General features: G+C 45.3%; 65 protein-coding genes (1 of these 65 running past the window's edge). 32 read left to right on the top strand and 33 right to left on the bottom strand.

Annotated elements, in window-relative coordinates:
• Positions 1 to 1219, top strand: partial view of a glycosyltransferase family 39 protein gene (locus tag ICN44_RS11485; protein WP_216264067.1) — the 3' portion only. Its footprint begins 500 nt before the window's first position; only the last 1219 of its 1719 coding nucleotides appear in the window; its start codon lies beyond the left edge, outside the window; its stop codon occupies positions 1217 to 1219.
• A gap of 3 nt (positions 1220 to 1222) precedes the next feature.
• Positions 1223 to 2614, top strand: a complete 1392-nt coding sequence (locus ICN44_RS11480; RefSeq protein WP_216264066.1) for an MATE family efflux transporter — start codon at positions 1223 to 1225, stop codon at positions 2612 to 2614.
• A 20-nt stretch (positions 2615 to 2634) separates the two neighbouring features.
• Here the strand turns inward: ICN44_RS11480 and ICN44_RS11475 are convergent, their stop codons facing one another.
• The 7 genes from ICN44_RS11475 to ICN44_RS11445 form a co-directional block, all read right to left on the bottom strand.
• A complete protein-coding gene (locus ICN44_RS11475) occupies positions 2635 to 3678 on the bottom strand; it encodes a hypothetical protein (protein WP_216264065.1) in 1044 nt (347 codons plus the stop codon).
• Positions 3679 to 3713: 35 nt separating this feature from the next.
• Entirely contained in the window at positions 3714 to 4298 is a 585-nt protein-coding gene (lpoB, locus tag ICN44_RS11470) for a penicillin-binding protein activator LpoB (RefSeq protein WP_370623994.1), read from the bottom strand.
• 52 nt (positions 4299 to 4350) lie between these two features.
• Positions 4351 to 4707, bottom strand: coding sequence for a YcfL family protein (locus ICN44_RS11465; protein WP_216264064.1), 357 nt, complete (start codon positions 4705 to 4707; stop codon positions 4351 to 4353).
• A gap of 11 nt (positions 4708 to 4718) precedes the next feature.
• Positions 4719 to 6527, bottom strand: coding sequence for a COG3014 family protein (locus ICN44_RS11460; RefSeq protein ID WP_255537612.1), 1809 nt, complete (start codon positions 6525 to 6527; stop codon positions 4719 to 4721).
• 92 nt (positions 6528 to 6619) lie between these two features.
• A complete protein-coding gene (locus tag ICN44_RS11455) occupies positions 6620 to 7618 on the bottom strand; it encodes a tripartite tricarboxylate transporter substrate binding protein (RefSeq protein ID WP_216264062.1) in 999 nt (332 codons plus the stop codon).
• Positions 7619 to 7652: 34 nt separating this feature from the next.
• Positions 7653 to 8216, bottom strand: coding sequence for a disulfide bond formation protein B (locus ICN44_RS11450; RefSeq protein WP_216264061.1), 564 nt, complete (start codon positions 8214 to 8216; stop codon positions 7653 to 7655).
• A 6-nt stretch (positions 8217 to 8222) separates the two neighbouring features.
• Positions 8223 to 8381, bottom strand: coding sequence for a DUF5993 family protein (locus tag ICN44_RS11445; RefSeq protein ID WP_158009030.1), 159 nt, complete (start codon positions 8379 to 8381; stop codon positions 8223 to 8225).
• 87 nt (positions 8382 to 8468) lie between these two features.
• Between ICN44_RS11445 and ICN44_RS11440 the strand changes: the two genes are divergently transcribed.
• On the top strand, positions 8469 to 9248 hold the full coding sequence (locus tag ICN44_RS11440) for an enoyl-CoA hydratase/isomerase family protein (protein WP_216264060.1): 780 nt from the start codon (positions 8469 to 8471) through the stop codon (positions 9246 to 9248).
• A 14-nt stretch (positions 9249 to 9262) separates the two neighbouring features.
• Here ICN44_RS11440 and ICN44_RS11435 read toward each other — a convergent pair whose 3' ends face one another.
• The 3 genes from ICN44_RS11435 to ICN44_RS11425 are packed head-to-tail and all read right to left on the bottom strand — an operon-like array spanning position 9263 to position 11342.
• Entirely contained in the window at positions 9263 to 10312 is a 1050-nt protein-coding gene (locus tag ICN44_RS11435; protein WP_216264059.1) for an alpha/beta fold hydrolase, read from the bottom strand.
• Between the two features lie 20 nt (positions 10313 to 10332).
• Complete coding sequence (locus ICN44_RS11430; RefSeq protein WP_216264058.1) at positions 10333 to 11025, bottom strand: fumarylacetoacetate hydrolase family protein; 693 nt, start codon at positions 11023 to 11025, stop codon at positions 10333 to 10335.
• Between the two features lie 35 nt (positions 11026 to 11060).
• Positions 11061 to 11342: a SemiSWEET transporter gene (locus ICN44_RS11425; RefSeq protein WP_215359765.1), complete on the bottom strand. Its 282-nt coding sequence runs from the start codon at positions 11340 to 11342 to the stop codon at positions 11061 to 11063.
• 106 nt (positions 11343 to 11448) lie between these two features.
• Here ICN44_RS11425 and ICN44_RS11420 point away from each other — a divergent pair, with 106 nt between their 5' ends.
• Entirely contained in the window at positions 11449 to 12450 is a 1002-nt protein-coding gene (locus ICN44_RS11420) for a tripartite tricarboxylate transporter substrate binding protein (RefSeq protein WP_216264057.1), read from the top strand.
• 9 nt (positions 12451 to 12459) lie between these two features.
• Here ICN44_RS11420 and ICN44_RS11415 read toward each other — a convergent pair whose 3' ends face one another.
• The 3 genes from ICN44_RS11415 to ICN44_RS11405 are packed head-to-tail and all read right to left on the bottom strand — an operon-like array spanning position 12460 to position 15062.
• Positions 12460 to 13257 (bottom strand): transporter, encoded by a 798-nt coding sequence (locus ICN44_RS11415; protein WP_216264056.1) that lies wholly within the window; start codon positions 13255 to 13257, stop codon positions 12460 to 12462.
• Positions 13258 to 13278: 21 nt separating this feature from the next.
• Positions 13279 to 14076 carry a class II aldolase/adducin family protein gene (locus ICN44_RS11410; RefSeq protein ID WP_216264055.1) on the bottom strand — a complete coding sequence of 266 codons (798 nt, stop codon included), beginning with the start codon at positions 14074 to 14076 and terminating at the stop codon, positions 13279 to 13281.
• A complete protein-coding gene (locus ICN44_RS11405) occupies positions 14076 to 15062 on the bottom strand; it encodes a tripartite tricarboxylate transporter substrate binding protein (protein WP_216264054.1) in 987 nt (328 codons plus the stop codon). The genes ICN44_RS11410 and ICN44_RS11405 overlap by 1 nt, the downstream gene beginning before the upstream one ends.
• Before the next feature lie 113 nt (positions 15063 to 15175).
• Here ICN44_RS11405 and ICN44_RS11400 point away from each other — a divergent pair, with 113 nt between their 5' ends.
• Positions 15176 to 16063 (top strand): fumarylacetoacetate hydrolase family protein, encoded by an 888-nt coding sequence (locus tag ICN44_RS11400; protein WP_216264053.1) that lies wholly within the window; start codon positions 15176 to 15178, stop codon positions 16061 to 16063.
• Positions 16064 to 16154: 91 nt separating this feature from the next.
• Here the strand turns inward: ICN44_RS11400 and ICN44_RS11395 are convergent, their stop codons facing one another.
• From ICN44_RS11395 to ICN44_RS11385, 3 genes are all read right to left on the bottom strand, one after another.
• The gene (locus tag ICN44_RS11395; protein WP_216264052.1) at positions 16155 to 17198 is read right to left on the bottom strand and encodes a fumarylacetoacetate hydrolase family protein; all 1044 of its coding nucleotides are present in this window, start codon (positions 17196 to 17198) and stop codon (positions 16155 to 16157) included.
• A 97-nt stretch (positions 17199 to 17295) separates the two neighbouring features.
• On the bottom strand, positions 17296 to 19209 hold the full coding sequence (feoB, locus tag ICN44_RS11390) for a ferrous iron transport protein B (protein ID WP_216264051.1): 1914 nt from the start codon (positions 19207 to 19209) through the stop codon (positions 17296 to 17298).
• Entirely contained in the window at positions 19202 to 19447 is a 246-nt protein-coding gene (locus ICN44_RS11385) for a FeoA family protein (protein WP_216264050.1), read from the bottom strand. Before ICN44_RS11385 ends, feoB begins: the two co-directional genes overlap by 8 nt.
• Before the next feature lie 91 nt (positions 19448 to 19538).
• On the opposite strand from ICN44_RS11385, the gene ICN44_RS11380 reads away from it, so the two are divergent.
• The 3 genes from ICN44_RS11380 to ICN44_RS11370 all read left to right on the top strand — a co-directional run bounded on the left by ICN44_RS11380 (position 19539) and on the right by ICN44_RS11370 (position 21336).
• Positions 19539 to 19880: a cupredoxin domain-containing protein gene (locus ICN44_RS11380; RefSeq protein ID WP_216264049.1), complete on the top strand. Its 342-nt coding sequence runs from the start codon at positions 19539 to 19541 to the stop codon at positions 19878 to 19880.
• Entirely contained in the window at positions 19877 to 20641 is a 765-nt protein-coding gene (locus ICN44_RS11375) for a hypothetical protein (RefSeq protein WP_216264048.1), read from the top strand. Before ICN44_RS11380 ends, ICN44_RS11375 begins: the two co-directional genes overlap by 4 nt.
• 68 nt (positions 20642 to 20709) lie before the next feature.
• On the top strand, positions 20710 to 21336 hold the full coding sequence (locus ICN44_RS11370) for an FMN-binding negative transcriptional regulator (RefSeq protein WP_216264047.1): 627 nt from the start codon (positions 20710 to 20712) through the stop codon (positions 21334 to 21336).
• 7 nt (positions 21337 to 21343) lie between these two features.
• Here ICN44_RS11370 and modA read toward each other — a convergent pair whose 3' ends face one another.
• The 3 genes from modA to ICN44_RS11355 form a co-directional block, all read right to left on the bottom strand.
• Positions 21344 to 22099 carry a molybdate ABC transporter substrate-binding protein gene (gene modA, locus ICN44_RS11365; protein WP_216264046.1) on the bottom strand — a complete coding sequence of 252 codons (756 nt, stop codon included), beginning with the start codon at positions 22097 to 22099 and terminating at the stop codon, positions 21344 to 21346.
• A 72-nt stretch (positions 22100 to 22171) separates the two neighbouring features.
• Entirely contained in the window at positions 22172 to 23809 is a 1638-nt protein-coding gene (locus tag ICN44_RS11360) for an OFA family MFS transporter (RefSeq protein WP_216264045.1), read from the bottom strand.
• Positions 23810 to 23860: 51 nt separating this feature from the next.
• Positions 23861 to 24883: a substrate-binding domain-containing protein gene (locus ICN44_RS11355; protein ID WP_216264044.1), complete on the bottom strand. Its 1023-nt coding sequence runs from the start codon at positions 24881 to 24883 to the stop codon at positions 23861 to 23863.
• 75 nt (positions 24884 to 24958) lie between these two features.
• Here ICN44_RS11355 and ICN44_RS11350 point away from each other — a divergent pair, with 75 nt between their 5' ends.
• Positions 24959 to 25783, top strand: a complete 825-nt coding sequence (locus ICN44_RS11350) for a substrate-binding domain-containing protein (RefSeq protein WP_216264043.1) — start codon at positions 24959 to 24961, stop codon at positions 25781 to 25783.
• Positions 25784 to 25868: 85 nt separating this feature from the next.
• Here ICN44_RS11350 and ICN44_RS11345 read toward each other — a convergent pair whose 3' ends face one another.
• Positions 25869 to 26450 (bottom strand): hypothetical protein, encoded by a 582-nt coding sequence (locus tag ICN44_RS11345; RefSeq protein ID WP_255537611.1) that lies wholly within the window; start codon positions 26448 to 26450, stop codon positions 25869 to 25871.
• Between the two features lie 162 nt (positions 26451 to 26612).
• Between ICN44_RS11345 and ICN44_RS11340 the strand changes: the two genes are divergently transcribed.
• The 4 genes from ICN44_RS11340 to ICN44_RS11325 all read left to right on the top strand — a co-directional run bounded on the left by ICN44_RS11340 (position 26613) and on the right by ICN44_RS11325 (position 29506).
• Positions 26613 to 27044, top strand: a complete 432-nt coding sequence (locus ICN44_RS11340) for a GNAT family N-acetyltransferase (RefSeq protein ID WP_255537610.1) — start codon at positions 26613 to 26615, stop codon at positions 27042 to 27044.
• A gap of 12 nt (positions 27045 to 27056) precedes the next feature.
• Positions 27057 to 27491, top strand: coding sequence for a YbgC/FadM family acyl-CoA thioesterase (locus ICN44_RS11335; RefSeq protein WP_216264042.1), 435 nt, complete (start codon positions 27057 to 27059; stop codon positions 27489 to 27491).
• Positions 27492 to 27511: 20 nt separating this feature from the next.
• A complete protein-coding gene (locus ICN44_RS11330) occupies positions 27512 to 28090 on the top strand; it encodes a hypothetical protein (protein ID WP_216264041.1) in 579 nt (192 codons plus the stop codon).
• Positions 28091 to 28225: 135 nt separating this feature from the next.
• A complete protein-coding gene (locus tag ICN44_RS11325) occupies positions 28226 to 29506 on the top strand; it encodes a DEAD/DEAH box helicase (protein WP_216264040.1) in 1281 nt (426 codons plus the stop codon).
• Positions 29507 to 29575: 69 nt separating this feature from the next.
• Here ICN44_RS11325 and mmsB read toward each other — a convergent pair whose 3' ends face one another.
• A complete protein-coding gene (mmsB, locus tag ICN44_RS11320; protein ID WP_216264039.1) occupies positions 29576 to 30454 on the bottom strand; it encodes a 3-hydroxyisobutyrate dehydrogenase in 879 nt (292 codons plus the stop codon).
• A 25-nt stretch (positions 30455 to 30479) separates the two neighbouring features.
• Complete coding sequence (locus ICN44_RS11315; RefSeq protein ID WP_216264038.1) at positions 30480 to 30749, bottom strand: cupin; 270 nt, start codon at positions 30747 to 30749, stop codon at positions 30480 to 30482.
• Positions 30750 to 30809: 60 nt separating this feature from the next.
• Between ICN44_RS11315 and ICN44_RS11310 the strand changes: the two genes are divergently transcribed.
• Entirely contained in the window at positions 30810 to 31100 is a 291-nt protein-coding gene (locus tag ICN44_RS11310) for a DUF1330 domain-containing protein (protein WP_216264037.1), read from the top strand.
• An 81-nt stretch (positions 31101 to 31181) separates the two neighbouring features.
• Here the strand turns inward: ICN44_RS11310 and ICN44_RS11305 are convergent, their stop codons facing one another.
• A complete protein-coding gene (locus tag ICN44_RS11305) occupies positions 31182 to 31370 on the bottom strand; it encodes a hypothetical protein (protein ID WP_087909716.1) in 189 nt (62 codons plus the stop codon).
• Positions 31371 to 31531: 161 nt separating this feature from the next.
• On the opposite strand from ICN44_RS11305, the gene ICN44_RS11300 reads away from it, so the two are divergent.
• Together ICN44_RS11300 and ICN44_RS11295 are read left to right on the top strand one after the other, a co-directional pair.
• Complete coding sequence (locus ICN44_RS11300) at positions 31532 to 32506, top strand: tripartite tricarboxylate transporter substrate binding protein (protein ID WP_216264036.1); 975 nt, start codon at positions 31532 to 31534, stop codon at positions 32504 to 32506.
• Positions 32507 to 32541: 35 nt separating this feature from the next.
• Positions 32542 to 34131, top strand: coding sequence for a rhodanese homology domain-containing protein (locus tag ICN44_RS11295; RefSeq protein WP_216264035.1), 1590 nt, complete (start codon positions 32542 to 32544; stop codon positions 34129 to 34131).
• A 39-nt stretch (positions 34132 to 34170) separates the two neighbouring features.
• On the opposite strand, the gene ICN44_RS11290 is transcribed toward ICN44_RS11295, so the two are convergent.
• Complete coding sequence (locus tag ICN44_RS11290) at positions 34171 to 35220, bottom strand: fumarylacetoacetate hydrolase family protein (protein ID WP_216264034.1); 1050 nt, start codon at positions 35218 to 35220, stop codon at positions 34171 to 34173.
• Positions 35221 to 35693: 473 nt separating this feature from the next.
• On the opposite strand from ICN44_RS11290, the gene ICN44_RS11285 reads away from it, so the two are divergent.
• On the top strand, positions 35694 to 35915 hold the full coding sequence (locus tag ICN44_RS11285; protein WP_216264124.1) for a TIGR02450 family Trp-rich protein: 222 nt from the start codon (positions 35694 to 35696) through the stop codon (positions 35913 to 35915).
• A gap of 51 nt (positions 35916 to 35966) precedes the next feature.
• On the opposite strand, the gene ICN44_RS11280 is transcribed toward ICN44_RS11285, so the two are convergent.
• Positions 35967 to 36494 carry a phasin family protein gene (locus ICN44_RS11280; RefSeq protein ID WP_216264033.1) on the bottom strand — a complete coding sequence of 176 codons (528 nt, stop codon included), beginning with the start codon at positions 36492 to 36494 and terminating at the stop codon, positions 35967 to 35969.
• Positions 36495 to 36598: 104 nt separating this feature from the next.
• On the opposite strand from ICN44_RS11280, the gene ICN44_RS11275 reads away from it, so the two are divergent.
• Positions 36599 to 36988 carry a group II truncated hemoglobin gene (locus ICN44_RS11275; protein ID WP_216264032.1) on the top strand — a complete coding sequence of 130 codons (390 nt, stop codon included), beginning with the start codon at positions 36599 to 36601 and terminating at the stop codon, positions 36986 to 36988.
• An 80-nt stretch (positions 36989 to 37068) separates the two neighbouring features.
• Entirely contained in the window at positions 37069 to 37833 is a 765-nt protein-coding gene (locus ICN44_RS11270) for a TerC family protein (RefSeq protein ID WP_216264031.1), read from the top strand.
• A 20-nt stretch (positions 37834 to 37853) separates the two neighbouring features.
• Here the strand turns inward: ICN44_RS11270 and ICN44_RS11265 are convergent, their stop codons facing one another.
• From ICN44_RS11265 to ICN44_RS11255, 3 genes are read right to left on the bottom strand one after another with little or no spacing between them, the layout of a single operon-like run.
• The gene (locus ICN44_RS11265; RefSeq protein ID WP_216264030.1) at positions 37854 to 39071 is read right to left on the bottom strand and encodes an aminoacetone oxidase family FAD-binding enzyme; all 1218 of its coding nucleotides are present in this window, start codon (positions 39069 to 39071) and stop codon (positions 37854 to 37856) included.
• Positions 39072 to 39074: 3 nt separating this feature from the next.
• Positions 39075 to 39587: a hypothetical protein gene (locus ICN44_RS11260; RefSeq protein WP_216264029.1), complete on the bottom strand. Its 513-nt coding sequence runs from the start codon at positions 39585 to 39587 to the stop codon at positions 39075 to 39077.
• 27 nt (positions 39588 to 39614) lie between these two features.
• A complete protein-coding gene (locus ICN44_RS11255) occupies positions 39615 to 40472 on the bottom strand; it encodes an LOG family protein (RefSeq protein WP_216264028.1) in 858 nt (285 codons plus the stop codon).
• Between the two features lie 166 nt (positions 40473 to 40638).
• Between ICN44_RS11255 and ICN44_RS11250 the strand changes: the two genes are divergently transcribed.
• The 4 genes from ICN44_RS11250 to ICN44_RS11235 all read left to right on the top strand — a co-directional run bounded on the left by ICN44_RS11250 (position 40639) and on the right by ICN44_RS11235 (position 43648).
• On the top strand, positions 40639 to 40842 hold the full coding sequence (locus ICN44_RS11250; protein ID WP_072582947.1) for a hypothetical protein: 204 nt from the start codon (positions 40639 to 40641) through the stop codon (positions 40840 to 40842).
• Between the two features lie 139 nt (positions 40843 to 40981).
• A complete protein-coding gene (locus ICN44_RS11245; protein ID WP_216264027.1) occupies positions 40982 to 41719 on the top strand; it encodes an ABC transporter substrate-binding protein in 738 nt (245 codons plus the stop codon).
• Between the two features lie 63 nt (positions 41720 to 41782).
• Positions 41783 to 42664, top strand: coding sequence for an NAD(P)H-hydrate dehydratase (locus tag ICN44_RS11240; RefSeq protein WP_216264026.1), 882 nt, complete (start codon positions 41783 to 41785; stop codon positions 42662 to 42664).
• A gap of 6 nt (positions 42665 to 42670) precedes the next feature.
• Positions 42671 to 43648 (top strand): DMT family transporter, encoded by a 978-nt coding sequence (locus ICN44_RS11235; RefSeq protein ID WP_216264025.1) that lies wholly within the window; start codon positions 42671 to 42673, stop codon positions 43646 to 43648.
• 20 nt (positions 43649 to 43668) lie between these two features.
• Here ICN44_RS11235 and ICN44_RS11230 read toward each other — a convergent pair whose 3' ends face one another.
• The gene (locus tag ICN44_RS11230) at positions 43669 to 43947 is read right to left on the bottom strand and encodes a hypothetical protein (protein ID WP_216264024.1); all 279 of its coding nucleotides are present in this window, start codon (positions 43945 to 43947) and stop codon (positions 43669 to 43671) included.
• Between the two features lie 81 nt (positions 43948 to 44028).
• Between ICN44_RS11230 and ICN44_RS11225 the strand changes: the two genes are divergently transcribed.
• Entirely contained in the window at positions 44029 to 44658 is a 630-nt protein-coding gene (locus ICN44_RS11225; protein ID WP_216264023.1) for an FABP family protein, read from the top strand.
• 79 nt (positions 44659 to 44737) lie between these two features.
• On the opposite strand, the gene ICN44_RS11220 is transcribed toward ICN44_RS11225, so the two are convergent.
• Together ICN44_RS11220 and ICN44_RS11215 are read right to left on the bottom strand one after the other, a co-directional pair.
• Entirely contained in the window at positions 44738 to 45886 is a 1149-nt protein-coding gene (locus ICN44_RS11220) for an aminotransferase class V-fold PLP-dependent enzyme (protein ID WP_216264022.1), read from the bottom strand.
• Between the two features lie 115 nt (positions 45887 to 46001).
• Positions 46002 to 46904 carry a DMT family transporter gene (locus tag ICN44_RS11215; RefSeq protein ID WP_216264021.1) on the bottom strand — a complete coding sequence of 301 codons (903 nt, stop codon included), beginning with the start codon at positions 46902 to 46904 and terminating at the stop codon, positions 46002 to 46004.
• 148 nt (positions 46905 to 47052) lie between these two features.
• Between ICN44_RS11215 and ICN44_RS11210 the strand changes: the two genes are divergently transcribed.
• The 5 genes from ICN44_RS11210 (at position 47053) to ICN44_RS11190 (ending at position 50026) form a co-directional block, all read left to right on the top strand.
• Positions 47053 to 48198 (top strand): L-lactate dehydrogenase, encoded by a 1146-nt coding sequence (locus ICN44_RS11210; protein WP_216264020.1) that lies wholly within the window; start codon positions 47053 to 47055, stop codon positions 48196 to 48198.
• 192 nt (positions 48199 to 48390) lie between these two features.
• Positions 48391 to 48999 carry a hypothetical protein gene (locus tag ICN44_RS11205; protein ID WP_255537609.1) on the top strand — a complete coding sequence of 203 codons (609 nt, stop codon included), beginning with the start codon at positions 48391 to 48393 and terminating at the stop codon, positions 48997 to 48999.
• Positions 49000 to 49022: 23 nt separating this feature from the next.
• A complete protein-coding gene (locus ICN44_RS11200; RefSeq protein WP_072582957.1) occupies positions 49023 to 49214 on the top strand; it encodes a hypothetical protein in 192 nt (63 codons plus the stop codon).
• Between the two features lie 97 nt (positions 49215 to 49311).
• Positions 49312 to 49848, top strand: coding sequence for a cytochrome b (locus ICN44_RS11195; RefSeq protein ID WP_216264019.1), 537 nt, complete (start codon positions 49312 to 49314; stop codon positions 49846 to 49848).
• Positions 49841 to 50026, top strand: coding sequence for a hypothetical protein (locus tag ICN44_RS11190; RefSeq protein WP_216264018.1), 186 nt, complete (start codon positions 49841 to 49843; stop codon positions 50024 to 50026). Before ICN44_RS11195 ends, ICN44_RS11190 begins: the two co-directional genes overlap by 8 nt.
• Before the next feature lie 56 nt (positions 50027 to 50082).
• Here ICN44_RS11190 and ICN44_RS11185 read toward each other — a convergent pair whose 3' ends face one another.
• Together ICN44_RS11185 and ICN44_RS11180 are read right to left on the bottom strand one after the other, a co-directional pair.
• Positions 50083 to 51183, bottom strand: coding sequence for an alkene reductase (locus tag ICN44_RS11185; protein WP_216264017.1), 1101 nt, complete (start codon positions 51181 to 51183; stop codon positions 50083 to 50085).
• Between the two features lie 71 nt (positions 51184 to 51254).
• A complete protein-coding gene (locus ICN44_RS11180) occupies positions 51255 to 52160 on the bottom strand; it encodes a hydrogen peroxide-inducible genes activator (RefSeq protein ID WP_215321764.1) in 906 nt (301 codons plus the stop codon).
• A gap of 144 nt (positions 52161 to 52304) precedes the next feature.
• Between ICN44_RS11180 and ICN44_RS11175 the strand changes: the two genes are divergently transcribed.
• Genes ICN44_RS11175 through ICN44_RS11165 form a run of 3 tightly spaced genes read left to right on the top strand, consistent with a single transcriptional unit; the run spans position 52305 to position 54245 of the window.
• Entirely contained in the window at positions 52305 to 52790 is a 486-nt protein-coding gene (locus ICN44_RS11175; RefSeq protein WP_216264016.1) for a rubrerythrin family protein, read from the top strand.
• Positions 52791 to 52850: 60 nt separating this feature from the next.
• Positions 52851 to 53018 (top strand): rubredoxin, encoded by a 168-nt coding sequence (locus tag ICN44_RS11170; protein ID WP_216232805.1) that lies wholly within the window; start codon positions 52851 to 52853, stop codon positions 53016 to 53018.
• A 57-nt stretch (positions 53019 to 53075) separates the two neighbouring features.
• Positions 53076 to 54245 carry an NAD(P)/FAD-dependent oxidoreductase gene (locus tag ICN44_RS11165; RefSeq protein WP_216264015.1) on the top strand — a complete coding sequence of 390 codons (1170 nt, stop codon included), beginning with the start codon at positions 53076 to 53078 and terminating at the stop codon, positions 54243 to 54245.
• The last annotated feature ends 171 nt before the right edge of the window (positions 54246 to 54416 follow it).

The raw sequence follows: 54416 nt of genomic DNA, 5'->3' as shown, positions 1-54416 counted from the left end.
GATGGCGCAGCTCATGGGTATTAGCATCGTGCTATATGGCACAGTGCGCGGCTTAGATAAACCTTGGCAAGGTGGTTTCTGGACTGGCCTTGGTATTGCCATCGTCGCCCTATCAAGCAATCTCACACTCAGCTTAATCATTGTTACCTCCACCATCATTGCGGTCATTGCTAGCAATGCGAAGTTGCGCTTTCGTTGGACGCTGACTAGTACTGTTTTAGGTTTAATCGGTTTTGCGATTTGGCCTCTGATTTGGTATCTAGCTGATCTGCCAGTGCAATGGCGTCACATCGCTGAAGAAGGCTGGCGCAATGTACCGGAAATGCGCGCTACTCCATCAATTGAGTCGCTCAGTTTCTTGAGTGTGAACTTCTGGGCTTACGCGTGGCCTGTCTGGCCGCTCGCAATCGTCTCCCTTGCGCACTGGGGTCGCATTAAAGAATCAGGCGCATGGCGCGCGCCCCATCTTTGCATTCCTTTGAGTTTATTCATCGGTAGCTTAATTTATGTTTTGTTCCGCCTAGAGGCAAATGAACATGACTTAATGATTTTGATTCCAAGTCTTTCCATCATTGCCGCATTTAGCTTGCCCGTTCTCAAGCGAAGCGTCATTAGCTTTATTGATTGGTTTGCGATGTTTAGCTTTACGCTGATCGCCCTGGCTATTTGGATTATTTGGCTCGCAAAAGTGACCGGCTACCCAGAATCTACGGCCGCCAATATTGCACGCCTACTACCTGGATTTACTGGTCAATTTAATATCTTGGCATTTGTCGTCGCCCTTGCTATTACAGGCTTGTGGCTTGCGGTAGTTCGTTGGAGAACTTCTCGGGCCCCAAAAGAAATTTGGCGCTGCCTCATCATCTCAGCATCAGGGACTACTTTGATGTGGGTGCTGCTGATGTCTTTATGGCTGCCAACTATTAACTATGCAAAGACCTATCGTCAGGTTTCTGCACGATTGGCCCAAGTGATCCCTGCTGGTGGTGGCTGCATAGACACTAGCAACTTGGGTTCTGCACAGCTCGCCTCTTTTGAATACTTCTCCAAGCTCAATTTGCGAGATGACCCCAATTGTCCATGGATGCTGACCCACAGCCAATCCGAAGCAAAGGCATATGCAGAGCTAAATAATAAAAAGCTCACACTGCTCTGGGAAGATCGTCGTGCTGCTGACCGCGATGAACGCCTGCGCCTCTACGAAGTTATCCCGGAATAATTCGTGCTGCACTTTAAAATATCGCGCCTTCGCGAGGACATCCCCTCTTTACTAAAACTAGCCGGACCTCTATTAGTGGGGCAGCTTGCCGTGATTACATTTGGCGTGCTCGATACCGCGATGACGGCGAGGTATTCAGCTGATGACTTAGCGGCTCTAGCAATGGCATCAGCTATCTTCATCAGCATTTACGTAGGTCTCACCGGCGTGATCTCGGCGCTTGCACCAATTGCAGGACAACTCTTTGGCGCTAAACGTTTTGGAGAAATCGGTGAAGAAGTGCGGCAAGCGGCTTGGCTTGCTTTAGGTCTCACTATTTTGGGCTGTTTCATTTTGCTCAATGCAGATCACTTGCTAGCTATTTCCCGTGTCAATGATGTTATTGAAGGTAAAGCAAAGTTATATCTCAATATCCTAGCAATTGGCTTACCAGCCAGCATGGCTATGCGCGTGTTAATGGCGCTGCACAATGCGGTCTCACGCCCTACCGTCATCACTGTTGTGCAAATTATTGGCTTAGCACTCAAGTTGCCCTTAAATCTACTCTTTATTTATGGAGGCTTAGGTATAGAAGGTATGGGCGGCCCAGGCTGTGCTGTAGCTACCGTCATCATTAACTGGTCTTGGCTACTCATGACTCTAGGCTTTGTGTTATTTGATCGCTTTTATAAACCATTTAGGATCTTTGCCCGCTTTAGCATGCCGGATTGGCATCGTATCTGGACATTACTCAAGCTTGGCGCACCTATTGGCTTTAGTTACTTGATTGAAGTAACATCTTTCACGTTTATGTCGCTATTTATTGCCCGCCTTGGAACTACAGCATTAGCGGGCCATCAAATCGTAGCCAATATGGGAACTGTCATCTACATGGTGCCGCTATCTCTCTCCATTGCGACCATGACCTTAGTGTCTCAATCTATTGGCGCCAACAAGCCCGAGCGCGCCGAAGAGATCGGTTGGTCATCCGTCTTTTTTACCACTACGCTGTGCATCATTATTGGTATCACAGTTTGGATTTTCAGAATTCAGTTGCTAGACTTATACGATCCACCAGCAGAGGTGAAGGTGTTCTCTATCCCCCTCTTCTTATTTATAGCCTTCTATCAAGTATTTGATGCTCTTCAAGTTACCGCAGCATTTATTCTGCGGGCCTATCGCATTGCTTTTTTACCGATGGTGATTTATGCAGGCTCACTCTGGGGCGTAGGCCTTGGTGGTGGCTACCTCATGGGCTTTAACGTATTTGGTAATACACCAGCATTCTTACAAGGCGCCAATGGCTTTTGGGCTGGCAACAGCTTAAGTCTAGGCTTAGCTGCGTGCTTTTTGCTCTATCTCTTTAGAAGAACGGCGGAGCGCTATGAGAAGACGCATCCGCCGGTGCAGGTTTAAGGCAAACTACTTTGAGTCTCTTACTTATAGACCTTCAAAGTAGAAGCATCGTCATTTAAACGGGTTTTGAGGTTACGCAACTGCCCTGCCGAACCGGGGTTGTTAGTAATAAAGTTTTGATCAGCCAAATGCTTGCGTACATCTTCAGCCAAATCCAATGAAGCCAACTTCATTAACTTTGCATTACTTGGTTTATATCCAGTGTCTCTGCCATCGATTTGGACATCCTTACCTTCACCAGAAGCTACAAATGATGCAATGATTTGCGTTGTCTTGGTATCGACAATATTAAAGTCCACAGTTACCTCAAGCGTCATCTGTTGTGAGGTAGATTTGGTTCCAGGAACATCAGATACGTTATCCGTACTGGAGACTTCCGCCAACACACCATATAAAACATAGTCTGCATCACCGAAATCACTAGCCTTAATACGTTTCACAATATCGAAGTACTCGTCACCCTGATTAGGAACTGCAGGAGTGGATTTAGCCTGGACCACCTTATAACCAGACTTGATGAGTAAGCCACGAATCGGGTTAGCTAAATAACGTAACTCACCATACTCATAATTACTTTGATAGCCAGACCTCTTCATACTTTCAGCATTGGTACTTGAAGAGCTATTACTTGGTGTCGCAGCATCAACAACAGGCACGGGCGGTGAGGCTGTACCTGGGCTAGTAGCTTTTGGATCAGATAAATCGGTGAACTTTACTGGGAATGCAGATGAATTCGCCCCACCAGTAATAGCAGATGCATTGGCTTTATCCGCATCTACCTCAATAGTCTTGGGCACAATCGTAGAGGAAATGTTGTTATCTGTTGTCGTTCTGGTTTCTTCGACAAACGTTAAGTTTTTTCCTTCTTTCTTAAAGTAGATATCCGTGACCGCAATTGACTTGGAATCCGCCTTTAAAGCCTCAGCACTGATGACGGGATTTTTGGGTGGGTCCGCTGGCACTTGGCCAATATACGCAGATTCCACGGGAGCAGGCGGCTTGCTAGCACAGCCAGCCAAAAGAACCAGGCTCATCCCCGTACAAGCTAATAATATTTTTTTCATGTATTGCTCAATTCTTTATGGTGTTGAGTTGCGTATTAGCGCGTAGCAGTCTTACGAATCTCTTTTTCATCAGCCCACTCGAGCAAACCGGATTCGTTGTTAATGAGATTGAGATTAAATACGTAATAAACGTCTTTCACATCCTTGGTGTTTTTGACAATAGAAGCGATCGATCCTTCGATACGATACTGAGCGCCCTGCATATTGCCGGTCTTAGCAATCGTGCTGTTCTTATACAAACCTGATTGATTCTGACGCTTGAGCTCTTCAGTCTGATTTTGCATTTCAGAAACGCTCACCGCGAATCGCACTTGACCGCTCTTCATTAACTGCGTGCGGATTTTATCGGTAATTACACGCGTATCGATATATTCAGAAGTCTTATTCTTCACATCTGCAAGCGTCACAATTGGCGCATCTTTGCTTCCAGAGATAGCCTTAGACTGGAGCAGTGATCTTGTCATTGCCTCAGCAATCATCTGTAGATCAGTTGATCCATAGTTTGCATTAACGGTCTCTACCGCTTTAGCATCACCATAACGAACCTGCGGTCCTGAGCATGCAGCAAGTGCTGCTACCGATAATGCAATAGCAGATAAACGAATAGTTTTAGTGTTCATGATCATCCTTAATAAGCCTAAATCTCTTTAATATTAAATAGTTAATTGATTTTTATTTGTATTGATTTAATTCAAAACGAAAGTCAGTAGCATCTGGCGTTGGGGCGATTCCCATGATAACGGTCGACTGCCCCTTGCCTACTGTTACAGGCTTCCATGGCTCTTCATCTGTAACAGCCATACCGTTTTTACCAATCCACTTAAATCGATAAGATACGAGATTGGATTTACTGTCATTCTGTATGGTTACCTGCGCTGTTAATACGCCATTGCGCATCAAACTACGCATATCAGTAATTTGAATGCTATCCGCATCACCCATGCGTACCGTCATGTCCTTCATAGATGGCGTTGAGCTACATGCGACAAGAGCAAGTGCCGTCATCAGGATTGCAAGGTATTTTTTCATCTGGGTCTTTCCTAATTAAAAAGCTGCTGAAAGCTATTCAACAGATTGGGTGGCTCGTAAGGCTTTACCCCTTCCATATTACCGCTAGTGGGGATATTGTTGGGGTTGGGGTTTGAGATAGGCGCCGCAAGTACGGGGGTTGCTTGTGTCGCTACTGGGGTAGTTATTACCGCTGCTGAAGCAGGCTCTTCAGGCTGTGGATTCTGAAAGCCTCCCCACAGTTTCTTAAAGCCTGCAAACGCACCCTCAGATGGTTTAGGTTCTACAAGAGTGGGTAGTGGGCTTGCTGGTGAGATGGCGGCTGGAGATGCGACTATTGGAGTACTAACAACAGGATCTTTGGGAGGAAGCGCAGTAGGGTCATTCGAGGTCAGTACAGTTGCCCTATTTCTAAACATGCGGATATAAACCACGTTGTACCCGCCTACTAAGTTAACCGTTTGAGATGCGGTTACGCCAGATGGCAAAGTGTATTTCAGAACAGTTGGTCCAACCGGTAGACCCATTCTAGCCATATAGGTTTGCGCGGGCAAGGTTGACCAATGGCGCACATCAGTCACATTAATTGCTTGCAAGCTGTAGCCTGTAATCATTCCAGCAATCGCACCAATCAGAGCAGCGCTACCATTGTTCTGATTGTTTTGGTTATTCTGGCTTCGCTTGTTAGCCGCTTGCTGGGCAGCTCGATCTGCTGCATATTGTGCAGCCAGAGAGACTAAGGCTCTAGAGGAGGCTCTTAAAACATAGGCTGGCATCTCATCACGTAAGTTCTTGCGAGCCATAGCATCAATATTGGCAACCAACTCTGGATTAGCCACTTTATCGCCTAACTGAACCATGGTTGGCCTGAAACGCTCAGTAGATTTTTCGATGACCGGAAAAGTTAAGGTCACTAACTTTGGGTTGCCACCCAGATTGAAAGACTGACTGATTTGATAAGGAATAATTTTGGGCATGTAACCCGTATCAATAATGATCAAGGTATCAGCAAACGCTTTTTTGCCTTGGTTGGCAATATTGGAGTCCAACTTAGCGATACTGGTTTTAAAAAAGTTAACTTGGGGACGCAACTCAATTGCCAAGCGATAACCTGGCGCAGCTAGACTTGCCTCTCCCTGTGACTCATGAATAAAACCAGATAGGTAATACGCTGCCGGGTTCTGATAGGAGTTCTTAAGGCTACGGGTTTCCTCGTCATCCAATAGATTAATTGGGTAACCGCTAATACTTTCAATGCGGCTAGATGCACCTTGAGTATTGGGATTATTTTGCTGCTCCTGCTCTACCTTGGAGACTGCGGCCACCCTACTCTGTATCAACTCCTCAATAACCTTCTCACGCTGCGCCATCTTTTTGGCTTCCACCATGGCATCATTCCAGTGCCCTTGAGAGATGTGGTTTAAAGCGATGGTCTGACTTAATAGACTCACTTCATAAGGCTTAGGGTCATACTCACTACTGAAACCTTCAGATAAAACGTAGCCACTTGCTCCTGAAAAAGAGCGTCTGAGTTTGTCGCTGGTAGTCACCTCCCAACGACTGACTAATTGATCTGCAGCTAATAGGTTTTGGGTGCTATTGGGAATCTGGGTGGAACCTTGCAGTCTTTGTACCTCGCCCAGCTCCATGTAATACAGCGTATTTTTATCCTTAAAGGCACCCTGAATAGCCGCTGTTGTATTTTGCAGATCACCATTTTTAAACTGCTCTTTGGACTCATTCATCTTGATTTGCTGAGTCTGCGTAGCGCAACCCACCAACAAACAGACAGCCAAAGTCATGCCGAATTTAGAAATGTCTAATGCTGAAAATTTAGGCAAATTGAGGGGTTTATAAAGAAGGAGAATTAATGAAGGCCACATACCTTTAACGCTTAAAAATAGGCTTGGGCTGACAAGAAAATAGGGGTTTATTACTCTAATTTTGCTCCTGATTGCTGCACTACCTTACCCCATTTACTTGCTTCGGAGGCAATTAACTTAGAAAGGTCTTTTGGACTACCTGGAGCGGAGTCCAGGCCACCAGCCAAGAGCTTGGATTTAACCTCGGGATTGTTCAAAGTCTGGCGCACCATTTGATTTAAGCGTTTTTGGATATCAGGCGGAAGGTTTGCTGGTGCCATTAAAGAAAACCAAGATACAGCCTCAAAACCAGCCAAACCTTGCTCGGCTAGAGTGGGAATCTCAGGGGCGGCATGTGAGCGCTTCAGTGTAGTTACTCCTAAGGCTTGAACTTCCCCTGCCTTAATCAAAGCTAAGGAGGAAGAAAGATTGTCAAAAAGCATAGAAATGCGACCACTGAGTAAGTCTGGTAAAGATTGTGCTCGTCCCTTATAAGGAATGTGACGGATTTGAACACCTGCTATTTGTTTAAACAATTCACCTGACATGTGTAAAGAAGTGCCAACACCCGATGAACCAAAAGTGAGTTGATCTGGTTTTGCTTTTACCAATTCAATTAACTCATGAAGATTGTTAACGCCTAATTTCTTATTCACAATTAATACATTTGGTGTGCTTGCTAAAAAACTAATGGGTGTGAAATCTTTCACAGGATCGAATGAAATCTTTTCATACAGCGCGCCATTAATCGCATGAATGCCTACCGTACCAATTAATAAGGTGTAGCCATCGGGATCACTCCTGGCAACGAGATCAGCACCAATATTGCCGCCATAGCCTGGGCGATTTTCGACAAGTACTGGTACACCCAAGTTTTGCTGCCAATCTTCAGCTAAAACGCGCGCCAATATATCTGGAGCCCCACCGGGGGTAAAGGTTACAACGATGCGAATTGCTTGTTTTGGCCAGGTAGCGTTTTTCTGGGATGTACTTTGCGCATGAACAGTAAAGCCAACGGCCCACAACACAGACATAAAGAGAAAGCTCTTCAGAACTTTAGAGAATGGCATGCTCAAAATGTAGAACTAGACCGAAAGGTCTAGGTTAAAAACCAAAGCGAGAGCGTAGCCACAACCAGCCCTCATACTTCACTGGGTCATCAGCGCAGGGGCCGATACCGCACTCCAATAAGGTGGATACGAGATTACCTAAAACCAAAAGAATGAAAGCAATAACAAGTGCATTAGCAAACCATGAGCGTGAGCGGACTTCACGATTAGGAAGCATTAATAGCACTGCAAGACCCATTAACAAACCGGTATACCCAACATATGCCCAGGTATAGAAATGCAACTCTAAAAATGTTTTTCCAAATCCCTTGTCGCCCGGCAGAATATGCAAGAAAACCTGACGAAGAGAAACCATCATCCCAACCAAGCCACCCATGATGCCCCATCCGTAGTGGGATGAATAAGCACCACAACGAATATTGAGCACCAAAGCAAAACCAATAATCACAAACCCAACGCGCTGCATTAAGCACAGAGGGCAAGGCAACTCACCAAAGTAGAGCTGATCTACAAAGGCATATGACAACATGCCGACAACAGCTAGCAATGCAAGCTGATTGCCAAGCGCGGCTAGGGAAGGTAGAGAATGTTTACTCACAATCAATTACAGGCTGATATTGAGATGGTCAGTTGCATGAAAACGGAACCAAACCAGAAGGATAGCAACGGTAATCGCCAAAACCGTCAAACCTGCAAGACGCTTCTCAAACCAGACTAAAACAAGTCCGATAAAAGCCGTCAGAAAAGGTAGAAACATATACATAAGGGAATTCTAGCGCAGGACTCTTAGAGCGGGGGTAATTCTATAAATTCAGGGCTTTGTGAAAGGGCTTTTGTTTAGAATGGGCGAATGACTACCAGCCCCTCCCCTCCCTGCTTAGATCTACAGATTGATGGGAATATGGCACGGGTTATTTTTAATCACCCCGCCGCTCGCAATGCCCTCACTTGGCCCATGTATGAAGAGCTCAAAAGGATTTGTGACTCCTTAGCTAACAACCCTGAAATTCGAGTGGTCATCTTTCGGGGGGCGGGAGATAAAGCATTTGTTTCAGGAAGCGACATTCAGCAGTTTGTTGCCCTCAAAGGGAATGAAGCCTATGAAGTTGCAGTTGATCATATTTTCTCCTCACTGCAACAACTACCGATGCCGACTATTGCCATGATTGAAGGTTTAGCAGTCGGCAGCGGTCTGTTGATGGCCACTTTCTGTGACTTTCGAATCTCAACACCAGATGCCCGTTTCGGTATACCAGTAGCCAAGACCTTAGGAAATTGTTTATCACCAAGTAATTTGTCTTGGCTTGTGGCTCACCTAGGAACTCCAACAGTGAAGAAGATGCTTCTGACTGCAGAATTCATTAAAGCACCAGAATTATTAGCTTCAGGCTACCTCTATCAAACGGCAGAGCCTGCAGAAATCGAATCTGTTACTAATATGCTCGCTCAAAAATTAGCGACCCTTGCTCCCATCACGCAAAAAGCCAGCAAGCTGACATTGGCACGCTTACTCCAAAACAATCTTCCAGACTGCAAGGATCTGATGCGAGAAACCTATAACAGTAAGGACTTTAGAGAGGGTGTGAACGCCTTCTTGGAAGGTCGTCCACCTCAGTGGACTGGGAAATAAGTAAGGCTGCTGAACTAGCCTTTAGAGTTTAAAAACTCCACTACGATTTTCAAAAACTGATCGGGCACCTCAACGTGAGGTACGTGTCCCACATTTTCAACTGGTACTAGCTTTGCATTCGGAATGGCTGCTTGCGCCTTCTTACCTAACTCCGGAAAGTTACCTAAAGACTTCACTGCCTCTGGCGGTGCAAAACGTCTACCAAATACCGTACGGTCCTTTTGACCAATCACCAATAACACTGGCATCTTTAATTGCGGCAAATCATTGACTACTGGTTTTTCAGCAATCATTTGGTATGTCAGCACTGAAGTCTTTGCATAGGCCGGATAGTCCGGACCTTTTTGTACGCGCACATATACCTCTACAAACTTTTCATAAGCAGGCTGCCAGTTTGGAAAATAACTTTGCAGAAAGCGGCGATAGCTTGCTTCTGTCTGAGCCATTTCTAGCTTGAGCAAATCGTCATTTTGTTGCGGAGGGATGTCTTTGCTGTAATCCTCAAGTCCTAAAGGGTTCTCCAACACTAGCTTTTGGACGGTTTGTGGGTATAAGCGCGCAAAACGAATGCCCACCATGCCGCCCATGGAGTTAGCTATGACTGCAACCTGCTTGATATTGAGAGACTTCAGTAAGGCTTGCGTATTGGCAGCTAAATCATCAAAGTGGTATGTCACATCTGGCTTAGAAGACTTTCCGAAGCCAATCTGATCAGGAGCAATCACACGATAGCCAGCTTTAGATAGGCCAGCAATCGTTGTAGCCCAATAATCGCTTGAGAAATTCTTGCCATGAAATAACACCACCACACCCTTTTGCTTGCCTAAGGCCCCAACATCCATATACATCATGCTTGCTGCTTGCCCCTGTAAAGAAGTTTTAAATTCCTTGAGTGGGTATGGGTAAGGCCATTTGCTGATTCGCAAATCTAAAGGAGCTGCATCAGCATAAAGACTGGCAGGTGGAGTTGATGAGGCCTTCTCAGTATTAGCGCATGAAACCAAAAAAACAGGTGCAACTAACGCTGCACCAATCAGCAATACTTTCTTGAGAAAACTTGTCATCAATCCGACCTTTTTTTGATTTAGAGAATTTTTGTTTTTAAGTTTGGTAAGCCGGCAACACTACCTTCAAGTACATCCCCTTTTTTAACTGGGCCAACACCTGCTGGCGTACCGGAGAAAATTAAGTCACCTGGTTCCAAGGTAAATAAGGTAGATAGATAAGCAATCGTGTCAGGAACATTCCAAATCAACTGATTGAGATCGCCCTCTTGACGAACTTCACCATTCACTAAGAGCTTAACCGCGCCTTTGGCAGGATGACCACACTGAGTAGCTGGCGTAATCTCACCGCATGGGGCAGATTGATCAAATGCTTTGCCGGTATCCCAAGGGCGGCCCATCTTCTTAGCCTCACCTTGAAGATCGCGTCGAGTCATATCCAGACCAACTCCGTAACCATAGACATGCTCTAAGGCTTTTTCTGCAGAAATATTGGCGCCGCCTTTACCAATAGCGACCACCATTTCAATTTCGTGGTGAACATCCTTTGATAAATTTGGGTAAGCCATATCTTTACCATCAGTCACAATCGAGTTAGCAGGCTTCATAAAGAAGAATGGCGGCTCTCGATCAGGATCATGACCCATCTCACGTGCATGATCGGCGTAGTTTCTACCAACGCAGTAAATACGATTCACAGCGAAGCGACGAGTATCGCCAGTCACAGGCAATGAAATTACTGCTGGGGGATCAATCACGAATGCTGAAGACATAAAAACCTTTCGAAGAATTTTAATGAATGAGTGCTTTATTTCTGATGTTTAGAAGTATGACGCAATTTCAACAATAAGATGCTGAGCGCCAAGGCAAAGGTGAGAGCATTGGCCAAAATGAGAGGCCACTTTTCAATAATGAGGCCATAAACCAGCCACAAACCCACCCCCGCAGTAAATAAGGAGTACATCCCCAAAGAAATCCCCGATAGGTCCCTAGTGCGCCAAGACTGTATCGCCTGCGGCAAAAAGGCAATGGTAGTCAAGAATGCGGCGCAATATCCAATAATCTCTATTTGATGAGGCTCTAGGTTCATTTATTCATTGTAATAAGGGAAATTTGCAGTTCATTGACGCAGCGCATGAATTTTTAATCTGTAGATAATAGAAAATCGTAACTCAACCCACCATTAAAAATACAAAATGAGACAACATCTAATTCGAGGCTTTGGCCTACTCCTTTGCAGTAGCCTGATCACCGCCCCACTGTTGGCGCAAACCAATAGCTCTGCTATTAAAAACTATCCTGACAAGCCTATTAGACTGGTCATTCCATACCCGCCAGGGGGCGCTACTGATGTGATTGGTCGCATCATGGCACAAGAACTCTCCAAGTCACTAAACCAGCAGGTAGTTCCCGATAATCGCGCAGGCGATAGCGGCAATATTGGTGCGGATATGGTTGCAAAGTCCCCTGCCGATGGCTATACGCTCTTAATGGGGGCTCTCACTTCACACTCTATCAACGCGAATCTTGATAAAGATAAGATTCGATACAACCTCGAAAAAGATTTCACACCAGTTGACGTGGTGGGAGTGGTACCTCTGGTGTTTGTTGTGAATCCTTCTGTCCCTGTAAAGAATATGAAAGAGTTCATTGCCTACGCAAAAGCAAACCCAGGCAAGCTCACGTTCGCATCATCTGGAGCTGGTGCGCCACAACGTCTTGCAATGGAAATGTTTCGCTATCAACTGGGTTTAGATTTATTGCATGTGCCCTATAAAGGTAGTGGCCCCGCTATGACTGATCTAGTGGGCGGTCAAGTGCTTACGATGTCTGAAACTGTTCCAGCGGCTCTGCAATTTATTCAAGCCGGTCAGTTAAGACCTTTGGCCGTAACAACTGCAAAACGCATTAGCCAATTGCCAGATGTACCAACGGTGACTGAAGCCACAGGCTTACCCAACTTTGATGTGGTGAGCATGTTTGGGATTTTGGCACCAGCGGGAACTCCTAAACCCATCATCGATAAACTCAGCGCAGACATCAAGGTTATTTTGCAGCGCCCTGAGGTGCAGGAGCGTATGTTGGCAGCTGGCGTTTATGTGAACTATCTTTCGCCTGCAGATTCGAGCAAGCGCATTACACGTGAAATGACTATGTGGAGCAAGGTTATTAAAGACGCCAACATCAAGCCTGATTAAAGCTAAAGGCTAATTTAATGGGATGGAAAAAATCGCTTTAAGCGTTAACGAATCCGTACTGTTAGAGAAGCCCTTACCTACCCCAGCCTGAAAAGAAAGTGGTTTGCCTTCGTAGTACATCATCAAGAATCCCAATTGCTGGGTATTTTGATAGTTGATGGGCTGACCAAGTTGATTCAGGTTGGAGTAATACTCTACCCCAAGCGCTAACTCAGGCGTCACCTCTCTAGATAAGCGAGTTGCCGTGGAAAAATAAGGTGACTGATGTACGTAAGGTTGCGAGAGCGGCATATCCACAATCGGATTAAATGAGAAAAGCCACTCATCAAAATGCTTACCAACAATAAAACGCATTTCACTGTTATATCTAGACTCATCAAACTGCGGTTGTACGTTGGATAACTCCAGATTTGCGCCTGCGAAAAAAGAGTCGCCCTTATCTTCGCGAATTGGTAACCATTTCATACGCACTTTCGTTGCCGCATATTGAAATTTATTGTCGTAGTTCACATAAGAGATGTATAGGCCAGCCTCTAGATCATGGCCTAAGCCATAGGCAAACTCTGGGGTCACCCGCACACCGTTGTTGTTCATTACCTCTCCTGGATAGGAAGGAGTTTGAATACCTCGGGGAGTACTGTTTAAATGCACCTCTAGGCTAGCTTCACCCTTGGCATTAATTTCGTCATCGTAGACCTGAATTTCATCCTGCAGGACAGCCATACTGATAGATGGCGAGAGGGTTAATACAGTTAACAGAAGCCCCTGGATAAGTGCTGTCTTGAAGTGGTGGGCTTGCATCTGCATGATGCGTGAGTTTAACAAGGATTAGGGTTTTTTGACGCTCTCACTCCAAAGTTGCCATGGACGCCCAATGGTTTTCTCAATCGTTTCCTGTGCAGTGACAGCCTCACCGGGACTAAGGTATTGCACTTGACCCATCTTCATTGCTTCAGACTGAATGCTCGCATTCTGAATTGCATACACTGTTCTAAAGACCGCTTTCTTAATGGAGTCTGCTCCTGCAGCATATCCGTGGCCACGCATCAAAACAAAATATTGCAAACCCATAGTTTTAGATAAAGCATCACCCAAATCCCCATTGCTAACAAACATATCCGTATCGGGATTCGGCTTGGCAAAATTTCGGATTTCGAAAACCGGTGCACCCTCACCCAAAAAGGCACTCATGTGATAGACGGGCTTGAGTGTTGTGCCTGTTAAGCCGTAGGGCAAGATAGGTGCAGCATGGCCATGAATAACTGAATTAATATCGGGACGATTTTTCAGAATACCGCTATGAATGAAGCGTTCACCATAAGCCACTCGTGTATCGCCATTTAAAGCTTTACCATTCATATCAAATTCCATGATGTCTTCAACTTTGACAACGGATGGCGCAACACTTCTTGCTAAAAAGAAGGTGCTGGGATTGATTGGGCTACGAACACTAATATGCCCATAACCATCTACTGCATTTTGGTCATACAAAATATGATTCGCAAGGACAAGTTCCTCAATCGCCGTTTTCACTGCTGGATTTTGATCCATCTGCTCCTGAACGGTTGCAGCATTTACTTGGGCAAAAAGCAGAATCAGAAAAGAGGAAAGGAATTGTTTTTTCATTATTCAACTTTGCCAATTTTTCTCACAACCTCACCCATCTGAGTAGATTCCTTATCCCAGTAGGTCTTAAATTCAGGCGCATCCATATATTGAATTGGACTTCCTGCTCCATTGATCACAGCGCGTACCCGCTCATCATTCGCCGCTTGTTTAGCAGCCTCACGGAGCTTATTGGTGATGTAGTCAGGGGTCGCGCTGGGCACAAACAAGCCAGCCCACTGAGAGAACTCAACCTTGACGCCCATTTCTTTAAAGCTAGGCACCTCAGGCATGCTAGCCAATCTGCCATCACCCCAATGAGCCAATGCACGCACTTTGCCCGCCTTAATTTGCTGAACGATTGAAGAGGGTCCAGTAGCAATGGCATCTACTTGGCCGCCCAATAAACCCACAATCGCTGGCCCTGCACCTGTATACGGAATATGAACCATGTAGAACTTCTCTGAAGACTTTAGCATCTCCATTGGTACATGCATCGTGCCGTAATTACCCGACGATCCAAAATTGTATTTACCCGGATTGGCTCGCATTGCCGCCACAAAAGATTTGTAATCTTTCCATGGGCTATCCGCCCTCACTACCAAGACTGTTGGGTCCGCTGTAAAGCGTGCGATTGGCTTGAGTTGGTTAAGCTGAAAAGATTGCTCTCTTCCCACCACTTTATCTGCCTCTGGAATAATTGAAATAGACGATAAAGCCATCAAAATCGTATAGCCATCAGGCTTTGCTCTGGCTACTGCTGCCATGCCAATGCCTCCGCCAGCCCCAGCTTTATTTTCTACAATCACTGGCTGACCCAGGCTACGAGATAGCGCCTCTGCCACCGGCCTACCAACAGTGTCAGCAACCCCACCCGGCGGAAATGGCACAACCATAGTGATGGGCTTTGTAGGCCAGGGTTCTGGTGCTTGAGCAATAGCCCCCTGAGAGGCCAAGCAAGCACATAAAAAGACTAAGGTAGTAGCAAATGAATATTTTTGTCTCATTTTTTGTCTCAAATACGTAAATTAGTTATTATTTATGCTCTTTATCCTACTACAAGATTCATCACAATAAACAGGGGTTAACGTAGACAAAACCCCAGCCGGAGATAGTAATCATGAGATATGCCGCATTTGTTTTAGCCAAAGAGCCTACCAAAACTCGCGTTGGAATTGTGTCTGCTGATGGCAGGACAGTTCAAGAGCTCGATTTAGGCGTTGACGTTAGTGAAGATGGCATTGTTGCCATTCTTAAATCTGACCTCGCGGGCAAGCTCCCAAAACCTATTTCCACGCATGCGTTTAGCGACATCCGTCTACTCGCTCCTGTACCTAGACCGCGTCGTAATATTTTCTGCGTCGGTAAAAATTATCATGAGCACGCTAAAGAATTTTCCAATAGCGGCTTTGATGGCAGCGCTAAACCAGGCGAGGATATTCCAAGCCACGCAATCTTTTTCACGAAGCCGCCCGAGTCTGTAACCGGACCCAATACTAACGTCATCATCCCCACTGCTGTATCCACCTGCATCGATTACGAAGCGGAACTCACGATTGTGATTGGCAAAGGCGGCAAAGGTATTAGCGAAGCAGATGCAATGAAGCACGTCTGGGGTTATACCGCTATCAATGATGTGACTGCGCGCGACTGGCAGCAAAGACATAAGCAATGGTTTTTAGGAAAAAGTTTTGATACCTTCTGTCCTATGGGTCCTTGGGTTGTTACGGCAGATGAGGTCGATGCCGAAAACATCCCCGTCAAGTGCTGGGTCAATGGTGAACTACGTCAAAACTCCAATACCAAAGATCTAATTTTTGATATCCCCAATATGATCGCCACGGTCTCTGCAGGCATAACCCTCTACCCAGGAGATTTAATTGCCACCGGAACTCCAGTTGGTGTTGGCATTGGCTTTAAACCTCCTAAGTACTTAGTGAACGGAGATGTTGTCGTTGTTGAGATGGGTGGTATTGGAAAGCTTGAGAATACTTTTATTGCTGAGTAACGCAGATTAAGTATTTAAAAAACTTACTAGCCACTGATAAGAAAAGCCACCCTCGGGTGGCTTTCTTTTAGATAAACAAACTCTGTAGTGATCAAGCCAAAGTGAACTTTAAATCTCCGAGTTTTTCTACTGAACTTACGATCTTATCGCCCTTCTTCAGCCATACCTGCTTGTCTTTTGGCATACCAGCAATAACGCCTTGCGGTGTACCAGTGAAAACAATATCTCCCGGCTCTAATGTCCAGTAGGTGCTGATGTAAGACAACATTTTTTGAGTGTTATGAATGAAGTCGGAAGTATTTGAGTTCTGACGTAACTCGCCATTAACCCAAGTCTTTACCTGAAGCTTATTAGGATCACCTACTAAGTCAGAAGTAACAAAATAAGGTCCAATTGGTGCATATTGGTCTAAGGTCTTGCCAATCATCCATTGCCCACTCGGCAATTCAAGCTGCAAATCACGTGATGAGAAATCATTTGAGGTGCAATAACCTGCCACATAATCCAAAGCAGCCGATTCGGGAACATTGCGCATCTGCTTGCCGACAACAATCAACAGCTCAGTTTCATAATCTAGCTTATAAGAAACTGATGGCGGTGGAATTTGCAATAAACAGTTGTGAGCCGTAAGACTATTGTTGTACTTATTGAATAGCGGCGGTACACGTGGGTGAGCCATACCAACCTCATCCGCATGCGCACGGTAATTTAAGCCAACGCAAACAATCTTTCCAGGGTTTTTAAACAGGCGCCCGAAAGTGATGTCGGATTCCTTTAAGTAAGGCACGCCAGATTTATCGGCGCTTGCTACTACCTTATTAAATCCCGCAGCATTACCCTCTTGCAATAATTGATCCAAGGTAGCCGGTGCTGCAATCTTCATTTTCTTAGCTACAGCACGAATATCGATAACACCTTTTGGGGTAACCACACCCAAGGTTTCTGTTCCATCCGCATTTTGGATCGAGAGAATTTTGCTATTTTTCACCATCTCACGTGGACCGGTGTAAACCTCCCCTCCCCATACTGAGGTGGGATGAGCTGAAGCCTCCTTCATTACACCCATAGTAGAGGCAGCTACTAAACCGGCTCCAGCAGCTGAAGCAGTCTTCATAAATTGGCGACGTGAACTCATCTATATCTCCTTGTGTTGTTATCTATTTTTTAACTACAAAGGGAATACTACCGCACCCTTTTATGCGGTGCCGCAGCAAATATAGATGTCAGTAGATTTAACCTAGACCTAGATAAATAGCTAAGTGATAGGTAATAAAGGAGGCGATATAGGCCAAGCCGAATAAGTAACTCAACATGATGATGGGAATCTTCCAGCCTCCCGTCTCGCGCTTTACTGCAGCAATGGTAGATAAGCACTGGGGAGCAAATACAAACCAAGCCAATAGAGATAAAGCCGTGGCTAATGACCAGCCATTGGAGATTAAGGGAATCAGTGCATCAGCTGCGTCGACACTCGAGCTAGATAGCGCATAAACCGTTGCCAATGAGCTCACCACAACCTCACGAGCTGCCATACCTGGCACTAGAGCAATACTGATCTGCCAGTTAAATCCAATCGGCGAGAACACATGTGCTAAGGCCTGCCCCATCATTCCGGCAAAGCTGTATTGAATCGGTGATCCTGTTGCGCCCTCGAGTGGGAATGGAAAGCTAGATAACACCCACAAACCAATAGTCATCAGCAAAATAATTCCACCAACACGGCGCAAAAAGATTTCTGCTCTTTGCCACAAGCTAATAGCTAAATTGCCTAAGCGAGGCAAGTGATAGCTTGGCAACTCCATCATGAGCGCGTTCATCCTAAATTGCTCACTCGTAAAGCGCTTTAGAATCCAGGCAACCGCCATCGCACCCAAAATTCCAGCGAGATACAGCAAGAATAAAACTAAGCCCTGTAAATCAATGCCAGCCCATAACTTTTGCTCTGGAATAAATGCTGAGATCAATAAGGCATATACCGGCAGACGTGCAGAACAAGTCATCATGGGTGCAATCAGAATCGTCACCATGCGATCACGCGCATTAGAGATACTTCTGGTGGCCATAATTCCGGGGATGGCGCAAGCAAAGCTGGAGAGGAGTGGAATGAAGGATCTACCGGATAAGCCGACAGAACCCATCACTCTATCTAGCAAATAAGCAGCCCTTGGAAGATAGCCAGACTCCTCCAGTAAAAGGATGAAGAAAAACAAAATCAGAATTTGCGGCAAGAAAATCACCACGCCACCTAAGCCTGCCAAAATTCCATTGATCAAAAGACTACGTATCCATCCATTGGGCAATACTTCGACGATCTGAGCACCCAGAAAGTCCACTGCAGATTTAATTAGGTCCATGGGTACCGTAGCCCAACTGAACACGGCCTGAAAAATACAAAAGAGTAAGGCCACCAAAATGATGGGGCCAAAAACTGGATGAAGTAATACGGCATCTAAGCGATCGCTCAATTGATCAGGAATGATTTGATCTAGGTTGAGGTTTTGCAGAATTTTTTGAACTTGAATATTGTCAGATTCAGTATGGGCAATATGAGAGGCAACATTTTCTAGGGTTGCATCACTAGTACCTGTGCGCAATCCATTGAGATTACGCCAGTCCAGATTCGATAAGAACTGCTTGATTTCATCAGCGCCATTAGACTGAATGCCAATACTAGTGAGCACCGGCAAACCCAATTCACTTGAAAGTGCAGCAGTGTCTATATGCAAGCCTTGACGCTTAGCAATATCAAGCATATTGAGTACTACGATACAAGGCAGTCCCAGGCGCTTTGCAGCCAGTACTAAACGCAAGTTACGACGCAAATTCATGGCGCTCAATACGCAAATGACTAGGTCAGGACGTTTTTCACCTTCAGCTCGACCAAGCAGTACATTGCAGGTCACACGCTCATCCAAGGATCTTGGATACAAGCTATAGGCGCCAGGCAAATCCAGTATGCGGATATTTTTGCCAGACTCAAGAGATAGGCGCCCTTCTTTGCGCTCAACAGTAACGCCTGAATAGTTCGCTACCTTTTGACGACTGCCAGTCAGCAAATTGAATAATGCCGTTTTGCCACAATTGGGATTACCCAATAAAGCTACGAGTGGCTCATTCGAGAAAAAGTGAACTTTAGATTCAGACATGCGGAATAGCGTCGACCGTAATCATGCGTGCTTCTGCTTGACGCAATGCGAATGTTGAGGCTCCTACGCGAACCATATATGGCCCTTTACCAAGTAAACCTTTGCGCAAAACAGCTACTTGTTCACCGGGTAAAAACCCAATATCTTCCAGCTGCCCCTTAATTTGAGGGGCACCCTTAGGCGCATTAACCGCGCTCACTCGGTAAAGAATTTCCAAATCAACCTGGTCCAAATGCATGGAGGATTGTCACTTTTATCAATAAATAGGAACGATTCTCATTATATACCTTATACTTAAGAATGGTTCTCATTAATATATACCTGAACTTATGAAAAATAACTATTTAAAACATACACTTATCAGTATTTTCTTGTTGTTAAATTTGACAAATATCTCCATTGCAGCAAGCAACGATATCCAGATTTCAATTAAAAATGGGCGCTTTTCTCCATCAGAAATTGATATCCCCGCCGATACCAAAGTAAAGCTTACTGTTGAAAATCTAGATGACACTCCAGAGGAATTTGAAAGTTACGACCTCAACAGAGAGGTGTTAATCAAGGCCAAAAGCAAGGCCTCTTTTTACATCGGACCTTTAAGTCCTGGCGTCTATAAATTTGAAGGTGAATTTAGCCCTGAAACCGCTCAAGGCGTAGTAAGGGTTAAATGATGATGAGAAATAATTTAATGCAAGGCTTGTGTTGCCTTGCCCTTCTCTCCGCCAGTGCATTGGTTCATGCTGGAGAGTACTTAAGTGGGCCAGCAGATTACATCTACACCCCAAGAGTGGAAGAAGGCGAAAGAGAGATCGATACCAAGTTTGGAACCCAGACTCCCAGAAGCGGTGAAGACAATAGACTATCAGGCGCTTCTATTGGTTTCGGTTATGGCGTGAACTCCTGGTGGTTCACTGAGATTTATGGAAAAGTCACTTGGGATGGCACCAACTCCCAATTTGATGCAGTGGAATGGGAGAATAAATTTCAACTAACGGAAACTGGAAAATACCCAGTAGACATCGGCTTCTTGCTTGAGTTAGAACGTCCTCAAAATCGCAATGAAGGGTATGAAGCCAAATACGGCTTCTTATTTCAAAGTGAATGGAAAAAATGGGTTGCCAATCTCAACGTCTTGATGCAAGGACATTACACGGGCACTGAAAATCAGGGCACCTATTTCGGCTATCAAGGTCAGGTTAAATATCGCCTTCAGCCAGAGCTGGAGCTTGGAGCGCAGATTTACTCTTGGCTAGGACAGGTTAATAACTGGAATACAAATGAACAACAACAATCTAGTGCGGGGCCAGCCATTTTTGGGAAAACCAAACTGGGCCGCAAGGAAGCTTTGAAATACAACGTAGCCTACCTCTGGGGAACCACTACTGCATCACCAAAAAATACCATCAGAATGCAGGTGGAGTACGAATTTTAAGAACAAGAGCTCAATCTCTGCTATGTTCTTATTAAATACAACCTTTTACCCATTCTGCTTAGCCTCTTATGTACCTACCAAAACATTTTTTAGTTGAAGATCAAAGCGTATTAGCCCAACTTATTTCTGAATACCCGCTAGCGACTATCGTTGCGAATCTGGATGGTCATTTTGAAATCAACCACCTACCCCTCATGTTGAGTGCCGACAAAACCAAGCTTTATGGACATGTCGCCAGAATGAATCCACTCGTTAAAGTTGCGAGCAGTAACAATACATCTGTTACAGCAATCTTTAATGGGCCGAATGCGTATGTGACCCCATCTTGGTATCCATCAAAACAAGAGAGTGGAAAAGTGGTGCCTACATGGAACTATGCTGCGGTTCATGCAGAAGGTAGCATTAAGTTGATTGAGGATGCACAGTGGCTAAGAAGTCATGTATCGCAAATGACCAACATTCACGAACCAACCTATCAATCGAACTGGAAGTTAGACGACGCCCCAGAAGAATACGTGCAAATGATGCTCAAGGCCATTATTGGTATCGAGATTGAGATCAGTGGTTTGGTTGGTAAATTTAAGCTAAGCCAGAACCGCCCGGCTGAAGACTATAACGCAGTAGTAGAGCAACTAGAGAAGTCGCCGCAAGAGGCTTTACAAGAGATGCTGAAGTACATGAGAGCACCCAAATAATTAACAACTAAGGCGTGGTGTATCCATACTTTTGCAGAATGGATTTGGCCTGAGGCCCCTGCATAAAGCGATACATATCCACTGATTCTTGGGGCGCACCTTTTATTAGCACCATGCGCTGCTTAATGGGCTCGTATAACTTAGCGTCGACCAAAAGGAGGCTAGTTTCTTTTGCGACCTCTGGAGATTTGGCCAAAGATAAGGCAGTAAAACCAATATCTGCCGCACCGCTCACCACATATGTTGTAGCTACGCCAATGTTGTCTCCATAGACAAGCTTGTCTTTAGCCAGATCCCATAGGCCTTCTGCCTTGAGATACTCAATCGCAGCTTTACCATAAGGAGCAAGCTCTGGCTTAGCAATTGCCACTTTGTTTGTTTGTGCAATTGCCCGAGCAATTTCTGTCTTGCTGTCAGCCAAACGAATCCCAGATGAGGATTTGGCAATTAAGGCAAGCTTACCAATCGCATATGTAGCGCCCTCATCTACCGTCTTACCATTCTTAAATAGCTCCAACGGAAAATGCTCATCTGCCGCAATAAAAAGATTGAATGGAGCGCCGTTGATGATTTGCGCCGCGAAGTTACCGGATGAGCCATAGACCACTCTCATCTCTGCTTTACCGCTAGCCTTAAAGGCAACCATAATCTCGTTAAAAGCATCTTTCATATTGGCAGCAACGGCAACAGTTGAGGTCTGCGCAAAGGCAAGATTGGTAAATAAAATCAGTGATGCGAATAGGGAAGTCGGGCGAATAAACATGATTGAGTTAATTCTAGCGGATAGAAATAAAAAACCACCCCGAAGGGTGGCTATCGATACTTAGAAACCTGATCAACCAAGCAACTTTAAAGCGCTTAAGAAGGTTTTATAGACACCCCAAGCAAGTGGTATGCCTACAAATGCCCAAGCCAAAATGACTTTCAAAGTAGAGGTATGCTCATGGCCAGCCTCACCTTTAACAATGGATCCCATTGCTTTTTCATGGGCAAGACGCTTTTCTTCTGCCAATTCAGCATCAGTCATAAACCACTTGTCAGCAACTGGACGAATCATTAAGTTGGCGATCAAGCCGATAACTAACATACCTACAAGGATGTACATCGTCTGGTTGTACACCTGACTCTTCGCAATTCCAAGACTTAGTTGATAGTCACGCATGTAGTTCACAATCACTGGACCCAGGATACCTGCTGTAGACCAAGCAGTTAACAATCGACCATGAATTGCGCCTACGTTTTGAGTACCAAACAAGTCAGCAAGATAAGCAGGGACAGTAGCAAAGGCTCCACCATACATACTTAAGATAATGCAGAAGGCACCAACGAAGAGAACCAAACTACCTGCAGCAGCACTAGAGGGAATGCTGAAATACAACACCCCACCTAATATGAAAAATATGCTGTAAGTTAATTTACGACCCAACTTATCTGACAAGCTGGCCCAGAAGAAACGGCCGACAATATTAAACAAGCTCAGCAGCGCAGTAAAGCCAGCGGCAATACCAGCAATCGCCACTAACTGACCCTTATCGAGCTCGCCAAATTTCAATGCATTACCAATTAAGCTACCAGCAAAAATTTCTTGGAGCATTGGAGATGCCATGCCAATCACACCAATGCCAGCAGAAACGTTCATAGTTAGCACAATCCAAACCAACCAAAATTGAGGAATACCCCAGATTTTCTTAACACTAACGCTGCGTGTAGTGATCATCGCCTTAGATGTATCAGCAACAGGAGGTGTCCAACCAGCAGGCTTCCAATCGCTCGCCGGCACGCGATAGCTCATTGCGCCAATTATCATGTAGATGAAATAGATCACACCCATCACCACGAATGTTTGTGCCACACCCACACTAGTAGGCGTTGCAAAGTTCTTCATGAGCATTGCGGCCAATGGTGAGCCAATCATTGCGCCACCGCCAAAGCCCATAATGGCCATGCCAGTTGCCATTCCGCGACGGTCTGGGAACCACTTAATCAAGGTTGAAACTGGTGAGATGTAGCCCAGCCCCAAGCCGATACCTCCAATCACACCTGAGCCGAGAATCATCATCCAGAATTGATGGAGATAAATACCCCAGGCAGAGAAGAGCATGCCACCAGCCCAACAACAAGCCGCTACAACACCCGCTTTGCGTGGACCCGCGCGCTCTAACCAGCCGCCCCAAATAGCAGCAGAGATACCAAGGAACACGAAAAATAATGTATACATCCAACCTAAGGTCGAAATTTGCCAGTCACAAGTAGTTGTGAAAAGTTGCGCAAAGAAGCCAACATCGGCAGCACATTTAATTGCCTCAGTACCGCCTAGTGAAACACCCAATGCCTTAGATAGCGGTAACCAGAACACTGAAAAGCCATACGCCATACCAATACACAAGTGAATAGCTAACGCCGCCGGCGGCACAAGCCAGCGATTAAAGCCTGGCCCTGCAATCGTTCTTTCTTTATCTAATAGATGAAACATGTTGCCTCCTATTTATAGTTATATTTACTACACAGTAGCTACTTCTTTACGTTACAACCAACCTTCAATTTGTCGATTAAGGCCTACAGCCTTATATCCAGGCGTATCTCCCGAATAGCTTCTTATCTTCCTGATTAATTTGGTGGCCTCTGATTGAGCAACCATCTCCCTATGCATGGCGATGAAAAATAACTCATCTTTAAGCGGTACAAACCCCAAACCATTTTCAATAGCAATATTTTTCACGCCCAAACCTACATCAGCCTTGTCGGCCAAAATAGCATTTGCAACCGCTGAATGAGTGAACTCTTCATGCAGATAGCCATTCACTTCAGAAGGATCAATACCCTCCTCTATCAGCAGACCATCAAGTAGTAGCCTTGTGCCGGAGCCGATCTGACGATTGATAAAGCGAATTCTTGGATTCACCAAATCATAGAGAGCAGAGATGCGGAGGGGGTTTCCTTTTTTCACCAGCAAGCCTTGTGTGCGCTTCATGACAGGATATATTTGAATATCATTTTTTGACAAGCGATGATAAATAGCCTTTGAGCTTCGCTCATCTGATACATGGTATCCGGCAATATGGGCTTCGTTACTCAGAAGCTTTTCAAGGGACTCTCCCGAACCAGCAATCTTCAAATCGAAGCCTTTAATCTCTGCGGCGGCCCTTTGAATGATGGAATCACTGCTAGAGAGAAACTTCCATTTTCTACTATCAGTCTTTTGAATCTTTTTGATTTCTTTAAGCAAGGTATCTTGATATGCGCTTCCATGCTCAATATACCCCGCTTGCATCTCATCAATAAACTCAATTAAAAACTCGCCGAGTTTTGTTAACTTTGAGCCATGTCCTTTGGTCCTCGTAATGAGTGGCATGCCAAGCGCAGCTTCAACATCATTCATCTTGCCCCAGGCGCTTCGATAAGAGGTGCTGGATTTTTTACTTGCTGAAATTAACGAGTTACCGCGACCGATATCCCTTAACAGCTGAGACAGCCAAACCAAATCAATAGGGACCCCGCCTTGGGCTTGATTATTTAATACTAAGGTTGGTCTAACTTCAATTTGCATATGTAATTGATTGCATATTCAAGTGGTAATAATTATGCGATGATATTACCTTAATAAATTACTCAGTGCACGCCTATGAAAAAATCAATCCGCAACCTACTTCTAGCGACCCTAACGGGCATTGCCCTCAACGGCACACAGGCTGTCGCTCAAGAAAAAAGCATTGTGGTCTCCTCCACTACCTCTACCGAGCAATCCGGTCTGTTCAATTACATACTCCCCATCTTTAAGATGAAGACTGGTATTGAGGTGAAGGTTGTGGCCGTTGGAACTGGTCAGGCATTAGATATTGGCCGCCGCGGTGATGCAGATGTGGTGTTTGTTCATGACAAACCTGCTGAAGAGAAGTTTGTTGAAGAAGGCTTTTCTACTAAGCGTTACGAAGTGATGTACAACGACTTTATACTCATTGGACCTAAAGCAGATCCCGCAAAAATCGGTGGCGGCAAAGATATTCAAGTCGCACTCCAAAAAATTGCTGCTACTCAAGCCCCATTTATATCGCGCGCAGATAAAAGCGGCACACATGCTGCAGAACTTCGTTATTGGAAAGGTGCGGGCATCACCCCTTCCTCCAGCCAATCTTGGTATAAAGAAACAGGCTCGGGTATGGGTCCGGCCCTCAATACCGCCTCCGCTATGAATGGCTACATTTTGGCTGACCGCGGCACCTGGCTGAGCTTTAAGAATCGTGGCGATCTTGCGATCCTAGTTCAAGGCGACCCAAAGCTATTTAATCAATATGGTGTTATGTTGGTTAATCTAGCAAAGTTCCCTCATGTGAAAAAAGTACAGGGTCAAGAATTTATTGATTGGCTCATCTCTAAGAATGGGCAGGACGTCATTGCTAGCTACAAGATTGATGGCGAGCAGCTCTTCTTTCCGAACGCTAAAAAATAATCTAGCCCCATCAAGCAAAAAGCCCGCATCTGCGGGCTTTTTTACAACTAGCGTACAGCCTAGTTATTTACTGTTTATTTCACACTTACTTCTTAGGTGTTACAAAACCAATAGCTGTGTCGTCAACAAACTCAACCATCACGTCATCACCAGCTTTGAACTTCTCAAGACCAAGAACAGCCGGATCTACTTTAACTTTTTGCTTCTCGCCACTTGGCAATGTAAAAGTCACGATACGTGTCTTTTGATCAATGGTTGAGATCTTTACAGTTGCATAAACAGTTTCTGTTGTCTCTTCAAATGGCTTAGCAGAACCTTTGCCAGCGATCACTACAGAGCGAACACCTGAAACACCTGGTTTTTGATCTTTACCAACAGCAGTTAGACCAACAGCAACTGCTTGAGCATGCTCAACCAAGAACACGTCGCCCTTTTTAACCTTATCTAAATCATTTACAGACTTAGCGACGTTCATCTGCGCCAAATTACCGTTAGCATCTTTCAATACAACAATACGCTTCTTTGCATCTACTGAATCAACGGTTGCGCTCAAAATGACAACGTCAGCAGCTAAAGGCAACATCTTTGCAGGAAGCTGCGCAAAAACAGAGCTTGCAAAGGTAATGCCTACTGCAGCAAATAAACCAGCTAATAAAGATTTCTTCAAGATAACTCCTAATTGAGTAAAAGGTTACGAATGGGCTCAATCCAGAGCCACAATTCATTGTAACCATTGAATGAGGCGCTTTTTGTACAGCTTCGAACTGTGCTCATATTTACCTTTATTTGGTAAATTGGATGGAAACAGCACTTGGAGGCACTGGGCATCTTGGAAATACTAATAAAACCGTGGAAAGAGGCTGAAGAAGACGCCTTTTGGGTGCGCCAAGAGGTCTTTATCCTAGAGCAAAGAGTCCCAGCCGAGCTTGAATTGGATGAATTCGACCCTTCTGCCGCTCATGCCCTAGCCTATCTAGAGTCACATTGTATTGGCACTGGAAGACTGGTGGATCTGGGTGGCGGGCGATCCCAAATTGGACGTATGGCTGTCTTAGCCCAATTCAGACATCAGGGGGTAGGAAGGCAAATCCTAGAGGGGCTGGTTCATCTGGCCCAATCTCAAGGCGCAAAGTCTATCGTCTTGCACTCCCAAATTGCTTCCATCCCTTTCTATCAAAAACTAGGCTTTCAGGTACAGGGGCCCACCTATGATGAGGCTGGTATTGCTCATCGTAATATGATTCTCGTATTGTCAAAATAAATTTAATAACCGATGACCTCTAACACCAATCCAAATACCAGCGCCTTTATCTATACCCATCGAGTCTGTTATTCAGATACAGATGCAGCAGGTTTTGTCTATCACGGACGTTATCTCGAGATTTTTGAACGTAGTCGCGCAGAATGGCTTGCACAAAAAGATTTAAGCCCCACCAAACTCGAGAATGAATTTAATATGGTGATGCCGTTGCGCGAACTCACAATGAACTTCTATAAACCAGGGCGTCTAGATGACTTGCTTTATATAGATCAAGTGATTGAACATCGCGGCCGCACTCAGGTGACTGTTAAGCAAACTGCACAAAGAAAGCTTCCTGACAGCGAAGAATTCGAAGTTATTGCAAGCGCCGTGCTACATATCGTTTGCGTTGATACCAACACACTTAAGCCTAAGGCATGGCCTGATTGTGTATTCCAAGACGAGTAATGTATGTAATGGAGCAAAAAATGTCTGACGGTAAATTACTAACCTTCGTGAAAGAGCTTAGCTTGCTGCTTGAACAAAAGCCAAGTGAAGAGATCGTCTTTACTGAAGGCAAAAAAATACTAGAGAAACTGATTGCAGTAGATGATTGGTTGCCAGAAGAGTTCACCAAACCTCATCCACAGTACTACCAGCAATATCTTCTCTATGCAGACCCATTGGATCGATTCTCTGTAGTGAGTTTCGTGTGGGGTCCGGGCCAAAAAACACCCCTACACAATCACACCGTTTGGGGAATGATTGGTCAGTTGCGCGGTCAAGAAAGAGGCACCCCCTATTATCTTCAAGCAGATGCTAGCTTCAAGGCAGGCAAAGCTTGTGTCAGCTTACCCGGGCACGTTGATACCGTATCACCCGATACGCATGACATTCATGTGGTCGAGAATAGTTTGAGCGACAAAACTTCGATCAGCATTCACGTGTATGGTGGCAATATCGGCCGCATTCATCGCTCGGTATTTGATCCTGCAACTGGTGCAGAAAAGTCATTTGTATCTGGCTATGCCAATACTGTCGTGCCCAACCTCTGGAATCCGGCGTAATTCTCTAATTACCTGGCTTTTTGGGTTGATGACTTAAAATAGAGGTTCTTACTGCAAACGCTCTAGCGTGGCAGCTCACCCCATTGGCCGGGATAGTCGTTTAATTGAATACGGGTCAATACTTTATTGGCCCCTATGTTATTTACAGATCTTGGTTTATCAGAACCCATTCTTCGCGCTATTGCTGAAGAAGGCTATACCAGCCCTACCCCGATTCAAGCAAAATCGATTCCTGCCGTCCTAAAAGGTGGCGATCTTTTAGCTGCCGCACAAACCGGCACAGGAAAAACGGCTGGCTTTACGCTTCCAATTCTGCAACGCTTAAGCAGCACTCCTAAATCTAGTGGCAAAAGATTATTACGAGTGCTAATTTTGACCCCTACTCGTGAGTTAGCCGCTCAAGTCCAAGAGTCTGTTGTGACTTATGGAAAATATACTGGCTTGAAATCTACTGTGATTTTTGGCGGAGTTGGCGCTAATCCGCAAATCAAAGCCATTGCTGGCGGTCTCGATATATTGGTAGCTACGCCAGGTCGACTGCTTGACCTCATGTCACAAAATTGCGTATCACTCAACGACATTGAGATTCTGGTTTTAGATGAAGCTGATCGCATGCTCGATATGGGCTTCTTACGAGACATTAAAAAGATCTTGGCTGCCTTACCTAAGAAGCGTCAGAATCTTTTGTTCTCGGCAACCTTCTCTACCGAAATTAAACAATTAGCAGACGGCTTGCTCAATTCGCCTGAGTTGATTGAGGTAGCCCGTAGCAATAGCGCCAATGAAGCGATTGCCCAGTTGATACATCCAGTAGATAGAACTAAGAAGCATCCTCTACTAGCCCATCTCATTAAGACTAACGACTGGAAGCAGGTGCTGGTTTTTACACGTACCAAGCATGGCGCGAATAAGCTAGTTACTCAACTGGAGAAGGATGGCATCACCAGCATGGCCATTCATGGCAACAAAAGCCAATCTGCTCGTACTAAGGCATTGGCAGATTTCAAGGCAGGTAAGTTAACCGCATTGGTTGCTACCGATATTGCTGCACGCGGCATCGACATTGACCAGCTCCCTCACGTAGTGAACTACGATCTTCCAAATGTTTCTGAAGATTATGTACATCGTATTGGACGTACCGGTCGCGCAGGCTCAAATGGCGTAGCAGTTTCTTTGGTGTGCGTTGATGAACATCAAATGCTCAGAGATATTGAAAAACTCATTAAACAAAAATTGCCACAAGAAGTGATTGCCGGTTTTGAACCAGATCCAAATGCCGTGGCGCAACCGATTCAGTTGCGCAGTCAGCAACACCAGCAATCTCGCAAGCCAAGACCTGCCGGAACAGTTGGAGCTCCAGCGAAGAAGGCTCCTGCCAAGCGTAGTAGCCCACCTAAAAGAAGCTTTAACCGCTAAACCAAGCTGCAATTAGGATTTTGAGACCCTCCAGAGTTGATTTGTCTGGGCTACGGAGCGTCTCATAATTTATTTTTTTAAATTAAAGACGCTTGAGAAATCCAGTTGGCCATTACCGGCTTTGCTGTGAATCTCATAGAGCTGTTGCGCTAATTTCCCAAGGGGAACACTAGCATCCAGATCTTCTGCATTCTCAACTGCCAGCCCCATGTCTTTGAGCATGAGATCTACACCAAAACCACCAGCATAACCTTTTGAGGATGGGACATTTTCCATGACGCCTGGACATGGGTTATAAAGCTCCAAAGCCCAGTTTCGCCCTGAACTCTTAGACATGATGTCAGATAGAACTTTGGGGTCTAGGCCATTTGCGATGCCTAATCGCAGCGCCTCACTTGTTCCCAGCATCTGAATGCCCAACATCATGTTGTTACAAACTTTAACGGTCTGCCCCGCCCCATTGCCGCCAGCATGAAAGATATTCTTCCCCATCTTCTCTAACAAGGGACGTGCGTACTCAACAACACTCGCTTCACCGCCGACCATAAACGTTAAAGTGCCTACTTGCGCACCTGCAGTGCCGCCGGAGACTGGCGCATCAATCATGGCAAAGCCCTTAGCTTTGGCGATAGCAGCAACGGCTTTTGCTACCTTTGGCGAAATCGTTGAGCAATCAATGAGCAATGTTTTAGGATTCGCGCTTGCTAACAAACCGGCATCACCCAGATACAAACCCTCCACATGGCGAGAAGCGGGCAGCATACTGATCAATACATCGGCATCTTTTGCGGTGTCGTTTGCATTTGCTGCAATGGTACCGCCTGCAGCTGCAAAAACATCAAGCTGACTCTTTACTAAATCGAAACCTGTGACTTGATGCCCCGCTTTTAATAAGTTCAGGGCCATTGGTAAGCCCATGTTGCCAAGTCCAATAAATCCGATTTTCATATCACTCTCAATTTCTGAATATTGTTTATTGTTTTCTAGAGGCTAGGTATTTCACCCCCTCGGCCCCATAGGACTCAGAATGCACCTCTTTAAATCCCAGCTCAAACACATCACCAGTCTTGTAAGTCCCACTCTTTCCATGAATAGTGATATCGATACTGCCTTGAATCACTAGCGCCCTCACTTCAAATGGATGCTCGTGATTACCAAGCTGACCGTTGGGGACTTGCCCAACCTCTACCGGCTCAGGAAATCCTTCCCGCTCAAGCAGTAGTTGAAATTGCTCTGTATTCATAGTCTAACTATAGCGTGGATATACTCTTAAAGCATACGGCAATCTATATAAGGAGTCGTGATGGTGAAAGTCATTGGGCTGATAGAGCTAATAGATCAAAGCGCTTTTGAACAATACCGCTCTCAAGTTGGGCAAACGGTTAAGCTCTATAAGGGCTCTATCAAGAACCGTGGTTCAGTTGCAGAGCTATTTTGGAATGAATTAGGGATTGCACCCTTCAAATCTTTTGTGGAGCTCGAGTTTCCTAAAGCCCAAGACGCTCATGCTTGGGCCAATAGCTCCGAATATCAAATGCTAGTACCTATTCGTAGCAAAGCAATGAAACTGACCTTGTTTAGCATTGCTATCTAATCACAGCACTGAAAGTGCAAGTCACCAATAAAAAAGCCTAGCTCGTAAAAGCTAGGCTTATCAATCAGTCTGGAGTGAGAATTACTTCTTAGCTTCCATCGCCTCTTTAGTAGCAGTGATTTCTTTGCGACGCTCTTTGCAGGCGCCAGCGATTTCTTGCAAGGCCTTACGTGCGCGAGCAGCAGATGCCTTAATACCTTTTTCAATAAATTTTTCGTTTTCAGCCTTGTAAGTTTCAAAAGCAGCCAACAATGTATCGTGTTGTGACATCTCGTCTCCTATTAACAAATGAATATTTATACTGACAGCCCGGTCAGTATATCCCCATAAAAACCATAGAAAATCGCCCCCTAAATCAGGGATAACTCTTATATTTGGGGGTTCAGCCAAAATAGATCTATAAAACTTATTAATACACTGGAGACTTCAAAATGTTCAGAAATATCCTGGCAGTACTGGTTGTTGCCCTTATTGGGCTATCCGCCAATGCCCAAACTAGCGCTTGGCCAACCCCCAACAAGCCAATTACCTTTATTAACCCCTTCCCACCAGGTGGAGCTGTGGACGCCTTTGGGCGCCCTTTAGCAAAGCAGCTTTCAACCCAACTGAATGACGCCATCGTAGTTGATAACCGAGGTGGTGCAGGCGGAACCCTAGGTGCTGCAGTTGCAGCAAAAATGGCACCAGATGGCTATACCTGGCTTCTTGGTGCAGTGCATCACTCTATTGCCCCAAGCATGTACACCAACCTCTCATATGACATCACCAAAGATTTTGAGCCTATTGCCATTATTGGTAGCGTCCCTCACGTCATAGTTGTGAATCCAAACAAGTTTCCAAAAAATGATTTGAAATCCATCATGGAAGAGATTCGTAAGCATCCAGGAAAATATAACTACGCTTCTACAGGAAATGGTACTTCGCAGCATTTAACAGGTGAGCTATTTAAGTTACAGAACAAATTATTTATCACCCACATTCCTTATCGTGGAACCGGTCCAGCCCTTCAAGATCTTGTCGCAGGCCAGGTGGATATGATGTTTGATACCTTGGCAGGTGCAGCACCATTCATTAAGAATGGTCAGCTTATTGCGGTTGCGGTTGCAACCTCCAAAAGAGTAGATGCGTTTCCAAATGTGCCAACTGCTCAAGAACTAGGGATCTCTAATTTCATCGTATCTAGTTGGTATGCTCTGTGGGCAATCAAGGGAACCCCTAAAGACATTGTCGACAAGATGAGCGCCGAAACGCAGATAGCACTTGCCTCATCAGATATCAAGGAACGCTGGGCAGCTATGGGCGCAAGCGTGCCTAAAATGACTCGTCCTGAACTGGCTGCTTATATCAATCAAGAAGTGGTGCGCTGGGGTGAGGTAGTCAAAAAATCCGGCGCCAAGTTAGACTAAAAGACAACTATTCACTTAAAAATACAAGAGACAGCATGGCCATTCAAACTAAAAATCACTCATTCGTTCGCAATAAACTTCTCAACAAAGAAGAAATTGCATTTTTAGATGTGCGCGAGGAGGATCCTCATGCGCAAGAGCATCCCCTCTTTGCCGCAAACCTTCCTCTTTCCAGAGTAGAGATTGATGCTTACGCAAAGCTACCAAAGAAAAACGTACCCATCGTCACTCTAGATGATGGTGAAGGTTTTGCTCAATTAGCTGCGCAACGTTTAATCAATCTTGGGTACACCGATGTATCAGTTTTTGAGGGAGGTGTTCAAGGCTGGAAAGCATCTGGCGGTGAGGTATTTAAAGATGTCAATGTTCCCAGCAAGTCGTTTGGTGAGTTCGTAGAATCCAAAGTCCATACCCCCTCTTTATCAGCACAAGAAGTAAAACAATTAATCGATAACAAAGAAGATGTCGTTGTTGTTGATGTGCGCCGCTTTGATGAATACAACACTATGAGTATTCCAACCGGTATTAGCGTTCCAGGTGCAGAGCTGGTTTTGCGTCTCCCAGAATTAGCGCCTAACCCAAAGACAAAAGTGATTGTGAACTGCGCGGGTAGAACTCGCAGCATTATTGGCACGCAGTCACTGATTAATGCTGGCATTCCAAACGAAGTCAATGCACTACGTAATGGCACGATTGGCTGGACGCTTGCTGGTCAAGAATTGGATAAAGGGCAAAGCAGAAAGTTTCAGGAAGTGAGTGATGACACAAGAAACGAGGCGGCAATTCGCGCTCGCAGCGTTGCTGATCGTGCAGGGGTTAAGCGCGCTAGCCTCAGCGATTTACAGACATGGAAAGCGCAATCTGATCGAACAACTTATTTCTTTGATACGCGCACTCCGGAAGAATATGAAGCAGGTCATCTTCCTGGCTTTAGATCGATACCAGGTGGACAGCTTGTACAAGAAACAGAGATGGTTGCCCCGGTTCGTGGTGCACGGGTAGTGTTGGTAGACCCCAGTGGCGGTGGAGTACGCGCCAATATGCCCGCATCTTGGTTGGCCCAAATGGCTTGGGATATTTATGTTCTTGATGGAGTAATTACCTCCGATCTCACAGAAAAAGGTAGTTGGAAGGCGCCCCTACCCGCCCTTCCAATAATTGAAAGCGTAGATGCCGCGACCGTTTCCAACTGGCTTAAGAGTGATAGCAATACGATTGCAATTGATTTCAGCACCCATGCTAACTACGTTAAAGGACACATCCCTGGAAGTTGGTATGCCCTTCGATCCCAACTAGCAGAAGCAATGAAAAAAATTCCACAGGTAGATCGCTATGTCATTACCAGCACACCAGCTGAATTAAGTCTCTTTGCTGCTCAGGAAGTGCAAGCTTTGACTAAAGCCGAGGTCCTCGTTTTAGAGGGCGGCAATGCTGCCTGGGTAAAAGCAGGATTTGAGCTGGAGAAAGGTCCGAGTCACTTAGCTTCTCCTCCTATGGATCGCTATAAGCGCCCCTATGAAGGTACTAGCGTAGATCCTGCAGCGATGCAGGCATATCTTGATTGGGAGTTTGGTTTAGTAGAACAACTGGGCAAGGACGGAACTCATCACTTCTGGGTTCTCTAGGTCCTTGCCGTTATTCTGAAAGCTTACTGAGTTAATCAGTTAAGCAATCTTGTTGCGGATGATGCCAATGCCAGTGATGTTTGTTTCCATAACATCACCTGGCTTCATAAACTCCTGAGGAGTTCTACCTGCGCCAACCCCAGAAGGAGTGCCAGTTGCAATAATGTCGCCCGGCAGTAATGTTAAGCCACGCGATAGCTCAGCAATAATTGCTGGGATCTTGAAATACATTTGCTTATAACTAGCGTTTTGCTTTTCAACGCCATTCACACGGCAAATAATGCGAGTGTCATCCAAATTGACGCCACCTGCAGTAACAACCCAGGGACCCATCGGGCCGTGACCATCTAAGCTCTTGCCTTTAAACCATTGACCGGACTGACGTTTTTGCTGAATATCACGCGCTGTAGTGTCGTTGTAGGCAGAATAGCCAAAGACATAGTCCATTGCATTCTCTTCAGAAATATTCTTACCCTTTTTACCAATCACCACTGCTAGCTCAGCCTCCCAGTCAATCATGGTGGAGATGCCAGCATCATAAGGAATGTTGTCGAACGGGCCATTCATGGTTTGCGTGCCTTTAGTAAAAAGCACGGGAACCTTTGGATACTCTTTTACAGCAGTATCAGCACGATGCTTGAGGCCCTCTTCAAAATGGTCTAAGTAATTCCAGCCCACACAATAAATATTGCTTTGCGGCTTAGGAATAGGTGATAGCAAGATCACATTATTCACATTCGCTAAATTACTTCCGCGACCTTTAAATAATGTAGCCAACTCCAGCAAGCCTTTGTTGCCAGAGGCAGCCAATGAAATCATTGAAGTAGGATCAAATGAGAGCTGTACTTTTTGACGAGCCGCTTCTGCAGGGATATCAACTACCATACCGTCATTGGTAACCAAACCCAATCTTGAGGTAGCGCCCATTTTAGGTAAATAGTTGGCAATCCTAAGACCCGCTTTACCAGTCAATGGCTCCACCACAATCGGCGACTGACCATCAGTAGCAGCAATTGCATTAGAAATAAACATACCGCTAATAGCAGCAGACGCACCTAATTTAAGCGCATCTCTCCGATTTGTATCCACAGCGTCTCCTTCAATATTTTGTTTTAAATGTCTTATCAAGACCAATGCGTTGTTTATTAAACAATCTGCCGTAAATATTAATACCAAACCTGTTTCTTAGGCGAAATATTGGAAATATCGCTATCCTCTAGGGGTGCAATCCTTGAGAATCCCTCCCCAAATTCGCCTAGCCATCTACCTTGCGATCCTTCTCGGGCTCAGCGCCTGCGGTCGAGAGACATACACCACCTGGAGTTGTAACTCCCCTTCCGAGTCTAAAATTTCCATGGTGCTCCGAAAGGCCCAAATGGAATTTAAGGGGGTGGTACTAGATTATTGCGGTAGCTTGGGTACCCAAAGCTACTTTGATGAAAAATGCTCAGGTAAAACCGATCAATCGAGGACCATATTCTCACCCTCCTCAGGATTGCTTTTGATCAATGGTCAAGAATTCCAGTGCACTGCCTTATAAAAAGAATCGGAATGCATTACTGATGAATCGACTCAGCCCTAAGAAATTACTCCTCACCAAATGGACCGCAGTTAAACCGATTGCCAAGCAAAAGCATTTTTTGGTGAGTAAAGTAATTCTGCCAGAACCGCCAAACGAAAAAATTGAGTTTGTGGAAATTGAAGCAGTCTATTCCAAGCAAACCACAGAAATTGCATGGCGAGATCTTACTAACAGCGAATTATGGTTACAAGGCTGGAAATAAAAAACCGCCCCAGTTGTGAGGCGGTTTTGTTTTTCCTTGGCTTAATCAGGGCTATTCATCAGCCTTCTTCTTGCCCCCAGATTTTTTAACTAGTTCATCGATATTCTTTTCAGCAGTCTCGGCTACTTGGTTAACAATACGACGCCCTTCTTTGAACATGTTTTGCCCTGTCGTTGACATCTCATGAACTACCTTTGATAGCTTGTCAGCATGTGCTGGCATTTTATTTTCAGCATCCTCAAGCCAAGTTACCAAAGAGCTACGAACCTTTTCAAGATGCTTCTCTGTTTCATCGGCAGCACCCTCTCCGAGATCTTTTAAAACTGCTTTTACCTTCTTTTGATATGCGGCTGCACGTTTCGCAGTTTCTTTTGCAGCCTCTTCTTGCAAGTCTTTTAATTTACCTAAATCATTTTTGGCGGCTGACTTTGCACTGTCGAGGGCATTTTTCATGCCCCACTCAATCTCTGCCAAATGATGCTCACTTAATTTTTTGGCTGCCTCAAGCAAAGTATGTGAGTAATCAAATAATTCTTTTGCTTTTTCACGCTGCCATTTTTGAAGTTCTTTTGCATCCATTTTTACGCTCCTATAAACAAGGGTTAATAAAGCTTTGGCATTTAACTCTATACCGAAATAGGCGAACTGCCAATTCCCCGAATTTACCGCATTAAAATGACAAAATGAGTGAAAAAATAACCATTTATGAGTCTATAGGCGGCATAGACCAAATTGACGCATTAGTAGACCGTTTTTACGATTTAATGGCCCTAGAACCCCATTTTGAGGATCTAAGGTCCATGCACCCTCACGACCTTTCCGGCTCTAGGGAAAAACTCAAGTTCTTCCTCACGGGCTGGATGGGAGGTCCTGATATCTACTCACCCAAATATGGTCACCCCATGCTAAGGGCTCGACATCTGCCATTCAAGATTGGCTTAAAAGAGCGAGATCAATGGCTAGCCTGCATGTATAAGGCTATGGAAGAGTGCGGAATAACCGGTGATACCGCGAAACAACTTGAAGAGTCTTTTCTGAACACTGCGGATTGGATGAGGAATCAACCCAACTAATGATGTGGTCATTAAACTGGGATGGATGTTTATCGTTATTCGCTAAACTCTGATCAATAGTTACATTAGTAAAGTAGAAAATGATCGAAAGCACAATGCAGCTCCTGAGTAATCCCAATGCTTGGATTGCCTTTCTAACGCTCTCTGCCCTTGAGATTATTCTCGGCATTGATAACATCATTTTTATTAGCGTTATTGCCAACAGACTCCCTTCTGAAATTCGGGAGAAGGTTCGCCGCCTCGGTCTTTTGTTTGCGCTTGTCACTCGCATTCTTTTATTGCTAAGTCTATCGTGGGTAATGGGTCTCACAACCCCCCTCTTCAGCATCTCCGACCACCTGATTAGCGGCAGAGATTTAATCTTATTGCTTGGTGGCTTCTTCCTAATCTGGAAGGCCTCCAAAGAAATTTATATTGAAGTAGAGGTGGGTGAGCATGGCGATGAACAAACTGACGCTCAGGGGAAAGACCGCGCCAAGTCAATGCTCTCTTTATTTATTGGCTCCGTGCTACAGATTGGCTTACTAGATATTATTTTTTCCCTAGATAGCGTGATAACAGCAGTGGGTATGGTGGATCAAATTAGCGTGATGATCGCAGCAGTCCTTGCTTCTGTCCTAATCATGCTCATTGCCGCTAAGCCCATTGGGGATTTTGTTCAGCGCCATCCTTCTATCAAAGTATTGGCATTATCGTTTCTGACCGTTGTAGGCGTGGTACTGATCGCAGAAGGAATGGGCGTTCACATTCCTAAAGGTTATGTTTATGTTGCCATGGCATTTTCTTTATCGGTTGAGCTTTTAAATATCCGCTCGCGTGAAAAGAAGAAAAAACTGTCGAAGTGAGTCCTGGTGTGATGAGAAATTTATAGGGATTGCGCACAAGCATAGCCGCTGGCCCATGCCCATTGGAAATTATGGCCGCCTAAATGACCGGTGACATCGACACACTCACCAATGAAGAATAACCCTGGATGCTTGCGCGACATCATCGTTTGTCCGTCGAGCTCTTTGGTATCTACCCCGCCCAACATCACCTCTGCTTTTTTCCAACCTAAGGTACCTGCCGGCTTTACAGACCAGTTCGTTAGCAGCTCCTTAAGGGCTTGACGATCTTTTTTAGAGACTTCGGCCCATTTGCGACCCATTAGATTGCGCTGCTCTGCAAATGCTTTAGCTAAGCGCTGAGGAAGCACAGAAGCCAAAATAGTTTCGGTAAGCTTTAAGCGATTCTCTTCGTTATTAAAGAGCTCATCACAATTAAATCCTCCAGGACGCTCAATTGCGCCAAGCCAATCGATGTGAATCGGTTCGCCCTCTTCCCAATAACTGCTTGCTTGAAGAACCGCAGGACCTGATAAGCCTTTGTGAGTTAGCAGCAAATCTTCATTGAATCTACAGGCGCCATAACGATGGCCCTTTGAACCGGAGGCAATTCTGACTGGGACAGCTAGACCGGCCAACTCACTGAGATCACCGAAGTTATCTGCAGTAAATGAGAGTGGCACTAAAGCAGGTCTAGGATCCACCACATTCAATCCAAACTGCTTTGCAACATCCAAAGAATAAGCAGTAGCTCCAATGGCGGGCACTGGTAAACCACCCGTTGCCATGACTACTGACTTGGTTTTTTCGGTGCTAGCATTCGTTTGGATGAGCCATCGATCATCCTCTTGCTCAATTGATTGCACGGAGACTGGATGACGTATGGTCACATTTCCTTTGGCGCACTCTGCAAACAATAGCTCAATGATATGTTTGGCAGAATCATCGCAAAATAATTGGCCTTGGTGTTTCTCATGATAATTAATGCCATGAGATGTCACCAGCTTGATAAATTCTGTTGAGGGGTATCTAGCGAGTGCACTTTTTACAAAATGCTGATTGAGAGATAAGAAGTTGGCCGGACTACTATGGAGATTGGTAAAGTTGCAACGGCCACCACCACTTATACGAATCTTTTCGCCTAAAACCTCAGCATGATCCAGTACAAGTACCTTTTTTCCTAACTGACCAGCAACTCCTGCGCAAAATAGGCCAGCTGCCCCGCCACCGATAATGATGGCATCCCAAGTTTTACTCATCGATTACTCAAAACGATCAATGATGTCAGATGAGATGTTCAGTTTTCTCATATGGAGCTTGGTATAGGCTTGGCGGAAGTTCTTGGTCATGGAGATCATGACTGATGCAGTCCATGCAAAGGAAAACATTCCAGAAAAAGCGATGATCACTGCCAGCATCTTCCAGCCATCGGGAAGAATGTCCTCCATAAATCCCATTGCCGTATAGGTACTGCCGCTAAATAAAATACTTTGCCCCAGAGCGGGTAGTAACTTGAATGCGTACAAAGCAATACCCCAAATCAGTATTTCAGCGATATGGGTTAAGAACAAACAGAAGACGCTCACGTAAAAACAGAGAGCCACAGCAGAGTATTTTTTCTCAGCCAAATACAGAAAAGTTTTCACTTCATAGCGCTTGGCAATCTGCAGTAACGCTACCCCATGAAAAACCATGATCAACAGGAGCATGGCGGCACCCAAAAGATAGCCTGGAAGATCTAGTGATGTAGCGATGCTAGTTTGCGAAGGATTCATAGGAGTGATTTTACAGGCGAGCGCTTGTTAACCCAATTGATACCAATCCCGAATCAACTGCCAAGCCTCCTGGGCAGTCTCTGAAAAGTGAATAGTTTGCATATCCTCCTCATCAATGACGCCAAATTCCACCATCTGCTTAAAACGAATCATCTCATTCCAATAGTTCTTGCCCACCAATATCACCGGAATAGGAACAACTTTTTTAGTCTGGATCAGTGTCAACACCTCGAATAACTCATCAATGGAACCAAACCCCCCGGGGAAAGCTACGATTGCTCTAGCGCGCAACATAAAGTGCATCTTGCGTAGCGCGAAGTAATGAAAGCGAAAACTTAAGCCCGGGCTGACATATAGATTGGGTTGCTGCTCTCTAGGTAGACTGATATTAAAGCCGATAGTTTTATCGCCCGCCTCAAATGCACCTCGATTAGCGGCCTCCATAATTCCAGGGCCACCACCCGTGCAAATATGAAGCTTATTGGCGCTGCTCTCTTGAGTGGCGTTGTAGTGAGCTACTAATGCCCCGAACTCTCGAGCTGACTCGTAGTACTTGCAGTGTAAGAGTGCCTTATTAGCAGCCGCAGTCTCCTCTGGAGTCCTTGCCTTTTCCTTTAGGGTCAATGCCTCAGCATGACTAATAAATCGCGTTGAGCCAAAGACTGTAATCGTATGCTCAATGCCTTGCTCATTTAATAGAACATTAGGCTTAAGTAACTCCAACTCAAAGCGAATACCCATAGTCTCTCTGCGAGCTAAAAAGGCTTCGTCACCAAAAGCAAACTTATAAGAATCCTCGGAATCTTCTTCTGCTATTTGGCTCTTGTGAAGATTTAAAAACTCAGTAATAGTCTGTGAGTTGTTAATAGGGAGCTTCGGACTCATATTGCAACCTTTGAGGGCATGTATAGATCAATCTTAACCCGCGTACTAACTTAGTGTTAATACCTAGTTCTCTCTAAGAATATGGCTTCTAGGGATTGTTGGGATTTACCTGGTACTAAAGGCGAGTTAATATTGCCAGAATTTCAACTAAATCGAAGGAAAAGCAATGAGCAACCGTTCAATCATCATCATGGTACTAGTCTTAATTGGTGCCACCGCCTACTTACTCCTCAAAGGCGACGGCAACGTTGATATGGGCGGCGAAAAGCATGGTGCAGAAGCGGCTCATATGGAAGAAGCTAAGAAAGATGCTCCTGCCGCTGCTCCAACAGCACCTGCTGCTGCTCCAGCGGCCGATGCTAAGAAGTAATTCTTTCTTTTGCTGATAAAACCGCGGCCCGCCGCGGTTTTTTTATCTCCATATTTTAATGAAGCTGATATTTTCCTCACTCCTATCTCTTACACTTTTGTGCATATCGCATCTTGCTATAAGTCAATCATCCAAGCCCATGAAAACCATTGATCAGCCCACCTTATCTTCTTTCGCCCCAACTGGTGTTTTGCGTATTGGCATTAATTTGGGAAATCCGGTTCTTGCTAATGAAGATCCAAATTCAAAAAACTTGTACGGAGTGACAATTGATATTGCCAATGAGATTGGAAAACGCATTTCATTGCCCGTGCAATTAATCCCCTTTAAGTCAGCAGGTGCGACAGTAGATGCAGTGAAGACTGGAGAAATTGACTTAGTCTTTGTGGCGATTGATCCAGTCCGGGGCACAGACATCAGCTATACCCCAGCCTATATACAAATTGAAGGTGCTTATATGGTGAAAGCCTCTTCTCCATTAAAGACTAACGATGAAGTAGATGCTGCCGGCAATGAAATTGTCGTTGGCAAAGGTAGCGCCTATGATCTTTACCTTACGCGCGAAATTAAGAATGCCGCCCTATTACGAGCTGCTAGCTCACAGGCAGTGATTGATGACTTTATGTCTGGAGCAGGCAATGTTGCAGCAGGCGTCAAACAGCAGCTAGAAAGTGATGCTAAGCGCTATGAGGGATTGCGCATGCTACCTGGTCGCTTCATGGTGATTAATCAAGCGATTGGCATTCCGAAGGCTAGAGCCAATTATGAAAGTACAAGCGCCTATTTAAGTAATGTCATCGCAGAACTCAAGCAGTCTGGGTTTGTAGCAGACGCCATGAAACTTCACAATATCCAAGGCGCAAAAGTAGCTGACTAATAAAGATAATTGAGTTAGTGCAGATTAGCATGTATACATGCAATTTAGTAAGATACTGTATTCATGAATGTTCCTGCTCAACTTAATACACTTCCTCTTGCGGCACACCTAAAACGAGGACCCGCTGAGCATAAAGGCAATGCAGGCAAAGTTGTTTTAATTGGTGGTGCTTCAGGAATGGCGGGCGCCCTAATTTTGGCGGGCAATGCCTGCCTACATCTTGGCGCAGGCTGGACTATCCTAGAAATCTTAGATCCTGCTTCAGCACGTGCAGATGTCGATCAACCCGAGCTCATGATTCGTCAGGCTACAGATAATATTTATGAGGCTCTGAATACCACTCAGCCCGATGTTATTGCTATTGGCCCAGGTCTTGGCAAATCCGCTTTAGCGATTGAATGCCTGCGTGCGTCACTCTTATATCCAAACATTCCATTGGTAATTGATGCTGATGCTCTTAATTTGATCAGCGAATCCACTGAGTTACTTGAACAACTACAAGCGCGCAATCACACTCCTCCAGAATTGACTGTTCTCACGCCTCACCCTGGTGAAGCAGCTAAACTTTTGAAGATGACAACCGAAGAAGTGCAATCAGATCGCGTACGTGCCATTCAACAATTGGTCGAGCTCACACAATCGATTGTGGTTCTTAAAGGACAACATACCCTGCTTGCCTCACCACAGCACCCTCTAGTTCAATGTCTTGCCGGAAATCCTGGAATGGGTACTGGAGGCATGGGGGATATTCTGACGGGCAGCATTGCTGCCATTACTGCCCAAGGAATTCGGCATCAACTGGATTTATGGCAAGCTACTGGGATTGCAGTTGAATTACACGCTAGCGCTGCAGATAGCTTAGTGAATAAAGGGATTGGACCTATAGGCCTAACCCCCTCCGAGACCATTTTAGAAATGCGAGCGCTACTCAATAAGCTGTTATAAATCGTTATGCATTCAGTAAGCGCAGCACATCATCACCGACGTTACCTCTATGGCATTTTGATGGCCGGAGTAGGCTCCATGCTGTTTTCTGGCAAAGCGATTTTGGTCAAGCTCGCTTTTGGTTATGGTGCAAATGCGGAGACGCTTCTAGCCTTACGCATGCTCATGGCACTTCCCTTGTTCTGGGGAATATTCTGGTGGGAGTCCCGCCGCAAGGCAATGGATCCCATCACTTGGCTTGATCGCGCAAAATTATTCTTTCTTGGATTTTTAGGTTACTTTTTATCAAGCTATATTGATTTCTTGGGACTTCAATACATCTCAGTTGGCCTGGAGAGAATTGTTCTCTACCTCACGCCAACCATTGTTTTATTAATCTCTTATTTTGTTTTAAAGAAACCGGTCTCTCAACTACAGTGGCTCTCTCTCATCGTTGGCTACATTGGCGTTTTCATTGTCTTTATTCAAGATGCGAGCTCCACCGGCATTGATGCTTGGTTAGGCATGGCTCTTGTGTTTGGCAGTGCCTGCTCCTATGCGGCTTACATGATTGGTGCAGGAGAAATGGTGAAGCGTATTGGAAGCGTGCGCTTAGTTGTCTATGCCAGCTCAGCCTCGGCATTTTTGAGCATAGCGCAGTCAACCATCCATAACCCACTAGCGATATTTGAGCAGCCCCTTCCAATTTATTGGTTTAGCCTACTGAACGCCAGCTTATGCACCGTTATTCCAATGTTGCTAATTATGATCGCCATAAACCGCATCGGATCTCCACTCGTAGCTCAAGCTGGAATACTTGGCCCAGTCTCTACTATCTTTATGGGATACCTCATTCTGGCGGAGCCAATCACTTGGACACAAATTGGTGGCATGACTTTGGTGATGGCTGCAATGTGGTTGTTAGTGCGCAATGATGCGCCAACAAAAAAGTCACCAAATCCCAAAGGATCTGATGACTTCGATAGTGCGGAGCCCCTCAACTAAGGGGGACTCATTTATGTGTATTACTGAGCTGCGGCGTCAGCTGCTGCTTTAGCCTTCTTTTTGGACTTCTTTTTCGCTTTTTTCTCAGCTTTCTTTTCTTTCTTTGCTTGTTTCTTTGCTTTTTTATTGGCAGACTTCTCAGCGGGAGTAGCGGCAGGTGCGGACACTGGAGCGGCAGCAGGTGCAGCCGCTGGTGCAGTTGCAGGCGCTGGATCGGCAGCCATCACAGAGATAGGGGCGATACCGATAGCAGCAGAAATCAGGGTTGCCAGGCTCAAGCGCGCGATACGAGAAGTCATGTAACTCTCCAAGATAGTTTGTGGATAATTTAATAATACTCAAAAGTTTGAGAAAAATGCTTGATTTTTAAAAGGTTGCTCATGAGTGATTTTCCGAACGACATTTTTACCGAGCCCCAAGGCTACTCAGTCAATACCCTAGAACAGCTTGGGCCCTTGACTGGCATGGCTGGGATCTGGGAAGGCATTCGTGGCTTAGACGTAAAACCCAAAGCTGAGGGACCTAAGAAGCAAGCTTATGTCGAGAGAATTGAGCTTCAACCAATTGATCCCCAAACTAATGGCCCTCAGCTCTTTTATGGTTTGAGATACCACACCCACATCACTAAACCCGATCAAGTAAAGACCTATCACGACCAAGTAGGATATTGGTTATGGGAGCCAGCAACTGGCAACATCATTCATACACTGAGCATTCCTCGAGGCATGATTACGATGGCTTCTGGTAATGCTGCTGCAAATGCAAGGCAATTTGAACTGCACGCAAAAGAAGATGATCGCTGCGCAGGCATCTCATCCAATCCATTTTTAGATTACGCCTTCAGAACAGTTGAGTTTCGTATTCAGGTTTCAATTCACGATGATGGCACTTGGTCTTATGAACAAGACACGGTGATGAAGATTAAAGATCAAGTAGCGTTATTTCATCACGTTGATAACAACACCCTACATAAGATCGGGGAAGCTACTCCCAATCCCCTGGCTAGATAAAAGCGGTTATCACACTAAAATGTAATAAAGGCCATCAGATGATGGCCTTTATTTCTTAATACTGAACTACTTTACTTGATTACGCAGGCTGCGCTTCAGTCTCAGTAATTTTTTCTAATGCGGTAGCAAGTTGTCCAACTGTGCGATCAACATTCGCCAACTTCTCTAAACCAAACAATCCAAGACGGAAGGTGCGGAAATCTGCACGCTCGTCACACTGCAAAGGAACGCCTGCAGCTGTTTGCATACCCAGAGCAATAAACTTTTTACCAGACTGAATATCAGGATCTTTGGTATAGCTTACGACCACGCCAGGGGCCTGAAAGCCCTTAGCAGATACTGAGCTATATCCTTGAGAAACCAATAGGTTGCGTACTTTTGTACCCAACTCTATTTGCTTCTCCTTTAACGCTGCGAAGCCAAGCGACTGAGTCTCTTTCATCACATTACGCAGAATCTTTAAGGCATCAGTAGGCATAGTGGTGTGATACACATGTCCACCCTTTTCATATGCCTCCATAATCTGAAGCCACTTTTTGAGATCCATAGAAAAGCTGCTGCTTTGGGTTGTATCAATGCGCTCACGTGCACGATCGCCAAGAGCGATCAATGCGCAGCATGGGGAGCTACTCCAACCCTTTTGAGGTGCAGTAATTAATACGTCGACATTACAAGCTTTCATATCAACCCACATTGCGCCAGAGGCAATGCAATCTAATACAAATAAACCATTTACAGAACGTACTGCTTCACCGACAGCTTTGAGGTAATCATCTGGAAGAATGATGCCGGCAGAAGTTTCCACGTGCGGCGCAAATACCACTGCTGGTTTTTCTTTCTTGATGAAAGCAACCACTTCTTCGATTGGAGCTGGTGCAAATACGCCCTGTGTTGAGTCTTCTAACTGGTGGCCTTTGATAACCGTAACGTCTTTAGTGATGTTGGCTAAATCAAAGATTTGCGTCCAGCGATAGCTAAACCAGCCATTACGCAAGACTAAGCATTTTTCATTGTTGGCAAATTGGCGGGCCACTGCTTCCATGCCAAAAGTTCCACTACCGGGAACGATGACTGCAGAGCTAGCGTTGTAGGCATCCTTAAGGACGCTCGAAATGTCCACCATCACGCGCTTGAACTCTTCAGACATGTGATTCAAGGAGCGGTCGGTATAAACAACCGAGAACTCTAATAAACCATCTGGATCAACATTGGGAAGTAAGCCTGGCATAGTAATTTCCTAGGGATTTCTGTGATTAGCCCTAAATGATACCGATTTAAGTCTTTTTTGGGGACTCCGGTTCAAAACCCTGCTTAAAAGGGCGTTTTTGCCAGCTTTGGGAGTTTTACTTTCTCTTTTTCGAGGAAATAACAATACCCGCCACAATTAGACCGAAGGCGAGCCCATGAAATAGTTGGGGAGGCTCACCCAGCATAGCGGCCGATAAAAGCGCAGTAAATAAGGGTATGAAATTAGCAAAAAAAGCGGCAACCGTAGGCCCTGCTCCATTCACGCCCAGACCCCAGCAACGATAAGCAATTAAGGAGGGGCCAATTGCGACAAAGACAATTAAAGAAGCGGTCCACCAATTGAGATCTAGAAAAGCATGACCAGCTGCAATTTCAAAGCCATCAAAAAATCCCGTCCACAACAGACCCACTGTTACTTGCGCCATTAAAAATTCAGCCCATGGCCATTGGCGTTCTGTGCTGGTGCCTGGACGACTTAACATCCAACTATAAAAGGCCCACAAGATAGTGGCTAACATAATTAAAAGATCGCCCACCACCATTTGCATAGACATTAGGGCCGCTAGATCTCCACGGGTAAGCACAATGCCAACACCCAGCAAGCTTACTACTGCGCCAATCATCTGCAACATGCTGGGCTTTACTTGATAAAACACTGCACCAATGAATAGCATCCAGATGGGCATGCTAGCGCCGATCAAGGTGACGTTAATAGCAGTAGATGTTTGAAGAGCGAGATATAACAGTACGTTGTAACTACCTACCCCGAATAAACCCAAGAGAAGGAAACGTTTCTTGTTTTGCCATAAGGCACTTCCCGGCATCAGCACACGCCAACCCAAAGGAAGCAAAAGTAAGGCGGCTAATCCCCAGCGGACCGCACTTAAGGTAATAGGGGAGATACTTCCAACCAATACTCGCCCGGCGATTGCATTACCCGCCCATAAAGCGGTGGCTATGAGCAAGTAGGCAATTGTGGCGAAATTCAGTTGGTACATACAGGGGGGCTTAATGGGGAAGTAGTTATTTGAGGTCCCCAAGCAAGGGATAACCTAGCATTGTAGAAACAAATCCTCGGTATTGCTAAGATAGAGCTTAAATTAAGCTTTTGCTTGAACAAAATAGCATCAAAAAGAAGGATACATTGTGGCAATCATTACCAATATAGAAGACTTGCGGGTCCTCCATCAAAAGCGCACCCCCAAGATGTTCTACGATTATGCAGACTCAGGATCGTGGACTGAGTCAACATACCGCGCCAATGAATCCGATTTTCAAAAGATTAAATTGCGTCAGCGTGTAGCGGTCAATATGACTAACCGCACCACTAAGACAACCATGGTTGGTCAAGAAGTTGCCATGCCGGTGGCACTGGCACCTACAGGCCTTACTGGCATGCAACATGCCGATGGTGAAATTTTGGCAGCCAAGGCTGCTGAAAAGTTTGGTGTGCCATTTTGCTTATCTACTATGAGTATTTGCTCAATTGAAGATGTAGCGGAGCACACTACAAAACCCTTTTGGTTCCAACTTTATGTCATGAAAGATCGCGGCTTTATTGAGCGTTTGATTGAGCGCGCTAAAGCAGCCAAATGTTCAGCACTGGTTTTAACTTTGGATTTGCAAATCTTAGGTCAACGTCACAAGGATCTAAAGAATGGTCTCTCCGCCCCTCCTAAGCTGACGATTGCCAATATGATCAATATGGCAACTAAGCCACGCTGGTGCTTGGGTATGGCTATGACGCCACGCAGAACCTTCCGCAATATTGTTGGTCATGCTACTGGTGTCGGCAATATGTCTTCACTGTCTTCTTGGACTGCAGAACAATTTGATCCGGGTCTCAATTGGGGTGATGTGGAATGGATTAAAAAACTCTGGGGTGGAAAACTGATTATCAAAGGCATCTTGGATGAAGGAGATGCGCGCTTAGCAGCAAACTCCGGCGCCGACGCTTTAATTGTTTCTAATCACGGCGGCCGTCAATTAGATGGGGCGATTTCTAGCATTCAGGCTTTACCCGGAATTGTGGATGCCGTTGGTAAAGATATTGAAGTATGGATGGATGGCGGCATTCGTTCAGGTCAAGATGTTTTAAAAGCCTGGGCCTTGGGTGCACGCGGCACGATGATTGGCCGTCCTTTCCTATATGGCTTAGGTGCCATGGGTGAGGCTGGTGTCACCAAGTGTTTAGAGTTAATTCACAATGAGTTAGATATCACCATGGCATTCACAGGGCATCGCGATATTCAGAATGTGACTAAAGATATTTTGTATCCAGGAACCTTTTAAATTTTTCCCATCCTCAACTACCCTCTTGCCGTCTTTGGTGCCTCACTTATAGCATTTGCCTTCTCTGTTTGGTTTGGATATGCCGCACTGAGTCGCTACCGTACAAAAGATACTGAGACATCTGCAGATCTTGGCATTATTCAGACGGCTACCTTAACCTTGCTCGCCTTAATTATTGGCTTTACCTTCTCAATGGCTATCAATCGCCATGATCAGCGAGAGATCTTTGAGGAAGGCGAGGCAAATGCCATTGGCACCGAATTCTTAAGGGCTGATCTACTGCCACCAAAGGCGGCTGACGCAACGAAGGGTCTCTTGCTTCAATATGTAGATCAACGTATTTTGTTTTACTCCAAGCAGACCCCAGAAAAGATTGAAGAGATTCGCAGTAAAACAGATCAATTGCAAACTGCCCTCTGGAATGAGATTCTTCCAACTGTTCGCACGCAACACACTGCCTCTATTGCACTAGTTGCCGCGGGTATGAATGATGTTTTGAATTCTCAAGGCTATGTACAAGCAGCTTGGTGGAATCGTATCCCCCTTACGGCCTGGGCATTGATGGCAGCAATCGCTATTTGCGCCAATCTCTTAGTCGGATTTGGCGCTCGGAATTTTGAGAAGAACATCGCTCTATTTATGATCTTTCCTTTTGTTATCTCAGTATCTTTCTTTTTGATTGCTGATATTGATAGCCCACGAGGCGGCGTCATTCGCATTGAAGCGAGGAACTTAGTGGCACTAAAAATTAACTTAAGCCAGCAGATGAAGATTACCAGTCCATCTATCGGCAATCAATAAGCTTCAGCGCAAAGGCGGTCTAAATGAAACGAGTAGTCGATGTTTTTAAAAACCGGGGGCGTGAACTGGTGTGGACTTATGTCATCCACCTTCAGAATGACGAGGAATTCCATCCCGGGCAATTAGATTTCGAAGTTGAAGCTCTTAGACTCTCACAAATAGATAAACGCGGCTTAGTAAATGAGCTTAGCGCTAAAGTCAGACTTAATAACTGAGCTTGAATTCCCTTTTTAAGGGGTAAAGTCCCTGGCATTAATGCTGTTAATGAGATTCATTATCATTTGTGATGAGTCCACTTAACATTCTCATGTAATGCCTAAAACCAAATACCACCCTGCATCCATCTTCTTTCATTGGCTTGTTTTCTTCCTGGTTATTGCCGCTTTTGCAGTGATTGAGCTTAAGGGACAATTCCCTAAAGGAAGCGAACCTCGTGAGCTTTGCAAAACGGTGCATGGGGTGATTGGACAGCTCATTTTTATAGCTATAGCTCTTCGCCTCATCATCCGTTTGACTTATGACGTTCCTGAGCCCACTAACCCAAAGACTTTATTCATTTCATTGGCCAAAGCAATGCATTGGCTGCTATATGCCCTGCTCTTGATATCACCTATTTTCGGCATCCTGTATTTTCAGTATGGCGGCAAAGAAATCCACTTCTTTGGCTTGGTATGGCCTCAGCTGGTCACCCCCAATCCAGAGATGAAAAAAGTAGTTGAAGGGATCCATGAATTCCTGGGAAACTCGCTCTACTTTTTGATTGGTATTCATGTTTTAGCAGGCTTGTGGCAACATTACGTTGTAAAGGACGATACACTTCGTCGTATGTTGAATAAAGTTAATGCCTAAAATGAAACCTCTCTCTAAAAAAGCCAAGATGGCAATCGGCTGGACCGTCTTAATGACGGTGGTGGGCACAGCGATGCTGCATCAATGGCAATTTTTTGCCATGGGTTGCGCATCTCTTGCCATGTTGCTCGTAGCCAATCAATACGATCTTTTAAAAGATCCAGAAGACAAAAAATAATCCCACCTCTTTGGGCGGGATTATTTATTCAGCACCCCAAGACTCTGGGGTTTCTATTACAGAGTTGGGTAGTCTGTATAGCCCACCTCTTCACCACCATAAAAAGTAGCGCGGTTGTATGGATTTAGTTTGGCACCCTGCTGAAATCTCTCCGCTAAATCTGGATTAGAAATATAAAGACGGCCGTAAGCCACCGCATCAGCCAAATCATCTTCTAACACCTTCTCACCCATTGCCTGATCGTAGCCACCAGCGGTGATAAATTTGCCTTGATAAGCAGCACGGAACATCTCTGAGGTAATAGGAGCATCTTCAAAGACTTGATCGCCGCCGCCAGCGCTGGTTGAGCGAGGCTCAATCATATGCACGTAAGCTAAGTTATAGCCATTGAGCTTCTCAATTGCGGCAGTGAACAATGCCACTGGATTGCTATCCCCCATATCGTTGAAAGTGCCGTATGGTGAAAGGCGAACTCCCACTTTATCGCTCGAGAATACTTTGCTTACAGATTCGATGACTTGACCCAATAGACGCAGACGATTATCAATCGAACCGCCATATTCATCTGTACGTTGATTGGTTTTATCTTGCAAGAACTGATCCAGCAAGTAGCCGTTAGCCGAGTGAATTTCAATACCATCAAAGCCTGCAGCTTTTGCATTCTGTGCTGCCGCCTCAAACTCTTTGAGCAAGCGAGCGATACCTTCCAAACTCATTGCCGTTGGAGTCTCATAATCATGCAACTTCCAATCTGCGCCATACGTTTGACCAGCCGCAGCAATTGCAGAGGGTGCCTCAGGTACACCCTGCTCTGGATGTAAGGAAGAATGGGAGATACGGCCTACGTGCCACAGCTGGGCAACTATCGCACCACCCTTGGCATGAACTGCCTCAACAATCTCTTTCCATGCAGCGGTTTGTTCCGCCGAATAGATTCCAGGCGTTGCTGGGTAACCCTTACCCAATGGAGAAATCTGTGTTGCCTCAGTAATAATGAGTCCGGCACTCGCACGTTGCGCGTAATAGGTTTTCGCTAACGGATTAGGAACATCACCATCAACTGCACGCATTCGCGTGAGCGGCGCCATTACCAAACGGTTTTTTAAATGAAGTGCCCCCAGATTTACCGGAGTGAACATAATTTCTTTGCCTGACATTTGCTGCCTTTTAAATGAGTAAAAAGAGGATTGACTGTAACAAGGATTAACAAATTTTGCTGAGCATGTGATTATGCGGTTCCAAATTGTTCGCGTATGCAATCTGCCAGCGCATTAAATTCTTGAGTGTGCGCGGTAGAAGGTCTTGCAACTAAGGCAATCACTCTCTTGGGCGCTGGTGAGGCCAACTCTTTTGCCACTAACTCAGAGTTATTTAATAGACTACTTTTAACTGCCATTCCGGGAAGTAAAGCAATGCCAAGTCCAGACTCCACCATTTGCAACAAGGTCAACAAGCTAGTGGCTTCCATCCCCTCAGCCTTACGAATGTCAGTGCGCTTGCACGCTTGCAAACTATGCTCTCGTAGACAATGCCCTTCTTCAAGTAGCAAGAGGCGTTCGGCCATCTTGGCAGGTAAGGTCACTTCTTTTCCCTTCAAGGCGGGATCACCTTCTTTCGCAACCAACCAAAAATGGTCGTCAAATAATTCCTGAACGAGAAGACCCTCAACATCATATGGAAGTGCTATCAGAGCAAAATCCAATTTATGCTCAGCTAATCTGGAAAGGAGATTGGCAGTGAGATCTTCTCTGAGTGTGATTTTAAGTTCTGGAAAACGGCTACGAATTTCCGGAAGCACTGTTGGCAATAGAAATGGTGCAATAGTGGGTATGACGCCCAAACGAATTGTGGCAGTCATGGGCTTGCCGGTTGCGCCTGCATACTCCACCAAATCCTCAGATGCCGCCAAGATGAGCTTGGCACGCTCAAGAACCTCCAAACCTATTGGAGTGATGGATACATTCTGTCGATCACGCTCCACCAAATGGATTCCCAGCGCATCCTCCAACTCCTTCAGGCCGGCACTTAAAGTGGACTGGCCAACAAAACAAGCCTGTGCTGCGCGCGTGAAATTGAGTTCTTTTGCCAATGCAACGAAATACCCCAGCTGCCTTAAAGACGGTAAATAGGCCATTTTCCCTCCTTTATCGAATAATTAGATAAATACTATCATAATGATTCATTAGACTGATCAATAAATAAGGTGCACACTGCATTCATGGTTGAGAAAGCAGCAAAAAATACTCAACAAACCGTATGTCTTAATAAAGGAATCAAAATGGCACGCCCAGAAATCAAAACCATCCAAAACTTAGAGTCCGCCTTTGCCGGAGAGTCCATGGCTCATATTAAGTATCGTTACTTTGCTAAATTGGCTCGCGCTGCTGGCGACGAAGAAACCGCAAAGATCTTTGAAGCTACCGCTGACCAAGAAGTGATGCACGCCTTTGGCCACTTAGACTTACTCTACCCTGCCGGCACCATTACTCCTGCACGCGCCCTAGAGATTGCCATTGAAGGCGAAACCTATGAATACACCGAGATGTACCCATCCTTTCGGAAAACGGCAGTTGAAGAAGGCAATTCTGCGGCCATACAAGAAATCGATGAGCAAATTGCGGAATCTAAAGAGCATGCTGAGCAATTTCAGGCGGTATTGGCAAAAGCAGCAAAACGCTTCGCTGCGTTAGCAAACGTTGAAGAGCGTCATGCAAACCATTACAAGCAGGCTTTGGAAAAAGCAAAGGTTTTTGCAGCTCATTAAACGAGTCCAGAAATAATTAGAAATTAAATTTAAAATCAACAGACTATTTAAGGAATCAAAATGAACACTTACCAATGTATCGTGTGCGGCTATATTTATGACGAAGCCAAAGGAATTCCAGAAGATGGTATTCCAGCTGGAACTCTCTGGGCTGATGTGCCAGAAGATTGGGAATGCCCTGATTGCGGTGTAGCAAAAGCAGACTTTGAAATGGTTCAGGTAAGCTAAGACCACTTCAGCGCCCCTTTACCCTGTTTACCTATTCGTCACTTGGAGAGCCCAGCTTTGGATCAAATTACCCCTCAATCCCAATCCGCAATTGTCATCATTGGCAGTGGATTGGCTGGCTACACCGTTATCCGTGAAATCCGAAAACTGGATAAAGCAGCCCCCATTACGCTAGTAACACGTGAGCCTGGTTACTTTTATTCCAAGCCCATGCTTTCAACCGCTCTTGCGAGTAAGAAAGAAGCAGCGCAATTAATCTCCACACCATCTGATGGCATGGCAACGCAACTAGAAATGACTGTCTTGGGTGAGTGTGATGTCATCTCAATTAATCCTAGTGCGCAAACCATTCAAACCAGCAAAGGTGAAGTGCCTTATGGAAAACTAGTAATGGCATTGGGCGCCAATCAAATCCGTCTCCCGCTCCTAGGAAGCGCTGCTAAGGAAGTCATCACAGTAAACGATCTAGAAGACTATGCACGCTTTCGCGATGCAATCATTGGAAAAAAGAAAATTGCTATTCTGGGTGCAGGCCTGATTGGCTGTGAATTTGCCAACGATCTAGTGCTGGGCGGTTATGAAGTAGATGTGATTGACTTAGCTCCACAGGCTCTGGGTCGCCTATTGCCTGAAGCTGCAGCTCTGGAGCTGCAGGAGAAACTCAGCACGGCTGGCGTGCGTTGGCACCTTTCTACAACGGTGCAAGCGATTGATCGTCACGGAAATTCTTTGCAGGTGACACTAGCTAATGGCAACACAATCTCTTGCGACGTATTTTTATCGGCTGTTGGTCTGAAGCCTAGAATTGAATTAGCTAAAGCATGTGGCATTAATACAGGAGCTGGCATTCAGGTAAACCGCGAACTCGAAACCAATATGAAAAACATCTTTGCTATTGGAGATTGCGCAGAGGTGGACGGCTTAGTTCTGCCTTACGTGATGCCCATCATGCAAGCAGCAAGAGCATTAGCACCTACCTTAATCGGACAAACTACCGCACTTACCTATCCAGCGATGCCGGTGATGGTCAAAACCCCGGCCTTAGCCACCATTGTCTCTCCACCAGCTAAAGGTGCCGAAGGCAATTGGACGACAACCTCCATTGAAGGTGGCCTAGAGTCTCGTTTTGAATCAGTTGATGGCAAGTTGTTGGGCTTTGTATTGATGGGTACCGCCACCACACAACGTGGCGCCCTCACCAAGGAGCTGCCAGCTATTCTGGCTTAAATCTCCTAGATTGATTTGATTGATCAAACAAAAAGGCCCGCGATTGAACTGACCCACAAAAGTTGGACACCCAATCCAACTCAACAGGGTCAGTCTCATGTCCAAATACAGCAAAGAGTTCAAGCTAGTAGTCATTGAGCATTACCTCTCCGGTAGGGGTGGTTTTAAAAC

It is taken from the genome of Polynucleobacter sp. JS-Fieb-80-E5 (assembly GCF_018882015.1).
Classification (GTDB): Bacteria; Pseudomonadota; Gammaproteobacteria; order Burkholderiales; family Burkholderiaceae; genus Polynucleobacter.
This window is presented reverse-complemented; position numbering and strand designations above follow the sequence as displayed.

Bases quoted from the DNA above. Each gene is read 5' to 3' on its own strand.
- ICN44_RS11235 (WP_216264025.1), top strand. From the start codon at position 42,671: ATGCATTCAGTAAGCGCAGCACATCATCACCGACGTTACCTCTATGGC.
- ICN44_RS11395 (WP_216264052.1), bottom strand. From the start codon at position 17,198: ATGAGTTCACGTCGCCAATTTATGAAGACTGCTTCAGCTGCTGGAGCC.
- ICN44_RS11275 (WP_216264032.1), top strand. From the start codon at position 36,599: ATGAGTGAAAAAATAACCATTTATGAGTCTATAGGCGGCATAGACCAA.
- ICN44_RS11425 (WP_215359765.1), bottom strand. From the start codon at position 11,342: ATGAACCTAGAGCCTCATCAAATAGAGATTATTGGATATTGCGCCGCA.
- ICN44_RS11300 (WP_216264036.1), top strand. From the start codon at position 31,532: ATGTTCAGAAATATCCTGGCAGTACTGGTTGTTGCCCTTATTGGGCTA.
- ICN44_RS11260 (WP_216264029.1), bottom strand. From the start codon at position 39,587: ATGAATCCTTCGCAAACTAGCATCGCTACATCACTAGATCTTCCAGGC.
- ICN44_RS11245 (WP_216264027.1), top strand. From the start codon at position 40,982: ATGAAAACCATTGATCAGCCCACCTTATCTTCTTTCGCCCCAACTGGT.
- ICN44_RS11285 (WP_216264124.1), top strand. From the start codon at position 35,694: ATGAATCGACTCAGCCCTAAGAAATTACTCCTCACCAAATGGACCGCA.
- feoB (WP_216264051.1), bottom strand. From the start codon at position 19,209: ATGTCTGAATCTAAAGTTCACTTTTTCTCGAATGAGCCACTCGTAGCT.
- ICN44_RS11295 (WP_216264035.1), top strand. From the start codon at position 32,542: ATGGCCATTCAAACTAAAAATCACTCATTCGTTCGCAATAAACTTCTC.
- ICN44_RS11220 (WP_216264022.1), bottom strand. From the start codon at position 45,886: ATGCCAGGCTTACTTCCCAATGTTGATCCAGATGGTTTATTAGAGTTC.
- ICN44_RS11455 (WP_216264062.1), bottom strand. From the start codon at position 7,618: ATGCCATTCTCTAAAGTTCTGAAGAGCTTTCTCTTTATGTCTGTGTTG.
- ICN44_RS11350 (WP_216264043.1), top strand. From the start codon at position 24,959: ATGAAAAAATCAATCCGCAACCTACTTCTAGCGACCCTAACGGGCATT.
- ICN44_RS11170 (WP_216232805.1), top strand. From the start codon at position 52,851: ATGAACACTTACCAATGTATCGTGTGCGGCTATATTTATGACGAAGCC.
- ICN44_RS11270 (WP_216264031.1), top strand. From the start codon at position 37,069: ATGATCGAAAGCACAATGCAGCTCCTGAGTAATCCCAATGCTTGGATT.
- ICN44_RS11475 (WP_216264065.1), bottom strand. From the start codon at position 3,678: ATGAAAAAAATATTATTAGCTTGTACGGGGATGAGCCTGGTTCTTTTG.
- ICN44_RS11230 (WP_216264024.1), bottom strand. From the start codon at position 43,947: ATGACTTCTCGTATCGCGCGCTTGAGCCTGGCAACCCTGATTTCTGCT.
- mmsB (WP_216264039.1), bottom strand. From the start codon at position 30,454: ATGAAAATCGGATTTATTGGACTTGGCAACATGGGCTTACCAATGGCC.
- ICN44_RS11400 (WP_216264053.1), top strand. From the start codon at position 15,176: ATGAGATATGCCGCATTTGTTTTAGCCAAAGAGCCTACCAAAACTCGC.
- ICN44_RS11225 (WP_216264023.1), top strand. From the start codon at position 44,029: ATGAGTGATTTTCCGAACGACATTTTTACCGAGCCCCAAGGCTACTCA.
- ICN44_RS11240 (WP_216264026.1), top strand. From the start codon at position 41,783: ATGAATGTTCCTGCTCAACTTAATACACTTCCTCTTGCGGCACACCTA.
- ICN44_RS11370 (WP_216264047.1), top strand. From the start codon at position 20,710: ATGTACCTACCAAAACATTTTTTAGTTGAAGATCAAAGCGTATTAGCC.
- modA (WP_216264046.1), bottom strand. From the start codon at position 22,099: ATGTTTATTCGCCCGACTTCCCTATTCGCATCACTGATTTTATTTACC.
- ICN44_RS11335 (WP_216264042.1), top strand. From the start codon at position 27,057: ATGACCTCTAACACCAATCCAAATACCAGCGCCTTTATCTATACCCAT.
- ICN44_RS11420 (WP_216264057.1), top strand. From the start codon at position 11,449: ATGAGACAACATCTAATTCGAGGCTTTGGCCTACTCCTTTGCAGTAGC.
- ICN44_RS11265 (WP_216264030.1), bottom strand. From the start codon at position 39,071: ATGAGTAAAACTTGGGATGCCATCATTATCGGTGGCGGGGCAGCTGGC.
- ICN44_RS11415 (WP_216264056.1), bottom strand. From the start codon at position 13,257: ATGCAGATGCAAGCCCACCACTTCAAGACAGCACTTATCCAGGGGCTT.
- ICN44_RS11465 (WP_216264064.1), bottom strand. From the start codon at position 4,707: ATGAAAAAATACCTTGCAATCCTGATGACGGCACTTGCTCTTGTCGCA.
- ICN44_RS11330 (WP_216264041.1), top strand. From the start codon at position 27,512: ATGTCTGACGGTAAATTACTAACCTTCGTGAAAGAGCTTAGCTTGCTG.
- ICN44_RS11360 (WP_216264045.1), bottom strand. From the start codon at position 23,809: ATGTTTCATCTATTAGATAAAGAAAGAACGATTGCAGGGCCAGGCTTT.
- ICN44_RS11310 (WP_216264037.1), top strand. From the start codon at position 30,810: ATGGTGAAAGTCATTGGGCTGATAGAGCTAATAGATCAAAGCGCTTTT.
- ICN44_RS11385 (WP_216264050.1), bottom strand. From the start codon at position 19,447: ATGCATTTGGACCAGGTTGATTTGGAAATTCTTTACCGAGTGAGCGCG.
- ICN44_RS11430 (WP_216264058.1), bottom strand. From the start codon at position 11,025: ATGTCTTCAGCATTCGTGATTGATCCCCCAGCAGTAATTTCATTGCCT.
- ICN44_RS11205 (WP_255537609.1), top strand. From the start codon at position 48,391: ATGGCTATCAATCGCCATGATCAGCGAGAGATCTTTGAGGAAGGCGAG.
- ICN44_RS11445 (WP_158009030.1), bottom strand. From the start codon at position 8,381: ATGTATATGTTTCTACCTTTTCTGACGGCTTTTATCGGACTTGTTTTA.
- ICN44_RS11325 (WP_216264040.1), top strand. From the start codon at position 28,226: ATGTTATTTACAGATCTTGGTTTATCAGAACCCATTCTTCGCGCTATT.
- ICN44_RS11255 (WP_216264028.1), bottom strand. From the start codon at position 40,472: ATGAGTCCGAAGCTCCCTATTAACAACTCACAGACTATTACTGAGTTT.
- ICN44_RS11380 (WP_216264049.1), top strand. From the start codon at position 19,539: ATGAAAAATAACTATTTAAAACATACACTTATCAGTATTTTCTTGTTG.
- ICN44_RS11185 (WP_216264017.1), bottom strand. From the start codon at position 51,183: ATGTCAGGCAAAGAAATTATGTTCACTCCGGTAAATCTGGGGGCACTT.
- ICN44_RS11440 (WP_216264060.1), top strand. From the start codon at position 8,469: ATGACTACCAGCCCCTCCCCTCCCTGCTTAGATCTACAGATTGATGGG.
- ICN44_RS11215 (WP_216264021.1), bottom strand. From the start codon at position 46,904: ATGTACCAACTGAATTTCGCCACAATTGCCTACTTGCTCATAGCCACC.
- ICN44_RS11280 (WP_216264033.1), bottom strand. From the start codon at position 36,494: ATGGATGCAAAAGAACTTCAAAAATGGCAGCGTGAAAAAGCAAAAGAA.
- ICN44_RS11405 (WP_216264054.1), bottom strand. From the start codon at position 15,062: ATGAGACAAAAATATTCATTTGCTACTACCTTAGTCTTTTTATGTGCT.
- ICN44_RS11375 (WP_216264048.1), top strand. From the start codon at position 19,877: ATGATGATGAGAAATAATTTAATGCAAGGCTTGTGTTGCCTTGCCCTT.
- ICN44_RS11175 (WP_216264016.1), top strand. From the start codon at position 52,305: ATGGCACGCCCAGAAATCAAAACCATCCAAAACTTAGAGTCCGCCTTT.
- ICN44_RS11250 (WP_072582947.1), top strand. From the start codon at position 40,639: ATGAGCAACCGTTCAATCATCATCATGGTACTAGTCTTAATTGGTGCC.
- ICN44_RS11200 (WP_072582957.1), top strand. From the start codon at position 49,023: ATGAAACGAGTAGTCGATGTTTTTAAAAACCGGGGGCGTGAACTGGTG.
- ICN44_RS11190 (WP_216264018.1), top strand. From the start codon at position 49,841: ATGCCTAAAATGAAACCTCTCTCTAAAAAAGCCAAGATGGCAATCGGC.
- ICN44_RS11195 (WP_216264019.1), top strand. From the start codon at position 49,312: ATGCCTAAAACCAAATACCACCCTGCATCCATCTTCTTTCATTGGCTT.
- ICN44_RS11315 (WP_216264038.1), bottom strand. From the start codon at position 30,749: ATGAATACAGAGCAATTTCAACTACTGCTTGAGCGGGAAGGATTTCCT.
- ICN44_RS11305 (WP_087909716.1), bottom strand. From the start codon at position 31,370: ATGTCACAACACGATACATTGTTGGCTGCTTTTGAAACTTACAAGGCT.
- ICN44_RS11410 (WP_216264055.1), bottom strand. From the start codon at position 14,076: ATGAAAAAACAATTCCTTTCCTCTTTTCTGATTCTGCTTTTTGCCCAA.
- ICN44_RS11355 (WP_216264044.1), bottom strand. From the start codon at position 24,883: ATGCAAATTGAAGTTAGACCAACCTTAGTATTAAATAATCAAGCCCAA.
- ICN44_RS11435 (WP_216264059.1), bottom strand. From the start codon at position 10,312: ATGACAAGTTTTCTCAAGAAAGTATTGCTGATTGGTGCAGCGTTAGTT.
- ICN44_RS11180 (WP_215321764.1), bottom strand. From the start codon at position 52,160: ATGGCCTATTTACCGTCTTTAAGGCAGCTGGGGTATTTCGTTGCATTG.
- lpoB (WP_370623994.1), bottom strand. From the start codon at position 4,298: ATGAACACTAAAACTATTCGTTTATCTGCTATTGCATTATCGGTAGCA.